This window comes from Enterobacter sp. EC_50, from assembly GCF_019584525.1.
In the GTDB taxonomy this organism is placed as follows: Bacteria; Pseudomonadota; Gammaproteobacteria; order Enterobacterales; family Enterobacteriaceae; genus Enterobacter; species Enterobacter roggenkampii.
On record NZ_VDAF01000006.1, the window covers coordinates 113,296 to 170,966 of the forward strand.

Sequence of the window (57,671 nt, forward strand, 5' to 3'; positions counted from 1 at the left end):
CTCAGCCAACAACTGGCGATGACGCCGCAGCTACAGCAGGCAATTCGCCTGTTGCAACTGTCCACGTTAGAACTTCAGCAGGAGCTTCAGCAGGCGCTGGACAGTAACCCCCTGCTGGAACAAACCGATCTTCATGACGAGGTAGATACCCAGCAATCGCAGGATACTGAAGCGCTCGATACCGCGGATGCACTCGAACAAAAAGAGATGCCCGACGAGCTTCCGCTTGATGCCAGCTGGGATGAAATCTACACCGCCGGAACGCCTTCCGGTACGCGTGCAGACTACCAGGACGATGAGCTACCGGTCTATCAGGGCGAAACCACCCAGTCGCTGCAGGATTACCTGATGTGGCAGGTGGAACTCACCCCCTTCTCCGATACCGACCGCGCGATTGCCACGTCGATTGTCGATGCCGTTGACGACACCGGCTATTTGACCGTCACCCTCGACGATATACTGGAAAGCATGGGCGACGACGAGATTGAGCTTGAGGAAGTCGAAGCCGTTCTGAAGCGCATCCAGCGTTTCGATCCGGTAGGCGTGGCCGCAAAAGATCTGCGCGACTGCCTGCTGATCCAGCTTTCTCAGTTCAGTAAAGAGACGCCATGGCTCGAGGAGGCGCGCGCGATCATCAGCGATCATCTGGATCTGCTGGCGAACCACGATTTCCGCACCCTGATGCGCGTCACGCGCCTGAAGGAAGAGGTGCTGAAAGAAGCGGTGAATCTGATCCAGTCGCTCGATCCGCGCCCCGGTCAGTCGATCCAGACCAGCGAGCCCGAGTACGTGATCCCGGATGTGCTGGTCAGAAAACACAACGGCCGCTGGGTCGTTGAACTGAATTCAGACAGCATCCCTCGCCTGCAAATCAACCAGCAGTATGCCTCCATGTGCACCAGCGTGCGTAACGACGCCGACAATCAATATATTCGTAGCAATTTGCAGGAAGCGCGATGGCTGATCAAAAGTCTGGAGAGCCGAAATGATACGCTGCTACGCGTCAGCCGCTGTATTGTCGAACAGCAGCAGGCGTTCTTTGAGCAGGGCGAAGAGTATATGAAACCGATGGTGCTGGCGGATATCGCCCAGGCCGTCGAGATGCATGAATCAACCATTTCCCGTGTCACCACGCAGAAGTATCTGCACAGTCCACGCGGTATTTTTGAGCTTAAGTATTTCTTCTCCAGCCATGTGAATACCGAGGGCGGCGGCGAAGCGTCGTCCACGGCCATTCGTGCTCTGGTGAAGAAGTTGATCGCCGCGGAGAATCCCGCGAAGCCACTAAGCGACAGTAAGTTAACCACCATGCTGTCCGATCAGGGTATTATGGTGGCACGTCGTACTGTTGCGAAGTATCGAGAGTCTTTATCCATTCCGCCGTCCAACCAGCGTAAACAGCTGGTCTGACACAACCGATAAGGAAGACACTATGCAGCTCAACATCACTGGACAAAACGTCGAAATTACTGAGGCTTTACGCGACTTTGTGAACGCGAAGTTTGCAAAACTCGAGCAGTATTTCGAAAGAATCAATCAGGTCTACATTGTGTTGAAAGTGGAGAAAGTGACTCATATCTCGGATGCCACCCTGCATGTTAACGGGGGGGAACTGCATGCCAGTGCGGAAGGGCAAGACATGTACGCTGCTATCGACGGCTTGATTGATAAGCTTGCGCGACAGCTCAATAAACATAAAGATAAACTGAAACAACACTAATTGTCCGGGCAGTTAACGGGTGCAGGACGGCCTGTTGTGAAACACAACAGGCCATTTGTACAGTTAGCGCTTAGGTGAAATTATGATGAACAACGATTCCGCTCTTCAACTGAGCAATGTCCTTAACCAGGAATGTACCCGCAGTGCGGTTCACTGCCAGAGCAAAAAACGTGCGCTGGAAATCATCAGTGAACTGGCCGCAAAACAGCTGGGCCTGCCGCCGCAGGTGGTGTTCGAAGCGATTCTGACTCGTGAAAAGATGGGCAGTACCGGTATCGGCAACGGCATCGCAATCCCGCACGGCAAGCTGGAAGAGGATACCCTGCGTGCCGTCGGTGTGTTTGTGCAGCTTGAAACACCGATCGCCTTTGATGCCATTGATAACCAGCCCGTCGATCTCCTCTTCGCGCTGCTGGTGCCTGCTGACCAGACGAAAACCCATCTGCATACGCTGTCGCTGGTCGCCAAACGTCTGGCTGATAAAACCATTTGCCGTCGACTGCGCTCGGCTCAAAGTGATGAAGAGCTTTATCAAATTATCACCGAAGCAGAAGGCAATCAGGATGATGCATAACCAGGAGATGGCCTTCACATCTGTTGTCCTGAGGAGAAACGGAACATGGTGCTGATGATTGTCAGCGGTCGTTCAGGGTCGGGGAAATCCGTGGCTCTGCGCGCGCTGGAAGACATGGGTTTTTACTGCGTCGATAACCTTCCGGTCGTGTTGTTGCCCGACCTGGCCCGTACGCTTGCCGAGAGACAGACCTCGGCTGCCGTCAGTATCGACGTTCGTAACATGCCGGAATCGCCAGAGATCTTCGAGCAGGCAATGAGTAACCTGCCTGACACGTTCTCGCCTCAGCTGCTGTTCCTCGATGCAGACCGGAATACCCTGATCCGCCGCTACAGCGACACCCGTCGTTTGCACCCGCTTTCCAGTAAGAACCTCTCCCTGGAGAGCGCAATCGATGAAGAGAGCGATCTGCTGGAGCCGCTGCGTTCTCGCGCCGACCTGATTGTCGACACCTCTGAGATGTCCGTTCACGAGCTGGCGGAAATGCTGCGTACCCGGTTGTTGGGTAAACGCGAGCGCGAACTGACGATGGTGTTCGAATCCTTTGGCTTCAAGCACGGTATCCCGATTGATGCGGATTATGTTTTCGACGTGCGCTTCCTGCCGAACCCGCACTGGGATCCGAAACTGCGTCCTATGACCGGTCTGGATAAACCCGTCGCGGCCTTCCTCGACAGGCACACAGAAGTTCACAATTTTATCTACCAGACGCGAAGCTACCTTGAGCTATGGTTACCTATGCTGGAGACAAACAATCGCAGCTACCTGACGGTAGCGATTGGCTGTACCGGCGGTAAACATCGTTCGGTCTACATCGCCGAACAGCTGGCCGACTACTTCCGCTCGCGCGGAAAGAACGTTCAGTCCCGTCATCGCACGCTGGAAAAACGTAAAACATGACCGTAAAACAGACCGTTGAGATCACCAATAAGCTGGGCATGCATGCGCGCCCGGCGATGAAGCTGTTTGAGCTGATGCAGGGTTTCGATGCAGAAGTTCTGCTGCGGAATGACGAAGGTACCGAAGCGGAGGCGAACAGCGTGATTGCGCTGCTGATGCTGGATTCCGCCAAAGGGCGTCAGATTGAAGTCGAAGCCACCGGCCCCCAGGAAGAGGAAGCGCTGGCGGCGGTGATTGCGCTGTTTAACGCAGGGTTCGACGAAGATTAAGGTCTCTGCCCTTCAGGCGGGTGGCGCTGCGCTTACCCGCCCTACATAAGTTTGTTGCTCTCCATAAACCCTTCTCCTCCCAACTGACGCATCTGGCGCATAATCCACGCCTGACGGCTTCGCACGTACCCTGAGGGGGCACTGGCTTTAAAGCGGAGGGGATTAGGCAGAACAGCCGCGAGCAGCGCCGCCTCAGACATGCTCAGCTTGCTGGCGGGTTTATTAAAATAGCGTTGTGATGCAGCTTCGACACCAAATACCCCGTCGCCAAACTCGGCAACGTTGAGATACACGGTCAGAATGCGCTTTTTGCTCCAGACCGTTTCCATGCCCAGGGTAAGCCCCGCTTCCAGCCCCTTTCGCACCCAGCTGCGGCCGTCCCACAGAAACAGATTTTTGGCCGTCTGCTGCGACAACGTTGACGCGCCGCGCACGCGGTTTTCATGGCGTTCGTTATGGGCCAGCGCCTTCTCAATGGCCGCAACGTCGAACCCCCAGTGCTCAGGGAATTTCTGATCCTCCGCTGCGATGACCGCCAGCCCCATGAAAGGAGAGATCTCGTCCATGCTTACCCAGTCAGAATGGGCAACATAGCCGAAATCGCCGCTGAGCCACGCGCCGAGCTGACGCTCAACCATCACGGCAGAGAACGGGACCGGCATAATGCTGAACACGGCCAACCCGCCTCCCCAGAACACCGCCATGACGAGAACGATGCGTAGAAGAAGGCGTTTCACCCATGCGCCTGCGGAAAACGGACGCCTCATTCCGTCAGCACCAGCACGCGGGCGACCAGTTTTTCAATGCCCACGGCGGCTTCCGCGATATTCTTCGCCAGCATATACGCAGGCGTGGTGACAATCTTGTTATCTTCATCAACCACAATGTCATCCACCGGGCACGGAACGTGTTCGCCCCCCATTTCTTCGACAATCTCTGCGGTATCAATATCCGTCCCGATGGTCAGGCGCAGCGGGAAATCAAAAATTTTAGGCAACATCGCCGGTGCGATACAGATAAAGCCCAGCGGTTTTCCTGCCGCATGCATGGCCTGCGACAGCGCTTTGAGATGAGGATCGATCTGACACTCCGCGCCCTGCGCGGCAAAGGTACTGAGATTTTTGGCTGCGCCAAACCCACCCGGCACAATGAGCGCATCAAGCTCTGCAGGGTCTGCCTGAATAAGAGGATGGATGTCACCTCGCGCAATGCGCGCGGCTTCAATCAGCACGTTACGGGTTTCCGCCATCGGCTCACCGGTCAGATGGTTAATCACATCCGCCTGATTTTTGTCCGGTGCAAAACAAATCACCTCGGCTCCCTGCTTAGCCAGGGCCAGCAGCGTGATGACGGCTTCGTGTATCTCAGAGCCATCGTAAACACCGCATCCGCTTAGCACGACACCAATCTTTTTCATCATGACAATCCTTTTCTGCAACTTGCTGAAGCACATTAATAATTTTGATTAAAACGCTATGCTTCACACATTTCACTGATTCATGTAACAAACCATTTAAGATTTGCTATCTTATCTGCGTGCGGCCTAAATTTTTCAGGCAGCGCCCTTTCAAAAATAACGTTTAAAAACAGGCGCAGCCACGATTTCCCTGGTGTTGGCGCAGTATTCGCGCACCCCGGTTAATCCGGGGTCATTTTTTTCTGGCGTCAACCCAGGTTTTTAGCACCGCCACATCGTTTTGCCATTCCTGTTTCATCTCTTCAACCCAATCACCCACGTTATCTTCCCATGCAGGTAAATCAGGCGACTGAATCTGTTGCCCTAGCTGCTGCAGATGGCGTAAGCCAACCGAGCCGGCGGCACCTTTGATTTTATGTCCTTCTTCCACGATCCCTTTCTGGTCACGGGCCGTCAGGTTGGATTCCAGCACGCTCAGATAGCCCGGCATCATTTTTTCGAACACCGCCAGACCGTCGGTAATCAGTTTCGGCCCCACCAGATCGATGTACTGCTCCAGCATCGCGGTATCGAGTATCGTTTGGGCTTTTGCGCTATCAACAGACGTCATGGTGCTCTCCTCTTCATCATGGGTATCCCAGAACTTTTTGATCATAGCGGTCAGAGCAGGCACCGCCAGCGGCTTGCTGAGTACATCGTCCATACCGGCGTCGAGATACTCTTTTTTATCTTTCAGCACGTTCGCCGTCAGGGCAACCAGCGGCGGCAGTTCGTCGGCCGCGTACTGACGCGTCAACTCGCGCGAGATATCCAGCCCGGTCATATCCGGTAATTGAATATCCAGCAGAACAAGATCGTATTCGCCTGGTTTAAACATCTCCAGCGCGGCTTTACCGGTCATCGCGACATCCACGCTGTTGCCCAGTTTTTCCAGTACAGAGCGCGCCACAATTACGTTCAGCTCAATATCTTCCACCAGCAGGACGTGCAGGGCAGGCAGCGGCATATCGTCATTTTCAAAGGTATCCTCTACCTCTTCCGCCACCGCAGGGGCATGGACCGTCAGCGTGAAGGTTGACCCTTTGCCCGGTTGGCTGGCAACGGTGATATCGCCGCCCATACTCTTCGCCAGACGTTTAGAGACCGCCAGGCCAATGCCCGTACCGGTGGCCGGTTTCCCACCGTTGCTGTCCTTCACCTGATAGTACATGGCGAAGATTTTGTCCTGCTCCTCCAGCGGAATACCCATCCCGGAGTCTTCCACCTCGAAGTGCAGCATGTCACCTTCGTCATAGCGGATACGCACCGCCACCTTTCCTTTCTGGGTAAATTTCACCGCGTTGCTGATCAGGTTCCACAGGATCTGGCGCAGTCGCGTGCCGTCCGTCACCACTTTATGCGGCAGCGGCAGGGTTGGCTCCATGACAAAGCTCAGTCCCTTCTGCTGCGCCTGCAGGCCAGACAGGTTTTCCAGATCGGCAAGGAAGCTGGTGAAATCCACAGGCTGGTTATCAAGCTGAACTTTACGGCGCTCCATCTTATCCATATCAATAATATCGTTGAAGATATTACCCAGCGTGACCGCTGAAACATGGATAGTCTTGAGGTATTTTTCCTGCTCTGCGGTCAGGTCGGTATCCAGCAGAATACGGCTCAACCCGACGATGCCGTTAAGCGGCGTACGCAGCTCGTGGCTGATGGTGGAGATAAAGGTGGTCTTGTCGCGGCTGGCGCGCTCCAGGGCATCCTGATAGCGCTTACGCTCGGTAATATCGCGGCCAAAGCCCATCAGGCCGTGGCGTTTCCCCACGCGGTCATAGTAGGGCACCTTACGGATCTCAAAGCAGGCTTTGCGCCCGTCCGGGTAATCCAGCCACTGTTCATAGGTCAGCGAGACGTTATGACGGAAGACTTTTTCGTCGGTCTCCATGACCTTGGCCGCCGCCTCTTCAGAGTAAACGTCCTGCGGCTTCAGGTGTATCAGCTGCTTCTCGCTTTTCCCGGTGAGCAACTCCATCGCCCGGTTACAGCCGGAAAACTCTTTATCTTCATTACGGTAGAACACCAGATCCGGCGACGCATCCAGGAACGATCGCAGGAAAGAAGATTGCTGCTCAAGCTGGATCTGAGTGACCTCGCGCTCTTTCATTTCGATTTTCAGCTGCTCCAGGGTGGCCTGACGCTCGGCCTCCGCTTTCTCACGATCTGAAATCTCCTGATTCAGCTGCGCAATGTTGTCTTTGAGCTGGACGTTGAGCTTCAGGTCACGCTCGCGCATCTCTTCCAGCTTATCCACCAGCTTAGACAAACGCTGGCGGGACTCTTCCAGCTGTTCAACCACCACGGAAAGGAAATAGACCGCCCAGGGAGTAATAAGCAAGCCAAAGAAGATGGAGCGGATGACGTCGATACTCTCGACCTGACCATGCAGAACCATGGTAACCGCCATTTGCACGACAATGGCCAGAACGACCAGCGCCAGCGCAAGCAGCATGGAAAAACGCACCAGCCCAAGCTTCATCATCAGGTCGACGTAATACTGGGCAAGCATTCGAATTTGCTTCATAGAGGATCCCTTCACGACGTTATCGCTCAATAATACTCAAATTCGCGGCGGGACGTTGAAGGTTGTGAGAAAAAGTGCGGGGTGAAACAGGAGATTAGCCTCGCTCCCGGGTAACCGGAAGCGAGGAGAAGTCAATCAGGAGCGTTTCAACAGCAGCCAGAGACTGATCAGGAGGAAGCTGGCGCTTGGCAGCAGCGCACCGATAATCGGCGGAATGCCATAAACCAGCGTCAGCGGACCGAAGATCTGATCGAGCACGTAGAACACAAAGCCGAAGCTGATGCCGGTCACGACGCGGACCCCCATCGGCACGCTGCGCAACGGGCCGAAGATAAACGACAGCGCCATCAGCATCATTACCGCCACGGACATCGGCTGGAAGATTTTGCTCCACATGTTGAGCTGATAGCGTCCCGCATCCTGTCCGCTCGACTTCAGGTATTTCACATAGTTGTGTAAACCGCTGATGGAGAGCGCGTCAGGATCCAGCGCCACGACGCCGAGCTTATCGGGCGTCAGGTTGGTTTTCCACGTACCGGTTACCGTCTGAGAACCCGTAATCTGTTTCGGATCGGTCAGGTCAGATTCATCAACCTGGGACAACCGCCACTGTTTATGTTCGGCGTCAAACTTCGCCGAAGAGGCGTGTCGAACGGACTGCAGACGGCGCTGGTCATCAAAAGCATAGATGCTCACCCCGCCCAGCTCATCATTCCCCTTCACCCGTTCGATGTAGACGAAGTTTTTACCATCTTTCGCCCATAAACCTTGCTGAGTCGAGAGCAGTGAGCCGCCGTACATGGCCTGAGCACGGTAGTTACGCGCCATCTGTTCGCCCTGCGGCGCGACCCACTCGCCAATCGCCATGGTCAACAGCACCAGGGGGATGGCGGTTTTCATTACCGACAGCGCGACCTGCATACGGGTAAAACCCGAAGCCTGCATAACGACCAGCTCACTGCGCTGCGCCAGCATCCCCAGCCCCAGCAGCGCCCCCAGCAGGGCCGCCATCGGGAAGAAGATCTGCACATCTTTCGGCACGCTGAGCAGGGTATACATCCCCGCGCCCAGCGCGTCATAGCTCCCCTGCCCGGCTTTTTTCAGCTGATCGACAAATTTGATAATGCCGGAGAGGGACACCAGCATGAACAACGTCATCATGATGGTGGTAAAAATGGTTTTACCGATATAGCGATCAAGAACGCCAAACGCCTGCATTAGATGGCTCCTTTACGCGAGAATCGGGCACGTATGCGGCGCACAGGCACCGTATCCCACAGGTTTAACCCCAGCGCCAGTAAGATATACAGGCTGTTAACGAACCATGTCCAGACCATAGGGTCCAGCTTACCCTTCGCGCCGTTGGAACGAATCGAGGTTTGCAGCAGGAAATAGATCAGGTAAAGCAGCATCGCTGGCAGCATAGAGAGCACGCGTCCCTGACGCGGGTTCACCACGCTCAGCGGAACGACAATCAGCGCCATCATGAACACGGTGAAGACAAGCGTAATACGCCAGTGGAACTCAGCACGCGCTCGGTTGGTATCGGTATTCCAGAGGGTACGCATGTCCATTTGCTCGGTATCCGTTGGATCGAGCGCCACGGTCTGATGACCGATAATGGCCTGATAGTTCTGGAAATCCGTAATGCGGAAGTCACGCAGCATCGCGGTGCCTTCGAAACGGGTGCCTTTGTTCAGCGTCACGACCTGAGAACCATCTTTGCGCTGAGCAAGCTGACCGGAGTCGGCAACCACCACAGAAGGACGCGCGTTACCTTTAGGACGCAGCTGAGCCAGGAAGACATCGTTGAATTTGCTGCCGTCAACGCTCTCAATAAACAGCACGGAGTTCCCGTCGGTTGCCTGCTGGAACTGCCCCTGGGCTAACGCCGCCATGCCGGGGTTGGCTTTCGCTTCGGCCAGCACTTCGTCCTGATGGCGGGAAGACAGAGGACCCGCCCACATCACATTCACCGCCGCAACGATACCCGTGAACAGCGCCAGTATCATGGCGGCTTTGACCAGCACCGCTTTGCTCAGGCCACAGGCATGCATCACCGTGATTTCACTCTCGGTGTAGAGTTTCCCAAGCGTCATGAGCAGGCCAAGGAAAAGACTTAGCGGCAGGATAAGCTGCGCCATTTCCGGGATCCCTAAACCAAGCAGGGAAAGCACCAGATTTGTTGGAATTTCGCCGTCAACGGCCGCACCGAGGATCTTAACTAGCTTCTGACAGAAAAAAATCAGCAGCAGGATGAAGAGGATCGCCAGTTGGCTTTTGAGCGTCTCCCGCACCAGATATCTTATGATTATCACTTTAAATACGCCCGTAAAAACCCGTCTCTTTGCTGGAAAATCGCTTGTTTCATGGCTTAAACGTCATTTATTCTCTTGAGTCGTCGAAATCATCGCTAAGATTAAAACATCCGGCGGATTCACGCTTCAGGACTTTTTCTGACGTGTCGAAACCGTAGTAACGTAAGATTAACACGAAGTCACCACAACAGCGGACATGAGTTACGAAAGGTTTCAATTCTATCCGTAGCCGCCGCCGTTGTCTTTAAGATTCAGGAGCGTAGTGCATGGAGTTCAGTGTAAAAAGCGGTAGCCCGGAGAAACAGCGGAGTGCCTGCATCGTTGTGGGCGTCTTTGAACCACGCCGACTCTCCCCGATCGCCGAACAACTCGATAAAATCAGTGACGGCTATATTAGCGCCCTGCTGCGCCGTGGCGAACTGGAAGGCAAACCTGGGCAGACGCTGTTACTGCACCATGTTCCGAACGTACTGTCAGAGCGCATTCTGCTGATTGGCTGCGGCAAAGAACGCGAGCTGGATGAACGTCAGTACAAGCAGGTGATTCAGAAAACCATCAATACGCTGAATGATACCGGTTCAATGGAAGCGGTATGCTTCCTGACCGAGCTGCACGTTAAAGGGCGTAACACCTACTGGAAAGTGCGTCAGGCAGTCGAAACGGCAAAAGAGAGCCTGTACAGCTTCGATCAGCTGAAGACCAATAAAAGCGAGCCGCGTCGTCCGCTGCGTAAAATGGTCTTTAACGTGCCAACCCGTCGCGAGCTGACCAGCGGCGAGCGCGCGATCCAGCACGGTCTGGCGATTGCCGCCGGTATTAAAGCGGCAAAAGATCTCGGCAACATGCCGCCGAACATCTGTAACGCCGCTTACCTCGCCTCTCAGGCGCGCCAGCTGGCCGACGCCTACAGCAAAAACGTGATTACCCGCGTCATCGGCGAACAGCAGATGAAAGAGCTGGGAATGCACTCTTACCTGGCGGTCGGTAACGGCTCGCAGAACGAATCCCTGATGTCGGTTATCGAGTACAAGGGCAACCCGGCCGAAGACGCGCGCCCTGTCGTGCTGGTCGGTAAAGGCCTGACCTTCGATTCCGGCGGTATCTCCATCAAGCCTGCCGAAGGCATGGATGAGATGAAATACGACATGTGCGGCGCGGCGGCGGTTTACGGCGTGATGCGCATGGTCGCGGAGCTTCAGCTGCCGATCAACGTGATCGGCGTCCTGGCGGGCTGCGAAAACATGCCCGGCGGTCGCGCGTATCGCCCGGGTGACGTCCTGACCACCATGTCTGGCCAGACGGTAGAAGTGCTGAACACCGACGCCGAAGGCCGTCTGGTACTCTGTGACGTGTTGACCTACGTTGAGCGCTTCGAGCCAGAAGCGGTCATTGACGTCGCCACCCTGACCGGCGCCTGTGTGATTGCCCTTGGCCACCACATTACCGGCCTGATGTCTAACCATAATCCGCTGGCGCACGAGCTGATTAGCGCCTCGGAGCAGGCCGGTGACCGCGCATGGCGTCTGCCGCTGGGTGATGAATATCAGGAGCAGCTGGAGTCTAACTTCGCGGATATGGCGAACATTGGCGGACGTCCTGGCGGGGCGATCACCGCGGGATGCTTCCTGGCGCGCTTCACCCGCAAGTACAACTGGGCGCACCTGGATATCGCGGGCACCGCATGGCGCTCCGGTAAGGCCAAAGGCGCAACCGGTCGTCCGGTGGCGCTGCTGTCGCAGTTCCTGCTCAATCGTGCGGGTTTTAACGGCGACGAGTGATACAAAGTGCCGGGTGGCGGCTTCGCCTTACCCGGCCTACACGCCACTCAACCGTAGGCCGGGTAAGCGAAGCGCCACCCGGCTTTGCATTTAAATCCACGACAAGAAGCCCCATATATGAAGAATGCAACGTTCTACCTTCTGGACAACGACACCCATCAGGATGGACTCAGCGCCGTCGAACAGCTGGTGTGTGAAATTGCCGCAGAACGTTGGCGCGCAGGCAAACGCGTGTTGATAGCCTGTGAAGATGAGCAGCAGGCGATTCGTCTCGATGAAGCGCTGTGGGCCCGCCCGCCGGAGAGCTTTGTTCCGCATAACCTGTCAGGCGAAGGGCCACGCGGCGGGGCGCCGGTGGAAATTGCCTGGCCGCAAAAGCGCAACAGCAGCGCGCGCGACATTCTGATTAGCCTGCGGATAGATTTTGCAGATTTTGCCACCGCTTTCACAGAAGTGGTAGACTTTGTCCCTTACGAAGAATCCTTGAAACAACTGGCGCGCGAACGCTATAAAGCGTACCGCCTGGCTGGTTTTAACCTGAATACGGCAACCTGGAAATAATGGAAAAGACATATAACCCACGCGATATCGAACAGCCGCTTTACGAGCACTGGGAACAGCAGGGCTATTTCAAGCCTAACGGCGACGAAAGCAAAGAGTCCTTCTGCATCATGATCCCGCCGCCGAACGTCACCGGCAGTTTGCATATGGGTCATGCTTTCCAGCAGACCATCATGGACACCATGATCCGCTACCAGCGCATGCAGGGCAAAAACACCCTGTGGCAGGCGGGGACTGACCACGCGGGTATCGCGACCCAGATGGTGGTTGAGCGTAAAATTGCCGCTGAAGAAGGGAAAACCCGCCACGACTACGGTCGCGACGCGTTCATCGACAAAATCTGGCAGTGGAAAGCGGAATCCGGCGGCACGATTACCCGTCAGATGCGCCGCCTCGGCAACTCCGTGGACTGGGAGCGCGAGCGCTTCACCATGGATGAAGGCCTTTCCAACGCCGTGAAAGAAGTCTTCGTCCGCCTGTACAAAGAAGACCTGATTTACCGCGGCAAGCGCCTGGTTAACTGGGATCCAAAACTGCGCACCGCGATTTCCGATCTGGAAGTGGAGAACCGCGAGTCCAAGGGCTCCATGTGGCACATCCGCTATCCGCTGGCCGACGGCGCAAAAACCGCTGACGGTAAAGATTACCTGGTGGTCGCGACCACCCGTCCGGAAACCCTGCTGGGCGATACCGGCGTGGCCGTTAACCCGGAAGATCCGCGTTATAAAGATCTGATTGGCAAATTCGTGGTGCTGCCGCTGGTAAACCGCCGTATTCCGATTGTGGGCGACGAACACGCCGACATGGAAAAAGGCACCGGCTGCGTGAAAATCACCCCGGCGCACGACTTCAACGACTATGAAGTGGGTCGTCGTCACGCCCTGCCGATGATCAACATTCTGACCTTCGACGGCGATATCCGCGAAAGCGCAGAAGTGTACGACACCAAAGGCAACGAATCCGACGTTTATTCCAGCGACATCCCGGCCGAGTTCCAGAAGCTGGAACGCTTTGCCGCGCGTAAAGAGATTGTGGCTGCCGTTGACGCACTCGGCCTGCTGGAAGAGATCAAGCCTCACGACCTGACCGTGCCATACGGCGACCGTGGCGGCGTGGTTATCGAGCCAATGCTGACCGACCAGTGGTACGTGCGTGCCGACGTGCTGGCGAAACCGGCTGTGGAAGCGGTTGAAAACGGCAGCATTCAGTTCGTACCGAAGCAGTACGAAAACATGTACTTCTCCTGGATGCGCGATATTCAGGACTGGTGTATCTCCCGTCAGCTGTGGTGGGGTCACCGTATCCCGGCATGGTACGACAACGAAGGCAACGTGTACGTTGGCCGCAGCGAAGATGAAGTGCGTCAGGAAAACAACCTGAGCGCTGACGTTGCCCTGCGTCAGGACGAAGACGTGCTGGATACCTGGTTCTCCTCCGCGCTGTGGACCTTCTCCACCCTCGGCTGGCCAGAAAACACCGACGCGCTGCGTCAGTTCCACCCAACCAGCGTGATGGTGTCCGGCTTCGACATTATCTTCTTCTGGATTGCCCGCATGATCATGATGACCATGCACTTCATCAAAGATGAAGACGGCAAGCCGCAGGTTCCGTTCCATACCGTCTACATGACCGGTCTGATCCGCGACGACGAAGGCCAGAAGATGTCCAAATCCAAGGGTAACGTCATCGACCCGCTGGATATGGTTGATGGTATCTCTCTGGAAGAGCTGCTGGAAAAACGCACCGGCAACATGATGCAGCCGCAGCTGGCGGAGAAAATCCGCAAGCGCACCGAGAAGCAGTTCCCGAACGGGATTGAGGCTCACGGTACCGACGCCCTGCGTTTCACCCTGGCGGCGCTGGCCTCGACCGGCCGTGACATCAACTGGGACATGAAGCGTCTGGAAGGTTACCGTAACTTCTGTAACAAGCTGTGGAACGCCAGCCGCTTCGTGCTGATGAACACCGAAGATCAGGATTGCGGCTTCAACGGCGGCGAGATGACTCTCTCCCTGGCCGACCGCTGGATCCTGGCGGAGTTCAACCAGACAGTGAAAGCGTTCCGCGAGGCGCTGGACAGCTACCGCTTCGACATCGCGGCGGGCATTCTGTATGAATTCACCTGGAACCAGTTCTGTGACTGGTATCTGGAGCTGGCGAAGCCGGTCATGAACGGCGGCACTGAGGCGGAACTGCGCGGCACGCGCAACACGCTGATTACCGTTCTGGAAGGCCTGCTGCGCCTGGCGCATCCGGTTATTCCATTCATCACCGAGACCATCTGGCAGCGCGTGGAGGTGATTGCAGGCATCAACGCCGACACCATCATGCTGCAGCCGTTCCCGGCGTTCGATGCGGCTAAGGTTGATGAAGCGGCGTCTGCGGATACCGAGTGGCTGAAGCAGGCGATCGTGGCGGTACGTAACATTCGTGCTGAAATGAACATCGCGCCGGGCAAACCGCTGGAGCTGCTGCTGCGCGGCTGTAGCGAAGCGGCCGTTCGTCGCGTCACCGAGAACAACACCTTCCTGAAAACCATGGCGCGTCTGGAAAGCATCACCGTGCTGCCTGCTGATGACAAAGGTCCGGTTTCCGTGACCAAAATCATCGACGGCGCCGAGCTGCTGATCCCGATGGCGGGTCTGATCGACAAAGACGCTGAGCTGGCTCGTCTGGCGAAAGAAGTGGCGAAAGTCGACGTGGAAATTGGCAAAATCGAAAGCAAGCTGGCGAACGAAGGCTTTGTTGCCCGCGCGCCGGAAGCGGTCATCGCGAAAGAGCGTGAGCGTCTGGTTGCCTTCGCCGATGCGAAGACCAAGCTGATTGAGCAGCAGGCGGTTATCGCTGCCCTGTAATGCTTTTACCCCTTACGCTTCAGGGCGTAAGGGGTAACCTTCCTGAAAACTCCTCGCTTGCACTCCCCTTTCTGCGGTGCTATTAACAGCAGTTATGTGTCAATTTTTGTAATGAGTAATGCTATGAGCGTGATTACCCCCGTCGCGACGACGATGCGCCGGATCGCTGAGCAGGATAACCCGGCTATCGCCGCCGTTATTCGCACCGTTTCTGCCGAATATGGACTGACGGCTGACAAGGGCTACACGGTTGCCGACCCGAATCTGGACGCGCTTTTCCAGCTCTACAGCCAGCCTGGTCATGCCTACTGGGTCATCGAGCAGAACGGCCAGGTCGTGGGCGGCGGCGGCGTGGCGCCCCTCAGCTGCAGCGAGCCGGATATCTGCGAACTGCAGAAAATGTATTTCCTGCCAACGGCACGCGGACAAGGACTGGCAAAAAAGCTGGCGCTGATGGCGCTGGATCACGCGCGCAAGCAGGGTTTTACCCGCTGCTACCTTGAAACGACCGCCTTCCTCAAAGAGGCCATCGGCCTGTATGAACATCTGGGCTTTGAGCATATCGATGCGCCGCTGGGCTGTACCGGCCACGTTGATTGCGAAGTCAGGATGCTGAAAAGTCTGTAACTTTCGTTCCTGCCCTCTTCTGTTAAGCGGCTGTAAACTGAATGCTCTACACTCTCAGTTCACACCACAACGGGGGAAACACGATGTCGAAGATAAAAAGCTACGCCGCACCGCAGGCGGGTGCAGAACTTGAGCTGTACGAGTACGATGCGGGCGAACTAAAAGCAGAAGACGTCGAAGTACAGGTTGATTACTGCGGGATCTGCCACTCGGATCTCTCGATGATCGACAACGAATGGGGCTTCTCCAGCTATCCGCTGGTTGCCGGGCACGAAGTTATTGGCCGCGTCGTGGCGCTCGGTAGCGCCGCGCAGGACAAAGGGCTCAAAGTGGGCCAGCGCGTGGGCATTGGCTGGACGGCACGCAGCTGTGGTCACTGCGATGCCTGTATCAGCGGCAATCAAATCAACTGCCTCGAAGGCGCCGTTCCCACCATTCTCAACAAAGGTGGTTTTGCCGATAAACTGCGCGCCGACTGGCAATGGGTTATCCCGCTACCGGACAGCATTGATATCGAATCCGCCGGTCCGCTGCTGTGTGGCGGCATCACCGTCTTCAAGCCGCTGCTGATGCACCATATCACCGCCACCAGCCGCGTCGGCGTCATCGGTATCGGCGGACTTGGGCATATTGCCATTAAGCTGCTGCACGCGATGGGCTGTGAAGTCACGGCGTTCAGCTCGAACCCGGCGAAAGAGAAAGAAGTGCTGGCGATGGGGGCGGATAAAGTGGTGAACAGCCGCGATCCGCAGGCGCTGAACGCGCTGGCGGGCCAGTTTGACCTGATCATCAACACCGTGAACGTCGATCTCGACTGGCAGCCGTACTTTGAAGCGCTGGCCTACGGCGGTAACTTCCACACCGTGGGTGCGGTAATGAAGCCGCTGCCGGTTAGGGCGTTTACCCTGATCGGCGGGGATCGCAGCATCTCCGGTTCTGCAACCGGTACGCCGTACGAGCTGCGCAAACTGATGAAATTCGCCGGACGCACCAAAGTGGCGCCGACCACCGAACTGTATCCGATGTCAAAAATCAACGAAGCGATCCAGCACGTGCGCGACGGCAAAGCCCGCTACCGCGTGGTGCTGAAAGCAGATTTCTGATGTGAGTTTGCCGGGTGGCGGCTTCGCCTTACCCGGCCTACTTTCACTGCTGCGCCAATACGTTAAATACTTCCGCTACCGCGACCGCTCCCGGATCCATCACCCCATCCAGGTTATCTTTATTGACATACGACGAGCGTCCCGCGCCGGCTTTCGCCATCTTCGACGTTGCTTCTGCGCCCTGCTGCGCGGCCTGCGCTGCCGCCTGAATATTGCCTTTCTGTAACGCCTCCAGCGCCGGTTGCAGCGCATCGATCAGCGTGCGATCGCCGAGATCTGCCCCGCCGTACTGCTTCATCTGCGCAAGTCCACTGAGCAAGGCCTCCGGGAGCGTCTGACCATCGTGAAGCTTTTGCCCGGCCGCGGTAAAGAAGATCGACATCAGCACCCCGCTCGACCCGCCCATCACCGTAGCCAGCCGCTCGCCAACCAGCAGCAGCAGCTTAGGCACGTCATTAAGCGGGAGCGCGTTCTCCTCCAGGCGCTGCGCAATATCCCGCGCCCCTTGCGCAAAGGTAGAGCCGGTATCGCCATCCCCCACTTTAGCATCCAGCGCGTTCAGGCGGTTTTCCAGCTGGATCAGCGTTGTCGACACGGAGGAGACAAACGCACGCACCTGTGGATTGTCAGACGGAGTGTACTCCACACGGTCATGAATGGCGCTATGCGCCACGGTGCGCAGTGGCGCAAACGCGACGGGCTTCTGCCATCCCAGCGTCTCGACGTCGGCGTGAATCGCCTTTTCGAAGAAATCAGTGAGCTTCAGCAGCGTCAGCGAAAAGCCTTTCATGTCCAGCGCGCTGACCAGCGGCGCAGGGCCAATCAGGTACGCGATATTCTCTTTCAGCGCCGAGTGCGCCAGCTCTTTGGTCAGCAGCGCCATCTCCAGCGCCGATACGCCGCCCAGATTGTTAATCAGCACCGCAAAACGCCCCTCACCCGCCTGCGCGCTTAACGGCGTCACCAGCGTGTCGATAATGGCTTTGCTGTTTTGCGTATCCACCACGGAAGCTCCCGGCTCGCCGTGAATGCCCAGGCCCAGCTCGACATGGCCTTGTTTAATTCGCCCCTCTTCATCATCGCTGCCCGGCAGGTTGCACGTTTGCATCGCCACGCCCAGGCTCCAGAGGTTATCGCAGGCCTGTTGCGCAATATCCCGCACCTCGCTCAGCGACTTCCCCTGTTCCGCCGCATAACCCGCAATCTTGTGCACCAGTGCCGTTCCGGCAATACCGCGCGGCTGCTTGTTATCCGGCAGCGCGATATCGTCTGCCACAATCACCATCTCTACCTTCAGGCCGTAGCGTTTGGCTTTTTCAGCCGCCAGGCCAAAGTTCAGGCGGTCGCCGGTGTAGTTTTTGACGATCAGCAGACAGCCGCGATCGCCCGTGACCGCGACGATGGCATTCAGTACCGCATCCACGCTCGGCGAGGCAAACAGATCGCCGCACACGGCCGCCGTCAGCATCCCTTTGCCGACAAATCCGGCGTGCGCGGGTTCGTGGCCGGAGCCGCCGCCGGAGATCACCGCCACGCGGCTTTTATCCCAGTCGCCGCGCGCGACGATCCTGATGGCCGGATCGATATCAAGCTTGACGAGATTGCCATGCGGCGCAGAAAGCAGTATGCCTTCAATGGCATCGTTGACCAGCTGTTTGCGATCGTTAAAGAAGAATCTGGACATAGTTTCCCACTATTTTGTGAACCGTATGCAAAAGCATAGTCCGCGTTGGATAATGCGCCGCAAAGTCAGCAATTTACTCAGCCGTTTTACCGTCAGGTTGCCTATACTCCACCCAGGACTACGAGAGGAAGCGCATCATGAGTACACCATTGTTAATTGCCCGGACGCTGGAAAAAGAGCTCTATTTACTGCCCGCGATGGCGAACCGCCACGGTCTGATCACCGGTGCGACCGGGACGGGGAAAACGGTCACCCTGCAAAAGCTGGCGGAGTCGCTTTCAGAGATTGGCGTACCGGTCTTTATGGCTGACGTAAAAGGCGATTTAACCGGTGTGGCTCAGGAGGGTACCGCCTCTGAAAAACTGCTCGAACGGCTGAAAAATATCGGCATCACGGACTGGACGCCGCACGGTAACCCGGTGGTGGTGTGGGACATCTTCGGTGAAAAAGGCCACCCGGTGCGCGCCACCGTCTCCGATCTCGGTCCCTTGCTGCTGGCCCGTTTGCTTAACCTCAACGACGTGCAGTCCGGCGTGTTGAATATCATCTTCCGTATTGCCGATGACCAGGGGTTGCTGCTGCTTGATTTCAAAGATCTGCGCGCCATTACGCAATACATCGGCGATAACGCCAAATCCTTCCAGAACCAGTACGGCAACATCAGCAGCGCCTCAGTGGGCGCAATTCAGCGTGGCCTACTGACGCTGGAGCAACAGGGTGCCGAGCACTTCTTCGGCGAGCCGATGCTGGATATCAAAGACTGGATGCGCACCGACAGCAGCGGCAAAGGGATTATTAACATCCTGAGCTCAGAGAAGCTCTACCAGATGCCGAAACTCTACGCCGCCAGCCTGCTGTGGATGCTCTCTGAACTTTACGAACAATTGCCCGAAGCGGGCGATCTGGAAAAACCCAAACTGGTCTTCTTCTTTGACGAAGCGCACCTGCTGTTTAACGATGCGCCGCAGGTCCTGCTGGATAAAATCGAGCAGGTCATTCGCCTGATCCGCTCCAAAGGGGTCGGCGTCTGGTATGTCTCGCAAAACCCGTCGGATATCCCCGATAACGTACTGGGACAACTCGGTAACCGCGTACAGCACGCCCTGCGCGCCTTCACGCCGAAAGATCAAAAAGCGGTAAAAGCCGCCGCGCAAACCATGCGCGCCAATCCGGCCTTTGATACCGAAGCCGCCATTCAGGCGCTGGGCACCGGTGAAGCGCTGATCTCGTTCTTGGATGCGAAGGGCAGCCCGTCCGTGGTGGAACGCGCCATGGTCATTGCGCCTTGCTCGCGCATGGGGCCGGTGACCGACGATGAACGCAACAGCCTGATTAACCACTCACCGGTTTACGGGAAGTACGAAGACGAGGTGGATCGCGAATCTGCTTTCGAGATGCTGCAAAAAGGAGTCCAGGCGACAACGGAATCGCAGGATGCGCCTGCCGCTAAAGGGCAGTCTGTCGCCGTGGATGACGGCATTCTTGGTGGACTCAAAGACATCCTGTTCGGCAGCACCGGGCCGCGCGGCGGCAAACGCGACGGCGTAGTGCAGACTATGGCGAAAAGCGCCGCGCGACAGGTCACCAATCAGATCGTGCGCGGCATGCTGGGGAGTTTGTTAGGCGGCCGTCGCCGCTAGACGCGGAATCCACGGGCGGCCCAGCGCCGAACCCTGTACGCCGTTCTCCTGCAGGTAGCGGTCAATTTCCACCATCCCCCTCCAGCGGTTCTCACACCACAGCGGTGCCAGAAGCGTTGGACGGCGGGCGCTGGCCGAGATGCGGTGGTAGACAATCTCCGGTGGCGTGTGGCGAATCATCTCCCCCGCCGTCACCGTATAGTCCTCAAGCTCGATACCGCTTAACCGCCCGGCCTCCCAGGCTTTCGCCATAATGCTGCCCTTCACGATATGCAGCGGATGAAGCTTGATGCCGTCCACGCCGGTTTCAACGACTTTTTCCAGCGTTTCAAGGGCATGCTGTTGACCTTCGCCGGGCAGACCGACAATCAGATGTGAACAGACCTTCAGCCCGCGCTCGCGTGCCAGCCGCGTGGTGCGCTGGTAGCAGGCGAAATCATGGCCACGGTTGATACGGTGCAGTGTTTTATCATGTGCCGTTTGCAAGCCCAGCTCCAGCCAGATCTCGTAGCCTTGTTCTTTGTACTCGCTGAGCAGGTCCAGCACCGCGTCCGGTACGCAGTCCGGGCGGGTTCCCACGCACAGCCCAACGATGTTGGCCTGGCTGACGGCCTGCTGATACATCGATCGCAATACCTGCACCTCCGCCCACGTGCTGGTGTAAGCCTGAAAATAGGCCAGATACTGCTTCGCACGGTTCACCAGGCTGGCCTGATGAGCAAGCTGTTCAGCGATAGAGTTATGTTGCTGCGCTTCATCGGCAAACGACGCAACGTTACAGAAGGTGCAGCCCCCGCGCCCGATGGTGCCGTCGCGATTCGGGCAGCTAAACCCGCCGTGCAGCGTCAGCTTATGAACCTTTTGCCCGTAGCGCTGCAAAAGATCCCCACCAAACATATTGACTAATTTCTGTAACTGCATAATCTGATAGACCGTCCCGGAGAAAGGGGACAAGCCTGCCATTTTTAGCCTCTGTCGGCGATGACCTGGATCAATCGCCCTGGACGGCCTTTATCTATATGAATAAATACTCAGGATTACTGCAATTTCATTCACGCCGCATGTGATTACTTTTCCTTATGTTCTGATTGTTTTTTTCATTTATAGCGCCATCACTGAAAAACAGTGTGTTTATGCGGGTTTGCGGCCAATGCCAGATTATTGTTCTGCTATAAAACCGCTATTCAGCACGCTACATGGATAATACCGCTTTCATATAGTGAGTCAGATCACACTCCGCTGCGCGCTCTCAGGGCAATCAATCAATGTAAAATTAGTTAAATATCCTTTAAATACAGGTAGATAAACTCTCTTTAGCACATTTTTGTATAAATAAGATTGCCATTTGACCTGTGTACCAATTCCCGATAAGTTGGAAATCCGCTGGAAGCTTTCTGGATGAGCGGCCTGCTCATCATATTTATGCAGTAATTGAGATTCCCTCTGAAGCAAGTCCTCAAACTTGTTTACCTGCGCGAAAGGATGAAAAAGAGGGCGAATGCGAGGTCCGCGTATGAAACGCAAACCCCGTCGCCATGCTCTTTCTGTGCCTGTGCGCCACGGTAAAGTTCAGTGGGAAGCCCGACGAGCCTGGGGAGGTTCACTGATATGTTGTACGATAAATCCCTTGAGAAGGATAACTGTGGTTTCGGCCTGATCGCCCACATAGAAGGCGAACCTAGCCACAAGGTGGTGCGTACCGCTATTCACGCACTGGCCCGTATGCAGCACCGTGGCGCCATTCTTGCCGATGGTAAAACTGGCGACGGTTGCGGCCTGCTGCTGCAAAAACCGGATCGTTTCTTCCGCATCGTGGCGGAAGAGCGCGGCTGGCGTTTAGCCAAAAACTACGCTGTCGGCATGCTGTTCCTGAACCAGGATCCTGAAAAAGCTGCCGCCTCACGCCGCATCGTCGAAGAAGAACTTCAGCGTGAAACCCTGTCGATTGTCGGCTGGCGCGATGTGCCAACCAACGAAGGGGTGCTCGGTGAAATCGCCCTCTCCTCGCTGCCTCGTATTGAACAGATTTTCGTCAACGCGCCTGCGGGCTGGCGTCCGCGTGATATGGAACGCCGTCTGTTTATTGCCCGCCGCCGCATTGAAAAACGTCTCCAGGACGATAAAGAGTTCTACGTCTGTAGCCTCTCTAACCTGGTGAACATCTATAAAGGTCTGTGTATGCCGGCTGACCTGCCGCGCTTCTACCTGGACCTGGCGGACCTGCGTCTGGAATCGGCCATTTGCCTGTTCCACCAGCGCTTCTCCACCAACACCGTTCCACGCTGGCCGCTGGCTCAGCCGTTCCGCTACCTGGCGCATAACGGCGAGATCAACACCATTACCGGTAACCGCCAGTGGGCCCGCGCCCGTACCTACAAGTTCCAGACGCCACTGATCCCTGACCTGCATGATGCCGCGCCGTTCGTGAACGAAACCGGCTCGGACTCCAGCTCGATGGATAACATGCTGGAACTGCTGCTGGCGGGCGGGATGGATATCGTGCGCGCCATGCGTCTGCTCGTGCCGCCGGCCTGGCAGAACAACCCGGATATGGACCCTGAGCTTCGCGCGTTCTTCGACTTTAACTCCATGCACATGGAGCCGTGGGACGGCCCGGCGGGCATCGTCATGTCCGACGGTCGTTTCGCTGCGTGTAACCTGGACCGTAACGGCCTGCGTCCGGCGCGCTACGTCATCACCAAAGATAAGCTCATCACCTGCGCCTCTGAAGTCGGCATCTGGGATTACCAGCCTGACGAAGTGGTCGAGAAAGGCCGCGTCGGTCCGGGCGAGCTGATGGTGATCGACACCCGCAGTGGACGCATCCTGCACTCCGCCGAAACCGACAACGATCTGAAGAGCCGCCATCCGTACAAAGAGTGGATGGAGAAAAACGTGCGTCGTCTGGTGCCGTTTGAAGATCTGTCGGATGAAGAAGTGGGCAGCCGCGAGCTGGACGATGACACCCTCGCGAGCTACCAGAAGCAGTTTAACTACAGCGCGGAAGAACTGGACTCCGTCATCCGCGTGCTCGGTGAGAACGGCCAGGAAGCGGTCGGCTCTATGGGTGATGATACTCCGTTTGCCGTGCTCTCCAGCCAGCCGCGCATCATTTACGACTACTTCCGCCAGCAGTTTGCGCAGGTCACCAACCCGCCAATCGACCCGCTGCGTGAAGCCCACGTGATGTCGCTGGCCACCAGCATCGGTCGCGAGATGAACGTCTTCTGCGAGGCCGAAGGCCAGGCGCACCGTCTGACCTTTAAATCGCCGATCCTGCTGTACTCCGATTTCAAACAGCTCACCACCATGAAAGAGGAGCACTATCGCGCCGACACGCTCGATATTACCTTCGACGTGAACGACGCGAGCCTCGAAGAGACGGTGAATGCGCTGTGCGACAAAGCCGAACAGATGGTGCGTAACGGTACCGTGCTGCTGGTATTGTCCGACCGCAACATCGCGAAAAACCGTCTGCCGGTGCCTGCACCAATGGCGGTGGGCGCTATCCAGACGCGTCTGGTGGATAAGAGCCTGCGCTGCGACGCCAACATCATTGTTGAAACCGCCAGCGCGCGCGACCCGCACCACTTTGCCGTGCTGTTAGGCTTTGGCGCGACGGCGATCTATCCGTACCTGGCCTATGAAACGCTGGCCCGTCTGGTGGATACCCGCGCGATCGACAAAGATTACCGCGCGGTGATGCTGAACTACCGTAACGGCATCAACAAAGGTCTGTACAAGATCATGTCCAAAATGGGCATCTCGACCATTGCCTCCTACCGCTGCTCGAAGCTGTTTGAAGCGGTCGGCCTGCACGATGAGGTCGCCAACCTTTGCTTCCAGGGCGTGGTCAGCCGCATCGGCGGCGCCGGTTTTGCTGACTTCCAGCAGGATCTGGTGAACCTGTCCAAGCGCGCCTGGCTGGCACGTAAGCCGCTGGATCAGGGCGGTCTGCTGAAATACGTTCACGGCGGCGAGTATCATGCCTACAACCCTGACGTGGTGCGCACGCTGCAGCAGGCGGTTCAGAGCGGCGAATACCGTGATTATCAGCAGTACGCTGAACTGGTGAACAACCGTCCGGCGGCGACGCTGCGCGACCTCATAGCCCTGAATCCGGGTGATGAAGCGGTCAGCATTGACGAAGTCGAACCGGCATCCGAACTGTTCAAACGCTTCGATACCGCGGCGATGTCCATCGGCGCGCTGAGCCCGGAAGCCCACGAGGCGCTGGCGGAAGCCATGAACAGCATCGGTGGCAACTCTAACTCCGGCGAAGGCGGTGAAGATCCTGCCCGTTACGGCACCAACAAAGTGTCCCGTATCAAGCAGGTGGCATCCGGCCGCTTTGGCGTGACGCCAGCGTACCTGGTCAACGCCGACGTGATTCAGATTAAAGTCGCTCAGGGTGCGAAACCGGGCGAAGGCGGTCAGCTGCCGGGTGATAAAGTTACCCCGTACATCGCCAAACTGCGCTACTCGGTACCGGGCGTGACGCTGATCTCCCCGCCGCCGCACCACGATATCTACTCTATCGAGGATCTGGCGCAGCTGATTTTCGACCTGAAGCAGGTCAACCCGAAAGCGATGATCTCCGTGAAGCTGGTTTCCGAACCGGGCGTCGGCACCATTGCCACCGGCGTGGCGAAGGCCTATGCGGACCTTATCACCATCGCCGGTTATGACGGCGGTACCGGCGCAAGCCCGCTCTCCTCCGTGAAATATGCGGGCTGCCCGTGGGAACTTGGCCTGGTGGAAACCCAGCAGGCGCTGGTCGCTAACGGTCTGCGTCACAAGATCCGTCTGCAGGTGGACGGTGGCCTGAAAACCGGCCTCGACATCATCAAGGCGGCGATTCTGGGTGCGGAAAGCTTCGGCTTCGGTACCGGCCCAATGGTTGCGCTCGGCTGTAAATACCTGCGTATTTGCCACCTGAACAACTGCGCAACCGGTGTTGCGACCCAGGACGAGAAGCTGCGTAAGAATCACTATCACGGTCTGCCGTTCAAAGTGACCAACTACTTTGACTTCATCGCCCGTGAAACCCGCGAGCTGATGGCGCAGCTGGGCGTGAAGCGCCTGGTGGACCTGATTGGCCGTACCGACCTGCTGAAAGAGCTGGAAGGCTTCACCGCCAAGCAGCAGAAGCTGGAGCTGTCTAAGCTGCTGGAAACCGCGCAGCCGCATCCTGGCAAAGCGGTCTACTGCACCGAGAACAACCCGCCGTTCGACAACGGCGTGCTGAACGCGCAGCTGCTGCAGCAGGCGAAACCGTATGTGGACGACAAGCAGAGCAAAACGTTCTGGTTTGATATCCGCAACACCGACCGTTCCGTGGGTGCCTCCCTCTCCGGCTACATCGCGCAGACGCACGGTGACCAGGGGCTGGCAGCCGATCCGATTACCGCACACTTCAGCGGTACTGCGGGTCAGAGCTTCGGCGTGTGGAACGCAGGCGGCGTTGAGCTGTACCTGACCGGCGATGCCAACGACTACGTCGGCAAAGGCATGGCGGGCGGTCTTCTGGCGGTACGTCCTCCGGTCGGCTCAGCCTTCCGCAGCCATGAAGCCAGCATTATCGGTAACACCTGCCTGTACGGCGCGACCGGCGGTCGTCTTTTTGCCGCGGGCCGTGCGGGCGAGCGTTTTGCGGTGCGTAACTCCGGTGCTATCACCGTGGTGGAAGGCATTGGCGATAACGGTTGTGAATACATGACGGGCGGGATTGTTTGCGTTCTGGGTAAAACCGGCGTGAACTTCGGCGCAGGCATGACGGGCGGTTTTGCCTACGTCCTGGATGAAGACGGTGAGTTCCGTAAACGCGTGAACCCTGAACTGGTAGAAGTGCTGGACGTTGACACGCTGGCCATTCACGAAGAACACCTGCGCGGTTTGATTACCGAACACGTGCAGCATACCGGTTCTTCGCGCGGCGAAGAGATCCTGGCGAACTGGCCGGCGTTCTCTGCGAAATTCGCGCTGGTTAAGCCGAAGTCCAGCGATGTTAAAGCCCTGTTGGGTCACCGTAGTCGTAGCGCAGCAGAGCTGCGCGTGCAGGCGCAGTAAGGAATTCAGATGAGCCAGAACGTATACCAGTTTATCGACCTGCAGCGTGTTGATCCGCCAAAGAAACCGCTGAAGATCCGCAAAATTGAATTTGTTGAAATCTACGAGCCGTTTTCAGAAGGCCAGGCCAAAGCACAGGCAGACCGCTGCCTGTCCTGCGGTAACCCTTACTGCGAATGGAAATGTCCGGTACACAACTACATCCCGAACTGGCTGAAGCTGGCCAACGAAGGACGTATTTTTGAAGCCGCCGAACTCTCTCACCAGACAAACACCCTGCCGGAAGTGTGCGGCCGCGTGTGTCCTCAGGATCGTCTGTGCGAAGGTTCCTGTACGCTAAACGACGAGTTTGGCGCGGTGACCATCGGCAACATCGAGCGCTATATCAACGATAAAGCGTTTGAGATGGGCTGGCGTCCGGACATGACCGGCGTGAAGCAAACCAACAAGCGCGTGGCGATCATCGGCGCGGGCCCGGCGGGCCTGGCCTGTGCGGACGTGCTGACCCGCAACGGCGTGAAGGCGGTGGTCTTTGACCGCCATCCGGAGATTGGCGGCCTGCTGACCTTCGGGATCCCGGCCTTCAAGCTGGAAAAAGAGGTCATGACCCGTCGCCGTGAAATCTTCACCGGCATGGGCATTGAGTTCAAACTGAACACAGAAGTGGGCCGCGACGTACAGCTCGACGATCTGCTGAAGGATTACGACGCCGTGTTCCTGGGCGTGGGTACCTATCAGTCCATGCGCGGTGGTCTGGAAAACGAAGACGCGCCGGGCGTTTATGACGCGCTGCCGTTCCTGATTGCCAACACCAAGCAGATTATGGGTTACGGCGAAACCGCTGATGAGCCGTTCGTCAGCATGGAAGGAAAACGCGTGGTGGTGCTGGGCGGCGGTGATACCGCGATGGACTGCGTGCGAACCTCCATTCGTCAGAATGCGGCGCACGTGATCTGTGCCTACCGTCGTGACGAAGAGAACATGCCGGGCTCTAAGCGCGAAGTGAAAAACGCGCGTGAAGAGGGCGTGGAATTCCAGTTCAACATCCAGCCTCTGGGTATTGAAGTGAATGCCAACGGTAAAGTGAGCGGCGTGAAGATGGCGCGCACTGAGATGGGCGCACCGGATGCGAAAGGCCGTCGTCGCGCGGAAATCGTGGCAGGCTCCGAGCACGTGATCCCCGCTGACGCCGTGGTGATGGCGTTCGGTTTCCGCCCTCACAGCATGGAATGGCTGGCGAAGCACAGCGTTGAGCTGGACTCGCAGGGCCGTATTATTGCGCCAGAAGGCAGCGATAATGCCTTCCAGACCAGCAACCCGAAAATCTTCGCCGGTGGCGATATCGTTCGCGGTTCCGACCTGGTGGTGACGGCGATTGCCGAAGGGCGCAAAGCGGCTGACGGGATACTGAACTACCTGGAAGTGTAATGAACGAGCCGGATGGAATGACCATCCGGCTTTTTTATGCGGCGAGCAGAAGTTGGATGTCAATATACTGGGCGTGCAACGCTACCTTTCCCTGCTCCGGAATCTGAGAAAAAATGATAACATTCATAAAGATAACTTTTTCCTGATATCGTGGTGGCCCGGTACCAAAAGGGTAGCAGTTCATCACAACACAGGATTTCTGAGGGAGCTAAGCCGCACCAAAGGACGCCAGAATACGCCCTGTGGCACCGCAGAAAAGGATATCAGTAAAAGGTTATAAATAGACCAGCGTAATCACTGCCTCACCGTCCAGTTTAATTTCCTGACCACTACCCAGACCATTTGCGACAGCTACACTCACCTGCAGCGGAATGACCGCAGATGAAATCGGCTGTGGGGTATCTGTTCCCTTTTGCACAAACGTATAGAAATAGTCCTGCTGGGTCGGCAAAGGCAATAGCGTCGTGCGCGCCCATGGACCATTTTTGGTCGCGGCCCCAGCGATCTCCACCTGAACGGCGGCACTTTCGTCGGCTGCGGTCACGCCTGCGGCGTTAATTTGCACCCCGTAACTGCCAATCGGTTTCTGCTCGCTGGTCAACCCTAAACCAAACAGGCGAGTCGTATCCCTCACATAGGCGCCGTTATTAATCTGGAATTTTACCCCTTCTTGCCCGGATTTATCTTTGCCAACGACCACGGAACTGGCGCGGGTATCGCGCGCGGTAATCGCGACTCCCGTAGAGGATTCACACGTCACTGAGAGCATAAGGTCGCGAGTGCCTAGCTGTGTTAATGCGTTGGAGGAGAGCGACCCCGCATAGCGTGTGCCGAAATCTGCCACACCGCCATTGCTCAACGCCGGTGTACAGGCGGCAGCGTCAACGGTGACATCCACATCAATATTGGCCGTATCAGTTGCCCATGCCGCTGAAGCGGCAGACATTCCGCAGAGTAATAGCGCTATACGCTTTTTCATTGTACATCCATCCTTACGCGTAAATTTCCGCGCCACACTTCCCTGTCCGTAATGGCGTTACTTTTGAAGCGCGGTTTGATGGTAAGCGTGACAGACGCCGTTTTTCCCCGCAGCTCCTGACCGTTGATAAACGCAATCCCTTCGTTAAGCGCTGGCGCGATCTCTCTTACGCCGCCGTTGGTAACCCACGGGTCGCCGGCATGGATAGCAGCCAGATTGACCGTATGATCGTCCACCGTTGCCTGCGCCGCAGTAACGCGCATGACGCCGTTATCGCCAAATCCAAATTCATGCCCTTTCGGTACGTTACTGCCCAGAAAGAGACGAATACGCGACGGTTCATCGCATATCACGTTGAGAACAATCTGTTTCTCCGGCATCTCAATCAATGTGTTCCCCTCCGCCTGGCGCTCTGCGGCACTCATACGGCCATAGCTGAGTTTTTGCTGGCTTGATACTAACTGGCAGTCAGCCATAGCATGCAGAGAAAACGCCATTGCGCACACGGCTAAAAAAAGCGCCTTCATTTACACACCTCATTGACAGTTTCATAGAATGTATCGGTATTTGCCTCTTTCGGAAGCTTCAGACCAAATGCACAGGTGCCGTTATCCAGTTTTGCCACCACCTGTTGAGCAGGTTCAACATCGTTAAAAAATACCACGCCGTCATCCACTGAGGTCGTAAGATAATTTCCGTGCGAATCCTCAAGGGCGATCCCTTTCGGCAGCTTTTTACCGTTTGCCAGGGTAACGTTCACCAATGCACGTCGCTGGGTTAACGCGGCAAAATCGAGATGCCCTACCGCTCCTTTGCCAAGCGTGACGACACGCGTTCCATTCCCGATATCCATATTTTTCGGCAATGTTTCCGTATCCACTTCTACACGGGATGGGCGCCAGGCCCCCACTGACGGTACCACTGCCTGACCACGGAAGTCGGTCCATACCGGCCCCTGAGGAGTGTCGATCCTCACACCGGAGACGGGTTTATCCAGAGCAGCGATCGCAAACGTGTCTCGGATCGCCCATGGCGAGAACGTAACGCCTTGCCCATGAACGGCGATGCCCCCCTGTAGCGATCCTGAATAGCTGCGGCTATTTTCGTTATCCGAACTGGCGCTCAGGCCAAGCTGCGTATAGTGAAGGTTGCTGGTTATCCCACCGTTAATGTTATCGCGATCCGTAGCCTGATCGTGTTCTGCTCCCAGCGACCAGGATGTGGTATCACTTGCAACGCCAAGCGCAGAGGCGCCATAGCGCGTTTTATGGTCGTCATGTCGGCTGTACAGGCTAACGCTATTGCTTGCACCAAAAGGAATACTGAGGTTGACGTAGAACAAATCGCCATCATCCTCATTCTCCTCATCAGCACTCAACTGATGTTGCCAGTTCATAGAAATCGTGGCGTACTTAAATGACTTGTTCCAACCCGCAGAGATAAAACGAGAATCATCAGACTTATCATAACCCTGCGTTTGGTAGTAGCTGGTGCTAAGTGTTCCTAAATAAGGCACGCTCCAGGTCAGCCCGGCGGAATATTCATTTTTATTACCGCTGTCGAAATCATCATCCAGCGCTTCAAAAAGTTCGCGATAGTCTTGCGATTTATGCGTAACTGAGGCGTTAGCCCCCATGCCAAACGCGGGGTCAGAACTCCACGTTGCCGATAGCGTGTACTTCTGCCCTTCCAGTGAATCTTTCGAATCGTTGGACTGGTTCGCCTGGAGTGAAACAAGCCATGCCGGTAACGGCACCGTATCAAGGCTGGTGGCGACAGCCTGGTAACCTTCACCAACGATTGAGCCTGCGTTGACATTCACTTGTTCGCTAAGTTTCCAGCCTCCAGAAAGGCTGGCTACCCATGGTGTTTCACTATAGCTATCGCTCACTCGCCCCAACGCGAAGTGATATCCTGAAGGCGTCCCTGCGCTCTGGTTATACAGCGCTGCAGGTACTACATAGCTGTGCTGGCTGCCATCGGTTTCCACTACCGTCACGTTCAGATCGCTGACGCCGTTACGTACCGGCACATCGGTGAGATTAAACGGCCCGACCGGCACTAGCGTGCTGTACACCAGTACATTTTGCTGACGCACTTCAACACGGGCCTGAGGCGTATTGGCGATACCGGACACGCTCACTCCGCTTCCGCCCCGCTGTAAGGCGCTCTCGGGTGAAAGCTCTATACCATAGATCCCCGTTCCCTGAAGTAGGGAGTTATTGATATTGACCTCGCCCGCCCGCAGGGTACTTTTCAGGGGGACAAAGGTATGCTGCAAATAGGTCGATGAGTTATTACTTTCAAATTCTCCGTCGCTCCGGCTCAGCAGTTGCTGTGTACGTAAGATCCAGTCGTTGAAATTGACCCCGCCGTCCAGCATGGCCTGTGAATAGTCAGAGTGCCCGTCACCAAACTCATTGCGTGAGGAGAGAAGAGAATAATTCAACAGTGCAGCAGTGCCGCCAGAAGTATAAGCCCCGATATCCGATTCGCTGTTTGCTACCTGATCCGCCGGTACAACCAGATTTAAAGACTCTTGCGCAGGCGAAGCCTCCACAATAGCGCTCGGGTTATGACCAGCATAATCGTAGCAGCCGGACTCATAGTCAGAGGGTATTTTTAATCCTGCCTGCTCCATAAAAGGTTTGTCGAAACAGAGATCGCCGTTGTTGTCGAAACGAGCAATAACGTTGCCTTTATTATCACCATTCACCTTCAGGGCGACGGAAACGCTACCCGGTAAATACTTCGTCTTGTGAGAGAAATAATTTGAAACATCCGGGTTTATCCCCAGTGAACGAAGTGTGTCCTGATCAAAATTGATGGCAGCAGTCTCCATCTGCTGAGCCACCGCCTGGCCAGAACAGACCAGGCCAATGAGACAGGCGAGTAACGTTTTTTGCTGCATATCCTTTGCTGTCCTTATAGAGGTTTACTTCAAATCTGTAGTAAAGCGATCCCCTTTATAGCCGTAACGACTTGCCGGATAGAATTCAACTTTATTATCAGAGAAATTTGGTAATATTGTTTTTATCGAGGTGTGAGGAAGTATGTAGGTCTTATCCAGCACACCCGATTTTCCTGAGGGTAATGTTTTAAAGGATGCTGTTATACGAACAACGTAATCGCTGGGATTGTTGATAACCAAGCCATCATCCTTTTTGTTCCATGTAAGAAATTTCCATGGCTGTGTCTCCTCAGGCAGGCCTGCAGGATGAATTACTACGGGAAGATCCTGGCCGATGGTCAACGCAACTTTATCTTTTCCTTTCTCCTTTGGAGGAATACCTTCAAACGTGACGCGTTTAAGTTCTTCATACTTTATAGGTTTGCTGGTTTGCAGCAGAAAACGCATTCGCTGTGTTTCCCCTGCGTCGACACGGACTACAGGTTGAGAAACGATTAAACGAATTGATTTATCGCTATCAGGTAAATCTACAATGTTTGTATAGAGCAATGCAGGCTGCGAATCCGTATTTTTAACATTCATACTGGCTTCGCCTTTTTGTGCATCGACTAATAAGACCGATGTTTCTGGAACCATGCCGGTAGCAAAACACTTTGTCGCTACTGCCAACAACGCAAGATATAGAATTTTCTTCATGACTTTCCACTCACATAAATAAATAAAAATCATACCGGCATTATTTTTATTATTCTTGCGGCAGAGAAAGCTATTTTCATGCAAAAAATGCGTGACAATAGCTTTTAAATAATCTAAGCCATTGCCACGTTAATTAAGCGTTAAATTATTACAGATATACCAGACTAATGGTTGCGTTACCGTCCAGCGTAATAACGTCAGTTGTACCTAATACCGAGTTATCCTGAACTGCCGATGTAACCAGCAACGGTACGCTAAGCTGTTTGAAGGCTTTTGGCACCGTAGTACCGGTTGTTGCTACGGTATTCGCTTTTTGGTAGCCCGTGCAGCCATTAAGCGAGCAAAGGTAGCCCAGGCCTGGCGCAACTTTCTCCCAGACTCGCTGACCTTCAACGATACTCTCTGTTACCAGTGTGTCAACGTTCGCGCCATCCGCTGTCACCGCTGCAGTATTGATAGCGACGGTGTAAGCACCTATGTTCACGCCAGCGGTGGTTTTACCCAGACCAAAGGCACCATAAGTGTTGCTGAAATCTGAGTTATCCGTACCGCTACCTGCGATAAACGCGGTTGAAGAGAGGTTAACGCGACTGTCCAGGCGGTTATCGGTGGAGGTAAAAGCAACGCTCATGTTGCTTTCGCAACTGATATTTAGCGTGATGCTTTTCTGGCCCAATTGTACCAACTTGTTTGTCGCACCGGTTGGCGCGATATTTTGGTTCAGTACCGTTCCATAATCGACAACGCCGCCATCAGGAAGGGTCGGCGTACATGCAGCCGGGTTAATCGTACCAACAACTTTCAGCGTAACATCGTTAGCGGCCTGGGCGGCAAAAGCGGATAAACCGAAGGCTACGGCGACGGTTGCTGCCGAGAGTGCTTTTTTAAATTCCATTATTTTCATTTCCCGTTTTATTTTCTACAGCATTGAGCAAAAGCGAATATCAGAGATAAACAATGCTCAGCGTGGCATTACCATCAAGCGTGATAGTATCGCCTGTACCCAATACCGTGTTGTCCTGAAGCGCAGTCGTTATGCGTAACGGCATATTCATAACTTTAAAAGCTTTTGGTGTAGTGGTTCCTGAAGCAGCAGCCGTAAAGACACGGATCTGCCCTGTGCCACTGTTAATTGGTGCAAAAGCACCCGAGGTGGATTTACCCCATGTATAATTTGACGTACCGGTAGTTGTGGCTCCAATCAGATCAGCGGCAACACCATCAACTGTAATATTAACGGGATCTGCTGCAATTACGTAATCGCCAATACTCACACCCGCACTCGTTTTACCCAAGCCAAATGAGTTTCCTGTAGCGGTAGCGTTAACATTACCGTAAAATCCATTTTCGATATAAGCGGTGCTGCCCAGACCCACGCGAGTATCATGGCGGTTATCCGTAGAAGTCACCCCAACGCTGGTATCGCTGTCACAGGTAATAGTGAGAGTGATACTTTTAGCCCCCAACTGAACCAGTGAATTTGCCGTGCCGGTTGGATTGATGGTAGAAGCTGGCATTGTGCCATAATCTACCACCCCACCGTTTGGCAGTGATGGTACGCAGGAACCAGGAACAATATTACCAACAACTTTCAATGTCACATCATTTGCAGCGTGTGCATTTGACATAGCGAGGGCTGCACAAATAGCAGCAGATGAAAATACTTTTCTAAATGTAACGTTCATAATTTGTCCTTAAAAGAAAATCCGTTTTTGTTAATGCATATATATATTTTCATAGGGTGACATCGGACACAATCAAATTAAAGTAAAACGTTATTGAAGATAAAATGAATAGACTAGGGGATACCTATTTTTCACAAGGATAATCTTATGCCAATTAATAGACCGTGCTCTTTTGCAAAGACACAAGATTTTTAAAGAAGAATTTTATACAGAAAATAAAAAACCTGCACAATAGTGCAGGTTCGGAAAAAAGATTATGCTTTACGAAGCTTATTTGACGACACGGAGTGCCGGGCGACCACCGCGCGGAGGCGGATCGTCATCAGGGTCATTGTCATCTTGATGATCGGGTTTGTCGCCATCGATAATTGACATCACCGTGTCGCTTTCACGCTCATCAGATGCGTTGTCATCATTCAGGCTGGCAACGTCTTCATCATATGCCGCTTCCGGCTCGAACATGGTACCCGCACCGTTTTCACGCGCGTAGATAGCCAGCACAGCAGCCAGCGGTACGGAAACCTGGCGCGGTACGCCGCCGAAACGCGCGTTGAAGCGCACCTCATCGTTCGCCAGCTCCAGGTTGCCCACCGCGCGCGGGGCGATGTTCAGTACGATCTGTCCGTCACGTGCGTATTCCATTGGAACCAGCACGCCCGGCAACGTCACATCCACAACCAGGTGCGGCGTGAGCTGGTTATCCAGCAGCCATTCATAGAAGGCGCGCAGCAGATACGGACGGCGTGGGGTAAGTTGTGACATTTCCACAGTCATTAGCCTCGGCCGAGACGCATTTCACGTTCCGGTTCAGTTAAAGATGCCAGGAAAGAGTCGCGCTCAAAGACGCGAGTCATATAGCCCTTCAGCTCTTTCGCGCCAGGACCGCTGAACTCTACGCCCAGGATTGGCAGACGCCACAGCAGCGGTGCCAGGTAGCAATCCACGAGGCTGAACTCATCGCTCAGGAAGAACGGTTTCTGACCAAACACCGGGGCGATTGCCAGCAGCTCTTCACGCAGTTGCTTACGCGCAGCGTCGGCTTCCGCAGCGGATCCGCTGGTGATCACGTTCATCAGCGAATACCAGTCTTTTTCGATACGCTGCATGTACAGGCGGCTTTCACCACGCGCAACAGGGTAAACAGGCATCAGCGGCGGATGCGGGAAACGCTCATCCAGGTATTCCATAATGATACGGGATTCCCACAGGGTCAGCTCGCGATCCACCAGCGTCGGTACGCTTTGGCTCGGGTTGAGATCGATCAGATCCTGAGGCGGGTTATCCTTTTCCACATGCTCGATCTCAAAACTGACACCCTTCTCGGCCAGCACGATACGAACCTGATGGCTATAAATGTCAGTAGGACCAGAAAACAGCGTCATTACCGAACGTTTGTTGGCAGCGACAGCCATGAAAACCTCCAGGTATATTCAGAATTTTTACTGCTACCAGCCCAACAGGGGCCAGCCAGATGTTGTATCGCCCATCCCAGAGAAGACACATTGTTCAAGAATCGAACAAAAATCGAGTATTCACCGATATTTGGGCAGAAAATTGGATGATAGTTTACCAGATTTTGATGGCTTTGTGGTGAGGGGATTCTGGAAATGTGGAAAAAGAGAAGATATATGCATGGATATTGTGGATAACCTGCGCATTATCCATAAAAAAACCCGCCGAAGCGGGTTTTTCGCCAATCGTTCTGCGTAAGCAGAATGGATTAACGTTTGGAGAACTGTGGACGACGACGTGCTTTACGCAGACCCACTTTCTTACGTTCAACCTGACGCGCGTCACGAGTAACGAAGCCAGCTTTACGCAGTTCAGAACGCAGGGATTCGTCGTACTCCATCAGAGCGCGGGTGATACCGTGACGGATCGCACCTGCCTGACCGGAGATACCACCACCTTTAACGGTGATGTACAGATCCAGTTTTTCTACCATATCAACCAGTTCCAGCGGCTGGCGAACTACCATGCGGGCAGTTTCGCGACCGAAGTACTGTTCCAGAGAACGCTGGTTGATTACGATTTTACCACTGCCCGGTTTGATGAAAACGCGAGCTGCGGAACTTTTGCGGCGACCAGTGCCGTAGTATTGATTTTCAGCCATTGCCTATAATCCCGATTAGATGTCAAGAACTTGCGGTTGCTGTGCCGCGTGGTTGTGCTCGTTGCCTGCGTAAACTTTCAGTTTACGGAACATAGCACGACCCAGCGGGCCTTTTGGCAGCATGCCTTTAACCGCGATTTCAATCACACGCTCAGGACGGCGAGCAATCATCTCTTCAAAGGTCGCTTCTTTGATACCACCGATGTGGCCGGTGTGGTGGTAGTACATTTTGTCAGTACGCTTGTTGCCGGTAACAGCAACTTTGTCAGCGTTCAGAACGATGATGTAATCACCGGTATCAACGTGCGGAGTGTATTCCGCTTTGTGCTTACCGCGCAGGCGACGAGCCAGTTCAGTAGCCAGACGGCCCAGAGTTTTACCGGTCGCGTCAACAACATACCAGTCGCGCTGTACGGTTTCTGGTTTAGCTGTAAAAGTTTTCATTAAAAGCTTACCCAAATAATAAGTTACACGTTGGTGAACACCCAAACGTTTAGTCAGTTGAGGTTCACACGACAAAGTCCGGCAAACCTACCCCTTCGAATAGCACATGCCGACACATAGAAAGTTTCGGGAAAAAAACCTTCTCGTAACGTGGGGTCGCAAGATTATAGAGAAGTTGAGGTCAAAGATCGACCCTTAAATGTGATTCAAATTGGGTTTTTCGAGGCGGTGGAAAATGCCGGATGGCGGCTGCGCCTCACCCGGCCTACAAGTCCCCCTTCACAGGGAGAGGGTGGCGTTTATGGCATATGCTCCAGCTTCAGGTATTCCTCGCTCTGCATCTCCTGCAGGCGAGACAGGCAGCGCTGGAACTCAAACTTTAGCCGCTCCCCCTGGTAGATCTCATATAAAGGAACCTCGGCGCTAATCACCAGCTTAACGTGGCGCTCGTAAAACTCGTCCACCATCGCGATGAAGCGCCGCGCCTCGCTCTCCATCAGTCGCGTCATCACCGGCACATCCAGCACCATCACGGTGTGGAACAGACGTGAAAGCGCAATGTAGTCGTGCTGGCTGCGGGCATCAACGCACAGCGTCGTAAAGGAGACCGCCAGCGTTTGGTTTTCAACGCCGAGCGTTGGCAGCGGGCGATGGTTAATCTCGAGTTCCGGGGCGTGCTCGCGTTTTGCCCCCGCCAGCGCCAGCCAGAGTTTATCCATCTCGCGGGTGGTCTCTGCATTTAACGGCGAGAGCCACAGGTGCGCCTGGGTTAAGGTGCGCAGGCGATAATCGACACCGGCATCAACGTTCATAATGTCACAATGCTGCTTAATGGCGTCGATGGCAGGCAGGAAGCGTGCCCGCTGCAGGCCGTTGTGGTAAAGCTCATCCGGCGGAATATTCGACGTGGCCACCAGCGTGATCCCGCGGGCAAAAAGCGCTTTCATCAGGCCACCTAACAGCATGGCATCGGTGATGTCAGACACAAAAAATTCATCGAAGCAGAGCACGTCCGTTTCCGCCTTGAACCTGTCGGCCACAATCTCCAGCGGATCGCTTTTACCCTGCAGCGCAGTCAGCTCTTCATGCACACGCAGCATAAAGCGGTGGAAGTGCAGACGCTGTTTACGCGCCCCCGGCAGGCTCTGGTAGAACATGTCCATCAGCCAGGTTTTTCCGCGACCGACCCCGCCCCACATATATAGACCGCGCACCGGCGCGTGGGCCTGTGGCGTTTTTTTTCCAAGCAACCGTCCAAATGCCGCCTTTAGCCCGCCATTCTGTTCGGTTTCAGCGGGTTTGGCCGTGAGTTCCTGATAAATCATCTCCAGACGACTTACCGCCTCACGCTGTACGTCATCCGGCTGATGAGTGCCCTCGTTTAGGGCCAGTTGATATCGCGATGCAGGGGACAGGTTTTGCATAATCTTATTGTTATTCCTTCAATTAACGCTCACCAGCAGACGTGACTGATGAAAAAAAGGCCGTTCTACACTACGCGATGATACGTCAGGATTCCACTTCTACGGAAATAGCGGTTATAGTGGCATTATCAGGCACAGGCAGGAGCCGAGCCAACACCCTACGGAACAACAAGACAACGGGAGAAGTTCATGACCTGGGAATATGCGCTAATCGGTTTAGTCGTCGGCATCGTCATCGGTGCTGTGGCCATGCGTTTCGGTAATCGCAAATTGCGTCAGCAGCAGTCACTGCAGTACGAACTGGAAAAGAACAAAGCCGAGCTGGAAGAGTATCGTGAAGAGCTGGTCAGCCATTTTGCCCGTAGCGCCGAGCTGCTGGACAACATGGCGACCGACTATCGTCAGCTGTATCAGCATATGGCAAAAAGCTCCAGCAGCCTGCTGCCGGAAATGACGGCGGAAACCAATCCGTTCCGCAACCGTCTGGCAGACTCTGAAGCCGGTAACGACCAGGCGCCTGTTCAGATGCCTCGCGACTATTCAGACGGCGCGTCCGGCCTGCTGCGCGGCGGTGTAAAACGCGATTAATCGCACAACCTGAATTTATTTTACGGGCGCAGCGATTGCGCCCGTCCTTTCTTCCTGACCCCAGCTATCATTTAGTTAAACACCTCATTGTTCAGCGGTTTAAAATTCAATAACATCAACGTGTTTTTGGGGCCGTTTTTCCTTTATTCCAGGTTACGAGAGTCAACATCGATGAAGAAAAAAAACCAGCTGTTGAGCGCTATCGCGTTAAGTGTCGGGTTATCTCTCTCGGCGTCCGTCCCTGTATTTGCCGCCCTTCCCTCCCAGGTGCCTGGCCAGGCGGCCATTCCAAGCCTCGCACCCATGCTGGAAAAAGTGTTGCCTGCGGTGGTCAGCGTTCAGGTTGAGGGCACGGCGGTACAAAGCCAACGCGTCCCTGAAGAACTGAAAAAATATTTTGGCGATGAGTCTCCCGACCAGCAGGCCCAGCCTTTTGAAGGTCTGGGTTCCGGCGTCATTATTGATGCGGCAAAAGGCTACATTCTGACTAACAATCATGTCATCAGCCAGGCCGATAAAATCAGCGTCCAGCTAAACGATGGCCGCGAATTTGATGCCAAACTGATTGGCGGTGATGACCAGAGCGACATTGCGCTGTTGCAGGTACAAAACCCGAGTAACCTGACCCAGATTGCCATCGCGGACTCCGACAAACTGCGCGTCGGTGATTTTGCCGTCGCCGTGGGTAACCCCTTTGGCTTAGGGCAAACCGCCACTTCCGGGATCGTCTCCGCGCTGGGACGCAGCGGCCTCAATCTGGAAGGGCTGGAAAACTTTATCCAGACCGATGCCTCAATCAACCGCGGGAACTCCGGCGGGGCGTTACTTAACCTTAACGGTGAGCTGATTGGGATCAACACAGCCATTCTGGCCCCGGGTGGCGGCAGCATCGGGATCGGTTTTGCGATTCCCAGCAATATGGCCAAAACCCTGGCGCAGCAGCTCATTCAGTTCGGCGAAATCAAACGCGGGCTGCTGGGTATTAAAGGTATGGAGATGAGCGCCGATATCGCCAAAGCGTTCAACATCAACGTACAGCGCGGGGCGTTTGTCAGTGAAGTGCTGCCTAACTCCGGCTCGGCAAAAGCAGGTATCAAATCGGGCGATGTGATCGTCAGCCTCAACGACAAGCCGCTGAGCAGCTTTGCCGAGCTGCGCTCGCGGATAGCGACCACCGAACCCGGCGCCAAAGTGAAGCTGGGTCTGATCCGTGACGGTAAGCCGCTGGACGTTGAAGTGACGCTGGATAAGAGCACCTCCTCCTCTGCCAGTGCGGAGCTGATCGCCCCGGCGCTGCAGGGTGCGGCGCTGAGCGATGGACAGCTGAAAGACGGTACGAAAGGCATTCGCATCGACACCGTTGAGAAGAGCAGCCCTGCCGCACAGGCCGGATTGCATCAGGAAGATGTGATCATTGGGGTAAACCGCAATCGCGTGCAGTCCATTGCCGAACTGCGCAAGGTGCTGGAGAGTAAACCGGCGGTTATTGCCCTGCAGGTCATGCGCGGCAATGAGTCTATCTATATTCTGTTGCGCTAAGCATTTGCGACCCGGACATCACCGCTGCGTGTGATGTCCGGATAACTCATGTTATGCTGCAAATCGTTCCTTTTTTAACGACACGCGCATCATGCTTTTAAAGCTCTTACGTTCTATTGTCATCGGTTTGATTGTCGCTGGCCTGCTGCTGCTGGCGCTGCCGTCTTTACGTCAGTTCAATAAACTGTCGGCCCCTCAGTTCGATAGCACGGATGAAACGCCGGCCACCTATAACCAGGCCGTTCGCCGTGCCGCACCTGCCGTAGTTAACGTCTATAACCGTGGCCTGAATACCTCAGCCCATAACCAGCTGGAGATCCGCACTCTCGGCTCCGGGGTAATCATGGACGAGCGCGGCTACATTATTACCAACAAGCACGTGATAAACGATGCCGACCAGATCATCGTCGCCCTACAGGATGGCCGCGTGTTTGAGGCATTACTCGTTGGCTCTGACAGCCTGACTGACCTCGCCGTCCTGAAGATTAACGCCACGGGCGGTTTGCCGGTCATCCCGATCAACCGTAAACGTACCCCGCATATTGGTGACGTCGTCCTGGCGATTGGTAACCCTTACAACCTGGGCCAGACCATCACCCAGGGGATTATCAGCGCGACCGGGCGTATTGGCCTCAACCCATCCGGGCGGCAGAACTTCCTGCAAACCGATGCCTCCATCAACCACGGTAACTCCGGCGGTGCGCTGGTCAACTCGCTGGGCGAACTGATGGGCATCAACACCCTCTCGTTCGATAAGAGTAACGACGGCGAGACGCCGGAAGGCATCGGCTTTGCCATTCCGTTCCAGCTGGCGACCAAAATTATGGATAAGCTGATCCGCGACGGACGCGTGATCCGCGGCTATATCGGTATCGGTGGCCGTGAAATTGCGCCGATGCATACCCAGGGTGGCGGGATCGATCAGATCCAGGGCATCGTGGTGAACGAGGTGGCGCCAGGGGGTCCGGCGGCCAACGCGGGGATTCAGGTCAATGACGTCATTGTGTCGGTTAACGGCACGCCGGCGGTTTCTGCGCTGGAGACGATGGACCAGGTGGCAGAAATTCGCCCGGGCTCTATCATCCCTGTTGAAGTCATGCGCAACGATAAGAAACTGACGCTGCAGGTCACCATTCAGGAATACCCGGCAACGAACTGACAGGCATAAAAAAACGGAGCGATAAGCTCCGTTTTTTTGCCGGGAGACGGTTCGTATTACTTGTTAACGAACTCTTCACCCAGGGTGATATCTTTCTTCAGCGTATCCAGCATGCCTTCCATCGCGTGTTGTTCAAACGCGCTCAGCGTACCAATGGATTTACGCTCTTCGATACCATTTTTGCCCAGCAGCAGCGGCTGAGAGAAGAAGCGAGCGTGTTCGCCATCGCCTTCAACGTAAGCGCATTCAACAACGCCTTTCTCGCCCTGCAGGGCGCGAACCAGCGACAGACCGAAACGTGCAGCCGCCTGGCCCATAGACAGGGTTGCAGAACCGCCACCCGCCTTCGCTTCCACCACTTCGGTGCCCGCGTTCTGGATGCGTTTAGTCAGGTCAGCCACTTCCTGCTCGGTGAAGCTCACGCCTGGGATCTGCGACAGCAGAGGCAGGATGGTAACGCCAGAGTGACCGCCGATGACCGGCACTTCCACTTCTGTTGGCTGTTTGCCCTTCAGCTCAGCAACAAAGGTGTTGGAGCGAATAATATCCAGCGTGGTTACGCCGAACAGTTTGTTTTTGTCGTAAACACCTGCTTTCTTCAGCACTTCTGCCGCGATAGCAACGGTGGTGTTCACCGGGTTAGTGATGATACCGATGCACGCTTTCGGGCACACTTCAGCAATCTGCTGCACCAGGTTTTTCACGATGCCCGCGTTGACGTTGAACAGGTCTGAACGATCCATGCCTGGCTTACGCGCCACGCCTGCAGAAATCAGCACCACGTCGGCACCCTGCAGAGCAGGACGCGCATCTTCACCGGAGAAGCCTTTGATTTTTACAGCAGTTGGGATGTGGCTCAGGTCAACCGCCACACCTGGGGTTACCGGAGCAATATCGTACAGGGAGAGTTCTGAGCCTGAAGGCAGTTGGGTTTTCAGTAGTAGGGCAAGCGCCTGGCCGATACCACCAGCAGCGCCGAGGACTGCGACTTTCATCCTAAACTCCTTATTATGGTTAACTTAAGTATCTGTAAATCCGTTGCGGCGACCATAATTCAGCAAGTGTTTAATTACAATTTTCGTAGCTAAAGAATTTGAGGTCGCGCGACTTTATCTCTCTTCAGAAGGCTATCTGACGACAGACGGCAACGAATTAAGAGGTGGTTACAATACACCCTGCCCCGCCACCAAAACAACATCATTTTGATAACATTTAATTTACTTTTAAGCTTATTTGCGCGGCGTGACCCAGGCATGTTTTCTGATAACGAATTCTGATAAAATCACTCCCTTTCATAACATTATTTCAGCCTCGCGCTGAGTAGATAATTTGCATAAAAATTCATCCACATGCATAATAATGTTGTTTCTATCGTCATATTCCGGGTGACTTATGCGAAGCTCGTCTAAGCAAGAAGAATTAGTAAAGGCGTTTAAAGCGCTGCTTAAAGAAGAGAAATTCAGTTCTCAGGGAGAAATTGTTCAGGCGCTGCAGGAACAGGGCTTCGACAACATCAATCAGTCGAAGGTCTCCCGCATGTTAACGAAATTTGGCGCGGTACGTACCCGTAACGCCAAGATGGAGATGGTCTATTGCCTGCCGGCTGAACTTGGCGTGCCGACCACCTCCAGCCCGCTCAAGAATCTGGTTCTAGATATCGACTACAACGATGCCGTTGTGGTGATCCACACAAGCCCAGGTGCCGCACAGCTGATTGCCCGCATGCTGGACTCATTGGGTAAAACGGAAGGTATCCTCGGGACTATCGCCGGTGATGACACCATCTTTACCACGCCAGCCAGCGGTTTCTCCGTTAAAGATCTCCACGAAGCGATTCTGGTTCTGTTCGAACAGGAACTCTAATCCCCTTTCCCCGTGGCGCCGCTGCGGGGAACGTTCTGCTTCCACACCGTTTCCCCCTCTTTTTCACTGCCTCTGCCTTTGACAAATAGTGCTTTTTACCACCCATTAACATTCACCTGGTGAATGCTAAATCAAAAAATCGCACAAAAAATCAAAAGCTGATATCCATATGATTTCATTAGATATAACCAACTAAAATGTGCAAAAAACACCCAATATTATGCAATTTGGTTATAAAAAAAAAGACTGGTTAACACGTAATAACAATAGAAACCATTAGTCTGGTATTAATTTTTTCCGTTATTAGTGTATACTTGATTTTGTGATGAGGGTCACGAAACAAGACCCCACTAAAAATTCGACGAGGTAAGAATCATGAAAATCAAATCAACTGTAGCGGCGCTGAGCGTCCTGTCTGTCCTGTCATTCGGTGCCTTCGCGGCTGACGCTATCAATGCTGACCAGGCGCAATCCCGCCAGGCCATCGGTACGGTTTCTGTCGGCGCGGTCGGCACATCGCCAATGGACATGCATGAGATGCTGAACAAAAAAGCGGAAGAAAAGGGTGCGTCATCCTATCGCATCATCGAAGCGCGCTCTGGCGCACACTGGCACGCCACCGCTGAGCTGTACAAATAAGTTTTAGTAATAACTGAACACGTAAATCTCCACTCAACGGCACCAGGCATAAAAATAGCGGTTCAACCCTTCTCGCCGTTGAGCAAAAACCCTATTCAGGAGTAAAGACTATGAAAACCAAATTGATCATCGCAACCCTCGGTCTGGCATCTGTTCTCTCTTTCGGCGCAAGCGCAGCCGTACAGCAGGTGAATGCCGACCAGGCACAAAATCTGCAGCCTATGGGCAGCATCTCCGTGACGTCTGTTACCGGCTCTCCGATGGATATCCGTCATGAACTGGCTGCCAAAGCTGAAAAAGCAGGTGCCAGCAGCTATCGCGTCACCGAACTGAATCAGGGTGACCACTGGCATGCAACTGCAGAACTGTATAAATAAACCCTCGTCGTATCTCATCATACGACTTGCCCCTGGCCTGATGGCCAGGGGCTTTTTTCATTCAGTGCCGCGCGTTAAAACGCAGCTGCCCTTCCAGCTCTTCTTCCGCTTCATCGAACAGTAATATCAGTGCGCCAAAGCGTCTGCGCAGCTTATCGGGCAAATGGATGAACTCAATTTCCAGCGGTAGCGGCAGGAGACTCCCGGTCACCACGTCCCACAGCGTATCCAGATTCGTCACGCTTTCCCGTTCAAGATCAAACACCCGGATAAATTCGCGGTAGAAGTCTTCCTGACTGTCGATCTCGTCAAAATCAAAGGTATAGGTTTTCATTGCCAGCCACCCAGTCCAGGCGAGCGGCAGATGCCGCCCTGTCTATTATAATCCCCCAATGTGAAGGGTTTTCACTTCCAGATACTCTTCCAGGCCCAGCACGGAGCCCTCACGACCCAGGCCTGACTCCTTCACGCCACCAAAGGGCCCCAGTTCCGTGGAGACGGCACACTCGTTAATACCAATCATCCCGCTCTCGATCGCCTGCGAAACGCGGAAAACACGTGAGAGATTCTGGGTATAGAAGTAAGCCGCCAGCCCGTAGGGCGTATTGTTGGCACGCTGGATAACTTCATCTTCCGAGGTGAAACGGAAACACGCCGCAACCGGGCCAAACGTCTCCTCCTCTGCCAGCTTCATGCCTTCATGGCAGTCGCCCAGCACGGTTGGCATCCAGAAATTCCCGCCAAGCGGATGGGGCTTACCCCCTGCCAGTACGGTTGCCCCCCGTGAGACGGCATCGTCGACATGCTCACGCACCTTGTCGACCGCAGCAGATTCAATCAGCGGCCCGACAACAACGCCCTCGTCAAGGCCATTCCCCACCTTGAGCGCCTTCACGGCATCGGCAAGTTTATTCACAAACTTGTCGTAGACGGTTTCCTGAATATAAAAACGGTTCACGCTGACGCAGACCTGCCCGGCATTGCGGAACTTGTTGGCAATCGCCCCCTTCACCGCCGCGTCGATATCTGCATCCTCAAAAACGATATACGGGGCATTTCCCCCCAGCTCCATCGAGACTTTTTTCATGGTTTCGGCAGCATTACGCACCAGCGTTTTGCCGACGGAGGTCGAGCCGGTAAAGGAGATTTTACGCACGTCTCGGCTTGCCATAATCGCATCGCTGATTTCATGGGTATTCCCGGCCACGGCGTTGAGCACGCCGTCGGGTACGCCGGCCTGTTTTGCCAGGGTGAGCAGCGCAAAGGCACTGAGCGGCGTGTTATTGGCCGGTTTGATCACTCCGGTGCACCCCGCAGCCAGCGCCGGGCCTAATTTGCGGGTGAGCATGGCCATTGGGAAGTTCCACGGCGTTATCGCCGCCACCACGCCTATGGGTTCGCGGGTCGCCAGAATGCGCGAGCCGGGTTTGATCGGCGGAATAATTTCACCGTTGGCGCGCTTGGCCTCTTCGGCAAACCACTGGATAAAGCTGGCAGCGTACTCCACCTCACCTTCCGCTTCTTTCAGCGGCTTGCCCTGCTCGGTGGTCATTAACTGCCCGAGCCAGCTTTTATTCTCAATAATCAGTTCGTACCAGCGATAAAGAATCGCCGAGCGCTCTTTCGCGGTTTTGGCACGCCAGGCCGGGAAGGCTTTGGTGGCCGCTGCGATAGCCTCTTCGGTTTGTGCTTTACCCGCTTTCGCGACTTTCGCGATGACTTCCCCGGTAGCGGGGTTAAGCACATCGAAGGTCGTGTCCAGCGTTTTCCAGATCCCGTTGACCAGATAACCAGTCTGAAAAAGGATGTGATCCTGAAGCGCCTGGGTCGTCATGTGTCCTCCCTTCCTGAAATGTAAGAACGTGCTGGAATAAGTATAGCCACAAAAAAACCGACGCTTTTGGCGTCGGTTTTTTTACTTCAGTCAGCTATCAGTGAGGGCATTCTGGTAGCGATGCAGCATCAACACCAGCCGTCCTACCGGCTCGGTCACCTGAGGCGGCGCTTCCCAGGTTTTAAGCTTCTCCTGGTAGATATCAAGCTCTGCAAGCAGCTGCGTAAAGTAGCGACGTCGTTTGTCATCACTGCTGGCAGAAAGCACGTGGTCCGCGGTACGACGCAGCTGGCGGTGCCAGGCCGACAGATCGTCGTTGATCGGCACCGGCGCATTGCGCAGACGCTGGTGTGCAATGATCATGGTCAGCGCCAGGCGGAACTTCGCAATGTCGCCCGGGAACTTGTTCAGCAGTAAAAACAGCTGCTGGTAGAGCGCGGGCAGGTGGTTCTCTTTACGGCGCGCGGTGTTGGTTGTCATCGACGACACGGCGGCCGACACAAACTGGTTCAACAGCACGCGGCCCGTTCTTGCCTGCGAATTATCGCGGACCAGCAGAATCACCATCATCGCCAGGAAACAGCCCACCAGCTGACCTAACGCGCTGTCGAGGAACTGGCTGAAATGGAAGGTCATCGGGTTATCCAGCACGATGATGTTAATCGTACTCGCCAACGCCCCCAGCGATCCCAGACGCCGCTTTTGCACTTCTATACCGATAAAGAACGCCATCACTGCCAGGCTAATACAGAGCAGCAGCATGCTCTGCTGCGTCGACGGGATGATGACCAGAAAATAGAGCGCGCCGATCGGCAGGGCGGCAAGGGTGCCGTACAGGAAATCGATGGCGACCATACGCGGGTTAGGCAGACGCATCGCCAGTGCGGTCACGACGGCAATCATCACCATCGCGCCGCTGCCGGACGTCCAGCCCGTCCACAGCCAGAACAGCGTGCCGAGCATACAGGCAAGCGTCGTACGCCAGAAGTTGACCATCGCGTGATGGCGCTCGGCGGATTCCGGCTTGATCACCACTTCGCCCTGCAGTACCTCTTCTTCCGCCGCGCTGATTTTGGTATTCCCGATCACGCCGCGTTTCAGCAGCAGGTAGCGCGTCGCGGCGCCGACCCAGGTGTAGATCGTTACCGGCGTGTCACGTTCCCCTGTCCAGGCAATAACCCTGCGCATACGCTTAAGCTGCTTGTGCACGTCCTGCACCGTTTCCACTGGCTCAGCGAACAGTTCGCGGAACGTATCGGTGACCACTTCCGGGCGCGTGTTCTGAATCAGGTAGGTTTCACATGCCTGGGTAATCAGCGTTAACGAGACCGTATTAAGGGCTTTCAGACGACGGTTAGCGCGAGCCCAGCGTGACGACTCCATATTGAGATTGCTGCGCATCCCTTCCAGCGCCTGCGTGCGGCGAACCAGCCCGCTCCAGGCTTTATCCACCTCTTCGCTGTCGCCGTGTTTAATGCAGAGCTGCATCAGCTGGTACTGGGCGACAATCAGCGCATCAAGCTCACGGTCGACTTCCTGCTTGATGGAGCGCGGGGAGAACAGCAGGTCCGCGACAATTGCACTCACGATACCAATGACAATCTCACTGCATCGCTCCACCGCAAACTGCGGAGCCAGCAGCGGCTCGGACTGGATGGTGATGATAATAATCAGCGCGGTATAGCCCGCCAGACCCCAGGCATAGGAGTTCTCCACTTTCACCAGGGATGAGATCCAGGTGCAGAAGCCCGCCCAGATACAGCACACCATCAGCATCAGCAGCGGCGTGCGGATCATCAGGATAATAATGGTGAGCGCCGCGATACAGCCGATGAACGTCCCGATGATACGCAGCATTCCGCGATAGCGGATCGCGCCTGAATAGGGTTCCCCACCCGCGGCAAAGGCGGGACCCGCCGCGACAATCGCGGCCGTCAGCACTGCCCAGCGCGGGGTTTCAAGCTGGAAGTGAAAGCCAACAAACAGCGCCAGCACAATGGCACACGCCAGCTTCACGGCGAAGCGAATGTGCTGGCTGGCGATGGAAAAGATGCCCATAGCGATTAACCAAACTCGCGCAGACGATGGGCGATTTTACGGAAGAACGAGTCCTGGCTGGCATCCCGATCTTTCTCACCGGTAATCACCACCGTCGCCGTGGTACCCGCAGGCCACAGATTGCCCTGCTGTTCATCCAGGTGGATACGGACCGGCACGCGCTGGGCCAGACGCACCCACTCGAGGTTGGAATCCACCGTTGCCATCCCTTTTGCATCACGCGAACTGCTGGAGTTGGTGACCCCTGCGGCGACGCTGTCGACGGTACCTTTAAAGACGCGGTTGCTGCCCAGCGGCGTGATTTCTGCCCGATAGCCGGGACGTACGCCTTCCAGCTTGGTCTCTTCCATATAGGCGAGTACATAGAAAGAGTTCTGTTTCACCAGCGCCACGGCGGTTGAGCCACGGGTAATGAATTCCCCGGCATAGACGTTAAGGTTGGTCACCCAGCCATCAGACGGCGCGCGGATCACGGTACGCTCCAGATCGAGCTTCGCCAGATCGCGCGTTGCTTCTGCTTTCGCCAGCTGGTGCAGCACGGTTTGCAGCACGTTGTTGGACTGGTCAATCTCTTCACGGGACATTGCCTGAACGCCAAGCTGATTACGGCGGCCCGCCTCACGGCGTTTCTCCGCAGCCAGCGCCTGGTAATAGGCCACGTCCGCTTCCGCCTCTTCCAGCGCTTTCTGGTAACGAGGCTGGTCGATGGTGAACAGAACCTGATCTTTTTTCACCAGCTGGTTATCGTGAACGTTAACCGCCGTGATAAGACCGGCCACGTCAGGGGCGATGGCCACCACATCGGCGCTGAAGCGTGCATCACGCGTCCACGGTGATTCGGTGTAATAGACCCAGGCGCGGAAAATGGCAATGAAGGCGAGGATAACCAGCGCCATGGTGATGGCAGTGCGGGAGATTTTTCTTGTTAGCGTTTTCACATCAACCTCAGACAAACATGCGCGATATCAGGTAAAACAGGCAGCAATACAGCGCGGTATTGAACAATGCAGGGTGCCAGACGAAATCGTAGATCCCGGTAGGGACCAGCACCTTGCGCACCAGCCAGAAGATCGCCAGTGATAAAAGAAGCTCGAAAAATATCGGTGGGAACGACAGACCGAACACCACGATAACGGGAAACAGACTCATGTTGACCTTGATAAGAGAGAGTGCAGGCTTCAGAATTTTTTAGCGCACGCCACCGCAGGAGAGCAAGAAACGCCGGGCGAGAATGGCGCAGCCGTTATGTAATTAATAATATATTAACGTAACTGTTATGCTGTTATCTATAATATGTGATCTAAATCACTTTTAAGCCAGAGTGAACAATGGAACGTTTAAAACGCATGTCAGTCTTCGCCAAAGTGGTTGAACTGGGCTCCTTTACCGCCGCTGCACGCCAGCTTCAGATGAGCGTCTCCTCTATCAGCCAGACGGTGTCCAAACTGGAAGATGAGCTTCAGGTCAAGCTGCTCAACCGCAGTACCCGCAGCATTGGTCTGACGGAAGCGGGTAAAATTTACTATCAGGGCTGTCGTCGCATGCTTCTGGAAGTGCGGGATGTTCACGAACAGCTCTACGCCTTCAACAACACCCCCATCGGCACGCTGCGCATCGGATGTTCTTCAACTATGGCACAAAATGTTCTCGCTGCCATGACGGCGGATATGCTGAAAGAGTACCCCGGGCTTACCGTCAATCTGGTGACGGGTATCCCGGCGCCGGATCTGATTGCCGACGGCCTGGACGTGGTGATCCGCGTCGGCGCGCTTCAGGATTCCAGCCTATTCTCGCGTCGGCTGGGCAGCATGCCGATGGTCGTCTGCGCTTCGAAGAGCTATCTGGCCCAGTACGGTGTGCCGGAGAAACCCGCCGATCTCACCAACCACTCGTGGCTGGAGTACAGCGTGCGGCCCGACAATGAATTTGAGCTGATTGCCCCGGAAGGGATCTCCACCAAACTGCTGCCGGAGGGGCGGTTTGTCACTAACGACCCCATGACCATTTCGCGCTGGCTGGTGGCTGGCGCCGGGATCGCCTACGTACCGCTGATGTGGGTGATCAACGAAATCAACAGCGGCGTGCTGGAGATCCTCTTCCCGCGTTACCAATCCGATCCGCGTCCGGTGTACGCCCTGTATACCGAAAAAGACAAGCTCCCGCTGAAAGTCCAGGTGTGTATTAACTATCTGACCGAGTATTTTGTGGACGTGGCGGAGCTGTTTCAGGGGATGCGGGGAAGACGAAAGGAATAATCCATTTATTCCAGAACGTATAGGACCGATGAATATTCCCAGGATGAATCCCGTATTCATTCAGGAATATTCCTTCGCCACTATCAGGAATAGCTAATTGACACTACCGCCATCAGCCCATTACTTTATATGCAGTCTGCTCGTCAGACTGTTATTAATTTGTTGCTGATATGAATAATAAAATGTATTTCGCAGGATGACGTTAAACAAGGAAAAGAAATGAATCTATTTGAACAAACACCGCCTTCACGCAGGCGCTATGGACTCGCCGCGTTCATCGGTTTAATTGCAGGGATCGTCTCCGCTTTTGTCAAATGGGGAGCCGAAGTGCCGCTTCCGCCACGCAGCCCTGCCGACTTATTCACCGGCGCATGCGGACCTGAGCACTTAATAAGAGCCGCAGGTCAGATCGACTGCTCCCGCAATTTTTTAAACCCTCCCTATGTATTTTTACGTGACTGGCTTGGCGTTGTCGATCCTAACGCAGCAGTTTATACATTTGCCGGACATATATTTAACTGGGTCGGCGTAACGCATATTATTTTCTCCATCGTCTTCGCTGTTGGCTATTGTGTCGTGGCTGAAGTCTTCCCGAAAATTAAACTCTGGCAGGGTTTGCTGGCAGGTGCGTTAGCTCAGCTCTTTGTGCATATGATCTCCTTCCCGCTGATGGGGTTGACGCCACCGCTGTTTGAGCTGCCGTGGTATGAACACGTGTCAGAGATCGTGGGCCATCTGGTCTGGTTCTGGTCGATCGAAATTATTCGTCGTGACTTGCGTAACCGCATCACTCACGAGCCGGATCCGGAGATTACGCTGGGTAACTTACGTTAAAAAAAAGGCGCTACATCTGTAGCGCCTTTTTTTATGTTTGCTCAGGTCAGGCTGTGCCGCCCACCGTCAGGTTGTCTACTTTCAGCGTTGGCTGGCCCACGCCCACCGGCAGGCTCTGGCCCTCTTTACCGCAGACGCCCACGCCGTTATCCAGCTTCAGATCGTTACCGACCATGGAGATCTGCTGCATGGCTTCAATACCGGAGCCGATCAGCGTTGCACCTTTCACCGCTTTGGTCACTTTGCCCTTCTCGATCAGGTACGCTTCTGAGGTTGAGAAGACAAACTTACCGGAGGTGATATCCACCTGGCCGCCGCCAAAGTTAGGCGCAAAGATACCGTAATCAACGGATTCGATAATCTCCTGCGGCGTGGATTTGCCCGGCAGCATGTAGGTATTGGTCATGCGCGGCATCGGCAGGTGCGCGTAGGACTCACGACGGCCGTTACCCGTTGGCGCAACGCCCATCAGGCGCGCGTTGAGTTTGTCCTGCATGTAGCCTTTCAGCACGCCGTTTTCGATCAGCACGTTGTACTGGCCGGGCGTACCTTCATCGTCGATAGCGACCGAGCCGCGACGATCGCGCATGGTGCCATCATCCACCACGGTGCACAGTTCAGAGGAGACAAGTTGACCAATCTGACCGCTGAATACCGACGTTCCGCGACGGTTAAAGTCGCCTTCCAGACCATGGCCCACCGCCTCATGCAGCAGCACGCCCGGCCAGCCGGCACCCAGCACCACCGGGAATGAACCCGCCGGCGCCGCGACGGCATTCAGATTCACCAGCGCCATGCGCACGGCTTCTTTTGCCCACGCGTCAGCGCGCGCTTCACCGTCAACGTCGCCCAGGAACCAGTCATAGCCAAAACGACCGCCGCCGCCGCTTGAACCGCGCTCGCGTTTGCCGTCCTCATCAACCTGCACGCTGATAGAGAGACGCACCAGCGGACGGACATCTGCCGCCAGGGTACCGTCCGTTGCCGCCACCAGAATCAGTTCATACACACCGCTCAGGCTGGCTGAAACTTCCTGCACGCGTTTATCTGCCGCGCGCGCCACTTTGTCCACGCGGCGCAGGATATCCAGCTTCTCTTCACGGCTCATGCTCTGGAGCGGATCGATGCTGGTATAGAGCGCAGAGTGCTGCACTTCTCCCAGGGTTTTCACGCGACCATCGCCGGTATCACGCACAATGGTGCGCGCGGCCTGCGCGCTCTGCTCAAGTGCGGCGAGGCTAATCTGATCGGCATAAGCAAAACCGGTTTTCTCCCCGCTGACGGCGCGGACGCCAACGCCCTGGTCGATGTTATAAGAGCCATCTTTAATGATGCTGTCTTCTAAAACCCAGGATTCGTGATAGCTCGACTGGAAATAAAGGTCGCCGTAGTCGAGACGGCGTTCGGTCAGTTGGCCAAGAATGGAGAACAGGTCCTGATGATTCAGGCCGTTCGCTGCGAGCAAATGTTCACTTACCAGGTTCAGACTCATCGTATTGCTACTCGTTCGTTGCCGCCCGTGGCGGTATAAAGATCGTATTTATTGAGAGTGAGGCAATTACCTGCCCACGTCAAATCATTGCTGTGCATCTTTGCGCGGCTGGCGCAGCACCTCATTAATCTGCGGTTTATCGACCGGACCGGTAATGCGGTAGCGCAGAATGGAGACCTTGCTCCACAGCGGCCCCAGCACTTTGCTGGCGGCAAACACCGCCGCACCGACAATCGGGTTCACCACGAAGGCCGCCGCAACGCCCACGCTCGCGGAAATTTCCGGCGCCACCACGGCTTCCATATCCAGCTCGCGGCGCACGAGGTTGACCGAGCCTTTCATGGCGATATCCGCTTCCAGGCCATCCACCAGCGTATCGTCCGTATGCAGAACGCCGTCCTTGATCCACGCCGTACTGCGGATGGAATCGTAGTAGAACCCTTCGCTGAAGGTATCGCTGAAATCGAAGCGCAGCTTGCGCAGCAGCGCATCAAAACTCAGCAGGCGCAGGATCTGCCCGGCGCGCCCCGTGCTCACGTCGGCGATTTCACCTTTGCCGAAGCGGGTTTTCAGAATGCCGTTCAGAGAGGCCTCATCCGGCTTCCACGGGGCGTCGCGCCAGTGAAGATCGTAATCGACGTCAAATGACGAACCGCGCAGCGGCGTGCTGATGCCAAAGAAATTGGCTGCCGCATCCAGTTTGTTGCCTTTAATGTCGCCCTTGAGGGACGTTCGCTGCTCGCCCGGATTATTCACCCATTCCCCGCCTGCCGTCATGCGGCCAAAGCCAGTGTCGATCAATCCTCCGGTGAGCGTAAGCGTATTTCCCTGAATGGCAAAATCACCGTCGATACGGCCATATTTCTGTCCCCACAGCCAGCACTCCGCGCAGCGCAGCTGGAGATCGGGCCAGCCGCTAAAATCGACGCGGGAGGTTTGACTCAGCGGCGAGGTATCCGCCGGTTTATCTTTACTCGCGGCGGCCGGGTTGTAGTAGAGATAGCGGATCGCCGCCTGCCACGGCGCGTGATTGCGCATGGTCAGCGTGCCGTTGATCTCCCGGCCCTGGGCCTCCACTTTCGTACCGTTAGCAGCGGGCTGCGAGACAATACTCAGGTTGTTCCACTGCTGCCCACCCAGCATCAGCGACGGCGTGCGTACGGTAATGGTTTGCGGGAACTGGGCGGTTTCATCAACGTTTTGCCCAACGCCTTTCTGGAACAACGCCAGCCACTCTGCACCGTCCATCGGCGGCAGATTCAGCTCAACGCCCGTCTGCTCTGGCAGCGGCGGCGTGGAGCGGCTATCCGTCGTCCAGATGGCCCTGTCGAGAGTGAGCTTGCGGTTAAGCAGCCAGCGGCTGTTGAAGTGGTTCGTCCCGCCCGCGTTTCCGGTCAGCGCGAAGCTGTTCAGGTTGCCCTCGACGTTCAGCTTCACCGGCAGCGGCTGTCCGGCCTGTTTATCCAGCGGCGCAGGCAGCTGGCTTCGAAGATTCTTCAGATCCCCCGTGATGTCGACCTTGTACTGGGCACCCGCGTGATAAGGCAGGTCGATTGCCACTTTACCCTGCCAGGCGACCGCCCCCTCCACCGACGCCTCAATCGGCTTCGGCAGGACATCCATTCGCGCTGGCTGCCAGTTACCGTCCAGATTGACGGCCACCTGATACGCCTTTTCACCCTCTGTGGTCGTGAAGTCGATATTCACGGGCTGATTAAACCAGCTGGCGGTCAGCGGCTCGCTCTTCAGGTTACCGTTCTCAAAGCTGAACTGCCCGCTGAGATTTTTCAGGGTGCTCTCAAGGGGTTTAATGTACAGACTGTTGTTCTTCAGACGGACGTCGCCTTTCGCGGTGGTCATCTCACCGTCCAGCGGGATATCAAGATGTAAGCGAGCATTCACATCGCCATCAAGCTGCAGCTGCTGAAGCGTCGCCGCCAGCGACTCTTTCAGGGGGGTCTCCTCAAAGTACGGTCCCACCGCCTTGCCGGGACCGTTGATGTCGGCATCAATCAGCAGCTTCTCTTTTGAGTAGTCTGGAATGTTGGCCGTCAGGTTGCTGGCCGTCACGCCGCCCAGCGCCACGCTGTCGGACTTCATCCACAGGCCGTCATTGAGGAAGTTAAGTTCGATATCCAGGTTTTTCAGCGCGGGCCAGCCCGGCAGGAACGCGAAGGTGGCGTCATGCAGCGGCACCAGCACCTGGAACTGACCTTCATTATGTTTGTACGGGAACAGATGGGGGTTACCGCCGTAGACCAGCGTGGCGTTTTCCGCCTGACCGCCCTGAATTGCGCCGCTCAGATAGTCGACCAGCGCTTTACCCATCAGGTTTTCCGGGAAATAGCGCCAGGCCTGCGAGCCATCATCGGTACTGATTCCGGCCAGAATACCCAGCCACGGCTCGTCCCCCTGCGGTTGCAGATAGCGGAAGTCACCCCGCGCGTGTACCGCTTTGGCTTTGACGTCGATATGGCGACCATCGAGCTGGAAGCCCTTATCGTTACGGAGCCAGTTAAGCACTGCGTTGCCCTGTTCGATTTCCAGCGGTGCGCGGAAGACCGTCTCGTACGGCATTCTGGCGTCGTGCATATCAACCGTCAGCCTGCCGTTCTCCACGCTGCCTTCCAGCTTGCCGCTAAAGTGCTCCGCACCCGGCAGCAGCTTCCACTGCTTCCAGGCAAGATCTTTCCATGTTGCCTGGAAACGGGTTTTTTCCGTCGCCTGAAGCGGGATATCCAGCGCCAGAGAATCGATCTTTCCGCTCGGCTGCGTAGCCAGCCAGATCTCGCCCAGGTCTGGAGAGAGCTTTGCCACCATTGAGCGCAGCCCTTCAATGGCGGCCAAATCCAGGTTGCTGGCGCGGATGCGCAGCTCGTCGCTGCGTTTACTGGCCGTGCCGCCAACGTCCTGCTCCGGCATCCAGGCCAGCGTCAGCGCACCGCGCGGCCACGGCTTGCCGTCCATCGCGATCCGCGTATCGGGAATGGCAAACTGCCAGCCCTCTTTCTCCTGCGTCACGTGGGCGGTGAGGTTATCGACGGAAAGCTGATGCTGTTGTTTTTCGCCTTTCCAGCTCGCGCCCCCCTGCTTGAGCCAGATATCACCGCTGGCAAATTCGCCTTTCGTCAGGGTCAGCCAGCCTTCAAGGCTGAATCGGGCCGTTTCCAGCTGCATATTCTGCTGGAGCCAGTCGCCCAGCCACGGTTTGACGTCCACATCGTCGGCCTGCAGCCAGACTTTGCCGTTATTTAGCAGGCCGTCATCGTCACGCAGATCCATGCGCACCTGCATCACGCCGTGCTGACCGTTCAGGCTGGAGAGACTCACCTGCCCCTCAGCGCGGTGCCGGTTCCTGCCGTTGAGCCAGGTCAGCTGGGGGATCGCCAGTTCCGCGCGCTGGCCGGAAAGGGTAATAAAGCTCACTTCGCTGTCGCGCAGATCGAAATGATCGAACTGGCGCAGGAAAAGATCGCTAAAACGGTTGGCCTCAAGCCCCTGGCTGCTGTCGCCGCCCGAGATGGGCGTATTGGTCAGAAACTGGAGCTGATAAAAGGTAAGATCGCGAAACTGCCAGCGCAGATGCAGCAGGCTTTGCCAGACGTCCAGCGCCAGGGTCACGCGTTTGATTTTGAGGTGGCCGCCATCTTTCAGGCTGGCGTTGATATCCCGCACATCGAGCGTCGGGCCAAAATTCTGCCAGCTGGCGCTTACCTGGCTGACGTTCACCGGCACGCCGGTGGTGGATTCGATTTTTGCCAGCAGCTGCGGACGCCAGCTGTCCAGATGCGGTAAAACGAGGCGTAGCCCGCTCACGAGCAACGCGACAATCACGACCAGCGTTGCCCCTGTAAGCAATAAAATCCCCGGCAATCGCCTCACGCATCTCTCCTTGTCAGCTTTGGTCACGCAGCGTACTGCGCTTACATCATCACGACGTCAAACTGCTCCTGGTTATAGAGCGGTTCAATTTGTACTTTTACCTGTTTGCCGACAAAGATTTCCACTTCCGCCAGCGCGTGTGACTCTTCGCCTTTCAGCGCTTCAGCCACCGCAGGGGAAGCATAGACCAGAAAACGATCGGAGTCGTAGGCATGATGCACTCGCACAATTTCACGCATGATCTCGTAGCAGACGGTCTCAACCGTCTTTACCGTTCCGCGTCCATGGCAGGTCGGGCATTCATTACACAGCACATGCTCCACGCTCTCGCGGGTACGCTTACGCGTCATTTCCACCAGCCCCAGCTGTGAGAAGCCGTTGATGCTGGTTTTCACGCGATCTTTACTCAGGGCCTGCTCAAGCGAGTGCAGCACGCGGCGGCGATGGTCTTCATTACTCATATCGATGAAGTCGATGATGATAATGCCGCCCAGATTGCGCAGACGAAGCTGGCGCGCAATCGCCTGCGTGGCTTCGATGTTGGTGTTGAAGATGGTGTCGTCCAGATTACGATGACCGACAAACGCGCCGGTGTTGATATCGACGGTGGTCATCGCTTCGGTCTGATCGATGATCAGATAGCCGCCGGACTTCAGTTCAACCTTACGCTCCAGGGCACGCTGGATCTCGTTTTCGACATCATAGAGATCGAAGATCGGCTGACGCCCGGTGTAGTGCTCCAGCAGGCCAGGCATCTCCGGGATATATTCAGCGGTAAACTCCAGCAGCGCTTCATACGTCAGGCGGGAATCCACGCGAATGCGGTCGAGCTGCGCGTCGGCAAAGTCACGCAGCACGCGCTGCGCCAGCGCCAGCTCACCATAGAGCTGATAGCGGGTCTGGTTGCGTTTTTTACGCTCCATCACTTTTGTCCAGACGCGCTTCAGGTAAGCCGCATCTGACGCCAGGTCTTCCTCGCTGATCCCTTCCGCGGCGGTGCGGATGATAAATCCGCCCTGTTCATCGCAGTAGGCGCTGACGACTTTCTTCAGGCGCTCGCGCTCGCTTTCGCTCTCAATACGCTGCGAAACGCCCACGTGCGACGCGCCGGGCATAAAGACCAGATAGCGGGAAGGTAAGGTGATATCGGTGGTCAGACGGGCGCCTTTGGTACCAAGAGGATCTTTCACCACCTGCACCATTAAGTCCTGCCCCTGACGCACCAGTTCAGAAATGTCGCGCACGGCAAACTGCTTTTGCTCTTCGCCCGCGACGCACTCGGTGTGCGGCATGATGTCGGAGGCATGTAAAAATGCCGCCTTATCCAGTCCAATATCTACAAAAGCCGCCTGCATACCCGGCAGTACACGACTGACACGACCTTTGTAGA

The 57,671-nt window shown here is 55.5% G+C and carries 48 protein-coding genes (2 of these 48 only partly in view); 21 read left to right on the forward strand and 27 right to left on the reverse strand.

Annotated elements, in window-relative coordinates; translation table 11 throughout:
• The 5 genes from rpoN to npr form a co-directional block, all read left to right on the forward strand.
• Positions 1-1,410: the 3' portion of an RNA polymerase factor sigma-54 gene (rpoN, locus tag FHC48_RS07150; protein WP_008501445.1), read on the forward strand. 24 nt of this gene lie to the left of the window's left edge; only the last 1,410 of its 1,434 coding nucleotides appear in the window; its start codon lies off the left edge, out of view; it ends in the stop codon at positions 1,408-1,410.
• A 22-nt stretch (positions 1,411-1,432) separates the two neighbouring features.
• Positions 1,433-1,720 carry a ribosome hibernation promoting factor gene (hpf, locus tag FHC48_RS07155; RefSeq protein ID WP_008501444.1) on the forward strand — a complete coding sequence of 96 codons (288 nt, stop codon included), beginning with the start codon at positions 1,433-1,435 and terminating at the stop codon, positions 1,718-1,720.
• Positions 1,721-1,802: 82 nt separating this feature from the next.
• Positions 1,803-2,294, forward strand: coding sequence for a PTS IIA-like nitrogen regulatory protein PtsN (gene ptsN / locus FHC48_RS07160; protein ID WP_008501443.1), 492 nt, complete (start codon positions 1,803-1,805; stop codon positions 2,292-2,294).
• 45 nt (positions 2,295-2,339) lie between these two features.
• Complete coding sequence (gene rapZ / locus FHC48_RS07165; RefSeq protein ID WP_008501442.1) at positions 2,340-3,194, forward strand: RNase adapter RapZ; 855 nt, start codon at positions 2,340-2,342, stop codon at positions 3,192-3,194.
• Positions 3,191-3,463: a PTS phosphocarrier protein NPr gene (gene npr / locus FHC48_RS07170; RefSeq protein WP_003861872.1), complete on the forward strand. Its 273-nt coding sequence runs from the start codon at positions 3,191-3,193 to the stop codon at positions 3,461-3,463. The genes rapZ and npr overlap by 4 nt, the downstream gene beginning before the upstream one ends.
• 41 nt (positions 3,464-3,504) lie before the next feature.
• Here the strand turns inward: npr and mtgA are convergent, their stop codons facing one another.
• The 5 genes from mtgA to lptF all read right to left on the reverse strand — a co-directional run bounded on the left by mtgA (position 3,505) and on the right by lptF (position 9,764).
• Positions 3,505-4,230 carry a monofunctional biosynthetic peptidoglycan transglycosylase gene (gene mtgA / locus FHC48_RS07175; protein ID WP_008501440.1) on the reverse strand — a complete coding sequence of 242 codons (726 nt, stop codon included), beginning with the start codon at positions 4,228-4,230 and terminating at the stop codon, positions 3,505-3,507.
• Positions 4,227-4,880: an isoprenoid biosynthesis glyoxalase ElbB gene (gene elbB, locus FHC48_RS07180; protein WP_032653621.1), complete on the reverse strand. Its 654-nt coding sequence runs from the start codon at positions 4,878-4,880 to the stop codon at positions 4,227-4,229. Before elbB ends, mtgA begins: the two co-directional genes overlap by 4 nt.
• Before the next feature lie 232 nt (positions 4,881-5,112).
• The gene (gene arcB / locus FHC48_RS07185; protein WP_059363810.1) at positions 5,113-7,446 is read right to left on the reverse strand and encodes an aerobic respiration two-component sensor histidine kinase ArcB; all 2,334 of its coding nucleotides are present in this window, start codon (positions 7,444-7,446) and stop codon (positions 5,113-5,115) included.
• Positions 7,447-7,581: 135 nt separating this feature from the next.
• Positions 7,582-8,664 (reverse strand): LPS export ABC transporter permease LptG, encoded by a 1,083-nt coding sequence (lptG, locus tag FHC48_RS07190; RefSeq protein ID WP_008501437.1) that lies wholly within the window; start codon positions 8,662-8,664, stop codon positions 7,582-7,584.
• Positions 8,664-9,764, reverse strand: a complete 1,101-nt coding sequence (gene lptF, locus FHC48_RS07195; protein WP_021242268.1) for an LPS export ABC transporter permease LptF — start codon at positions 9,762-9,764, stop codon at positions 8,664-8,666. Before lptF ends, lptG begins: the two co-directional genes overlap by 1 nt.
• 266 nt (positions 9,765-10,030) lie before the next feature.
• Between lptF and pepA the strand changes: the two genes are divergently transcribed.
• The 5 genes from pepA (at position 10,031) to FHC48_RS07220 (ending at position 16,688) form a co-directional block, all read left to right on the forward strand.
• Positions 10,031-11,542 (forward strand): leucyl aminopeptidase, encoded by a 1,512-nt coding sequence (gene pepA, locus FHC48_RS07200; RefSeq protein WP_008501434.1) that lies wholly within the window; start codon positions 10,031-10,033, stop codon positions 11,540-11,542.
• A 117-nt stretch (positions 11,543-11,659) separates the two neighbouring features.
• Positions 11,660-12,103, forward strand: coding sequence for a DNA polymerase III subunit chi (gene holC / locus FHC48_RS07205; RefSeq protein WP_008502815.1), 444 nt, complete (start codon positions 11,660-11,662; stop codon positions 12,101-12,103).
• Positions 12,103-14,958, forward strand: a complete 2,856-nt coding sequence (locus FHC48_RS07210) for a valine--tRNA ligase (RefSeq protein WP_220420517.1) — start codon at positions 12,103-12,105, stop codon at positions 14,956-14,958. The genes holC and FHC48_RS07210 overlap by 1 nt, the downstream gene beginning before the upstream one ends.
• A 123-nt stretch (positions 14,959-15,081) precedes the next feature.
• A complete protein-coding gene (locus tag FHC48_RS07215) occupies positions 15,082-15,585 on the forward strand; it encodes a GNAT family N-acetyltransferase (RefSeq protein WP_008502817.1) in 504 nt (167 codons plus the stop codon).
• A gap of 83 nt (positions 15,586-15,668) precedes the next feature.
• Positions 15,669-16,688 (forward strand): NAD(P)-dependent alcohol dehydrogenase, encoded by a 1,020-nt coding sequence (locus FHC48_RS07220; RefSeq protein ID WP_059363805.1) that lies wholly within the window; start codon positions 15,669-15,671, stop codon positions 16,686-16,688.
• A gap of 43 nt (positions 16,689-16,731) precedes the next feature.
• On the opposite strand, the gene FHC48_RS07225 is transcribed toward FHC48_RS07220, so the two are convergent.
• On the reverse strand, positions 16,732-18,372 hold the full coding sequence (locus FHC48_RS07225) for a dihydroxyacetone kinase subunit DhaK (RefSeq protein ID WP_059363804.1): 1,641 nt from the start codon (positions 18,370-18,372) through the stop codon (positions 16,732-16,734).
• 137 nt (positions 18,373-18,509) lie between these two features.
• Between FHC48_RS07225 and FHC48_RS07230 the strand changes: the two genes are divergently transcribed.
• Complete coding sequence (locus FHC48_RS07230; protein WP_059363801.1) at positions 18,510-20,012, forward strand: helicase HerA-like C-terminal domain-containing protein; 1,503 nt, start codon at positions 18,510-18,512, stop codon at positions 20,010-20,012.
• Here FHC48_RS07230 and FHC48_RS07235 read toward each other — a convergent pair.
• Complete coding sequence (locus FHC48_RS07235) at positions 19,992-20,933, reverse strand: TIGR01212 family radical SAM protein (RefSeq protein ID WP_119312289.1); 942 nt, start codon at positions 20,931-20,933, stop codon at positions 19,992-19,994. The two genes, FHC48_RS07230 and FHC48_RS07235, sit on opposite strands and share 21 nt — an antisense overlap.
• A 687-nt stretch (positions 20,934-21,620) precedes the next feature.
• Between FHC48_RS07235 and gltB the strand changes: the two genes are divergently transcribed.
• Together gltB and gltD are read left to right on the forward strand one after the other, a co-directional pair.
• Positions 21,621-26,081 (forward strand): glutamate synthase large subunit, encoded by a 4,461-nt coding sequence (gltB, locus tag FHC48_RS07240; RefSeq protein ID WP_021242273.1) that lies wholly within the window; start codon positions 21,621-21,623, stop codon positions 26,079-26,081.
• A 9-nt stretch (positions 26,082-26,090) separates the two neighbouring features.
• Positions 26,091-27,509 carry a glutamate synthase subunit GltD gene (gltD, locus tag FHC48_RS07245; RefSeq protein WP_008502824.1) on the forward strand — a complete coding sequence of 473 codons (1,419 nt, stop codon included), beginning with the start codon at positions 26,091-26,093 and terminating at the stop codon, positions 27,507-27,509.
• Positions 27,510-27,783: 274 nt separating this feature from the next.
• On the opposite strand, the gene FHC48_RS07250 is transcribed toward gltD, so the two are convergent.
• From FHC48_RS07250 to zapE, 11 genes are all read right to left on the reverse strand, one after another.
• On the reverse strand, positions 27,784-28,488 hold the full coding sequence (locus FHC48_RS07250) for a DUF1120 domain-containing protein (RefSeq protein WP_119312246.1): 705 nt from the start codon (positions 28,486-28,488) through the stop codon (positions 27,784-27,786).
• On the reverse strand, positions 28,485-29,015 hold the full coding sequence (locus FHC48_RS07255; protein WP_059363796.1) for a hypothetical protein: 531 nt from the start codon (positions 29,013-29,015) through the stop codon (positions 28,485-28,487). Before FHC48_RS07255 ends, FHC48_RS07250 begins: the two co-directional genes overlap by 4 nt.
• Positions 29,012-31,399: a fimbrial biogenesis usher protein gene (locus FHC48_RS07260; RefSeq protein WP_059363795.1), complete on the reverse strand. Its 2,388-nt coding sequence runs from the start codon at positions 31,397-31,399 to the stop codon at positions 29,012-29,014. The genes FHC48_RS07255 and FHC48_RS07260 overlap by 4 nt, the downstream gene beginning before the upstream one ends.
• A 24-nt stretch (positions 31,400-31,423) precedes the next feature.
• Complete coding sequence (locus FHC48_RS07265; RefSeq protein WP_059363823.1) at positions 31,424-32,095, reverse strand: fimbria/pilus chaperone family protein; 672 nt, start codon at positions 32,093-32,095, stop codon at positions 31,424-31,426.
• Positions 32,096-32,243: 148 nt separating this feature from the next.
• The gene (locus FHC48_RS07270) at positions 32,244-32,990 is read right to left on the reverse strand and encodes a DUF1120 domain-containing protein (protein WP_059363793.1); all 747 of its coding nucleotides are present in this window, start codon (positions 32,988-32,990) and stop codon (positions 32,244-32,246) included.
• A gap of 49 nt (positions 32,991-33,039) precedes the next feature.
• A complete protein-coding gene (locus FHC48_RS07275; RefSeq protein ID WP_072253873.1) occupies positions 33,040-33,780 on the reverse strand; it encodes a DUF1120 domain-containing protein in 741 nt (246 codons plus the stop codon).
• Positions 33,781-34,050: 270 nt separating this feature from the next.
• Positions 34,051-34,548, reverse strand: a complete 498-nt coding sequence (gene sspB / locus FHC48_RS07280; protein ID WP_025912562.1) for a ClpXP protease specificity-enhancing factor — start codon at positions 34,546-34,548, stop codon at positions 34,051-34,053.
• A gap of 5 nt (positions 34,549-34,553) precedes the next feature.
• A complete protein-coding gene (gene sspA / locus FHC48_RS07285; RefSeq protein WP_008502830.1) occupies positions 34,554-35,192 on the reverse strand; it encodes a stringent starvation protein SspA in 639 nt (212 codons plus the stop codon).
• A 308-nt stretch (positions 35,193-35,500) separates the two neighbouring features.
• Positions 35,501-35,893 carry a 30S ribosomal protein S9 gene (rpsI, locus tag FHC48_RS07290; RefSeq protein WP_003860436.1) on the reverse strand — a complete coding sequence of 131 codons (393 nt, stop codon included), beginning with the start codon at positions 35,891-35,893 and terminating at the stop codon, positions 35,501-35,503.
• A 15-nt stretch (positions 35,894-35,908) separates the two neighbouring features.
• Positions 35,909-36,337: a 50S ribosomal protein L13 gene (gene rplM / locus FHC48_RS07295; protein WP_003860434.1), complete on the reverse strand. Its 429-nt coding sequence runs from the start codon at positions 36,335-36,337 to the stop codon at positions 35,909-35,911.
• 299 nt (positions 36,338-36,636) lie between these two features.
• Positions 36,637-37,761 (reverse strand): cell division protein ZapE, encoded by a 1,125-nt coding sequence (gene zapE, locus FHC48_RS07300; protein WP_059363790.1) that lies wholly within the window; start codon positions 37,759-37,761, stop codon positions 36,637-36,639.
• A 189-nt stretch (positions 37,762-37,950) separates the two neighbouring features.
• On the opposite strand from zapE, the gene zapG reads away from it, so the two are divergent.
• The 3 genes from zapG (at position 37,951) to degS (ending at position 41,047) form a co-directional block, all read left to right on the forward strand.
• Positions 37,951-38,349: a Z-ring associated protein ZapG gene (zapG, locus tag FHC48_RS07305; protein ID WP_008502832.1), complete on the forward strand. Its 399-nt coding sequence runs from the start codon at positions 37,951-37,953 to the stop codon at positions 38,347-38,349.
• Positions 38,350-38,520: 171 nt separating this feature from the next.
• Positions 38,521-39,888, forward strand: coding sequence for a serine endoprotease DegQ (gene degQ, locus FHC48_RS07310; protein WP_059363788.1), 1,368 nt, complete (start codon positions 38,521-38,523; stop codon positions 39,886-39,888).
• A gap of 91 nt (positions 39,889-39,979) precedes the next feature.
• Positions 39,980-41,047, forward strand: a complete 1,068-nt coding sequence (gene degS / locus FHC48_RS07315) for an outer membrane-stress sensor serine endopeptidase DegS (RefSeq protein ID WP_008502834.1) — start codon at positions 39,980-39,982, stop codon at positions 41,045-41,047.
• 56 nt (positions 41,048-41,103) lie between these two features.
• Here the strand turns inward: degS and mdh are convergent, their stop codons facing one another.
• Positions 41,104-42,042, reverse strand: coding sequence for a malate dehydrogenase (gene mdh, locus FHC48_RS07320; protein WP_008502835.1), 939 nt, complete (start codon positions 42,040-42,042; stop codon positions 41,104-41,106).
• Positions 42,043-42,439: 397 nt separating this feature from the next.
• Between mdh and argR the strand changes: the two genes are divergently transcribed.
• The 3 genes from argR (at position 42,440) to yhcN (FHC48_RS07335) (ending at position 43,926) form a co-directional block, all read left to right on the forward strand.
• Entirely contained in the window at positions 42,440-42,910 is a 471-nt protein-coding gene (gene argR, locus FHC48_RS07325; protein WP_008502836.1) for a transcriptional regulator ArgR, read from the forward strand.
• A 375-nt stretch (positions 42,911-43,285) separates the two neighbouring features.
• Positions 43,286-43,549 (forward strand): peroxide/acid stress response protein YhcN, encoded by a 264-nt coding sequence (gene yhcN / locus FHC48_RS07330; RefSeq protein WP_008502837.1) that lies wholly within the window; start codon positions 43,286-43,288, stop codon positions 43,547-43,549.
• 110 nt (positions 43,550-43,659) lie between these two features.
• Positions 43,660-43,926 (forward strand): peroxide/acid stress response protein YhcN, encoded by a 267-nt coding sequence (yhcN, locus tag FHC48_RS07335; protein WP_008502838.1) that lies wholly within the window; start codon positions 43,660-43,662, stop codon positions 43,924-43,926.
• 61 nt (positions 43,927-43,987) lie between these two features.
• On the opposite strand, the gene FHC48_RS07340 is transcribed toward yhcN (FHC48_RS07335), so the two are convergent.
• The 5 genes from FHC48_RS07340 to aaeX form a co-directional block, all read right to left on the reverse strand.
• On the reverse strand, positions 43,988-44,260 hold the full coding sequence (locus FHC48_RS07340; RefSeq protein WP_008502839.1) for a barstar family protein: 273 nt from the start codon (positions 44,258-44,260) through the stop codon (positions 43,988-43,990).
• 45 nt (positions 44,261-44,305) lie between these two features.
• Positions 44,306-45,760: an NAD-dependent succinate-semialdehyde dehydrogenase gene (locus tag FHC48_RS07345; RefSeq protein WP_008502840.1), complete on the reverse strand. Its 1,455-nt coding sequence runs from the start codon at positions 45,758-45,760 to the stop codon at positions 44,306-44,308.
• 90 nt (positions 45,761-45,850) lie between these two features.
• Entirely contained in the window at positions 45,851-47,818 is a 1,968-nt protein-coding gene (aaeB, locus tag FHC48_RS07350) for a p-hydroxybenzoic acid efflux pump subunit AaeB (protein ID WP_008502841.1), read from the reverse strand.
• A 5-nt stretch (positions 47,819-47,823) separates the two neighbouring features.
• Positions 47,824-48,756, reverse strand: coding sequence for a p-hydroxybenzoic acid efflux pump subunit AaeA (gene aaeA, locus FHC48_RS07355; RefSeq protein ID WP_021242282.1), 933 nt, complete (start codon positions 48,754-48,756; stop codon positions 47,824-47,826).
• Between the two features lie 7 nt (positions 48,757-48,763).
• Positions 48,764-48,967: a p-hydroxybenzoic acid efflux pump operon protein AaeX gene (aaeX, locus tag FHC48_RS07360; RefSeq protein WP_003860416.1), complete on the reverse strand. Its 204-nt coding sequence runs from the start codon at positions 48,965-48,967 to the stop codon at positions 48,764-48,766.
• Between the two features lie 179 nt (positions 48,968-49,146).
• Between aaeX and aaeR the strand changes: the two genes are divergently transcribed.
• Both aaeR and FHC48_RS07370 read left to right on the forward strand, forming a co-directional pair.
• A complete protein-coding gene (gene aaeR, locus FHC48_RS07365; RefSeq protein WP_008502843.1) occupies positions 49,147-50,073 on the forward strand; it encodes an HTH-type transcriptional activator AaeR in 927 nt (308 codons plus the stop codon).
• Between the two features lie 219 nt (positions 50,074-50,292).
• Complete coding sequence (locus FHC48_RS07370) at positions 50,293-50,907, forward strand: YagU family protein (RefSeq protein ID WP_058655008.1); 615 nt, start codon at positions 50,293-50,295, stop codon at positions 50,905-50,907.
• 46 nt (positions 50,908-50,953) lie between these two features.
• Here the strand turns inward: FHC48_RS07370 and tldD are convergent, their stop codons facing one another.
• From tldD to rng, 3 genes are all read right to left on the reverse strand, one after another.
• Positions 50,954-52,399 carry a metalloprotease TldD gene (tldD, locus tag FHC48_RS07375; protein WP_021242283.1) on the reverse strand — a complete coding sequence of 482 codons (1,446 nt, stop codon included), beginning with the start codon at positions 52,397-52,399 and terminating at the stop codon, positions 50,954-50,956.
• Between the two features lie 84 nt (positions 52,400-52,483).
• Positions 52,484-56,281: an AsmA2 domain-containing protein YhdP gene (gene yhdP / locus FHC48_RS07380; protein WP_059362763.1), complete on the reverse strand. Its 3,798-nt coding sequence runs from the start codon at positions 56,279-56,281 to the stop codon at positions 52,484-52,486.
• A gap of 41 nt (positions 56,282-56,322) precedes the next feature.
• Positions 56,323-57,671: the 3' portion of a ribonuclease G gene (gene rng / locus FHC48_RS07385; RefSeq protein ID WP_008502847.1), read on the reverse strand. 121 nt of this gene lie beyond the right edge of the window; only the last 1,349 of its 1,470 coding nucleotides appear in the window; its start codon lies off the right edge, out of view — the gene reads right to left on this strand; it ends in the stop codon at positions 56,323-56,325.

Bases quoted from the DNA above. Each gene is read 5' to 3' on its own strand.
- argR (WP_008502836.1), top strand. From the start codon at position 42,440: ATGCGAAGCTCGTCTAAGCAAGAAGAATTAGTAAAGGCGTTTAAAGCG.
- FHC48_RS07255 (WP_059363796.1), bottom strand. From the start codon at position 29,015: ATGAAGGCGCTTTTTTTAGCCGTGTGCGCAATGGCGTTTTCTCTGCAT.
- rapZ (WP_008501442.1), top strand. From the start codon at position 2,340: ATGGTGCTGATGATTGTCAGCGGTCGTTCAGGGTCGGGGAAATCCGTG.
- aaeB (WP_008502841.1), bottom strand. From the start codon at position 47,818: ATGGGCATCTTTTCCATCGCCAGCCAGCACATTCGCTTCGCCGTGAAG.
- FHC48_RS07265 (WP_059363823.1), bottom strand. From the start codon at position 32,095: ATGAAGAAAATTCTATATCTTGCGTTGTTGGCAGTAGCGACAAAGTGT.
- FHC48_RS07235 (WP_119312289.1), bottom strand. From the start codon at position 20,933: ATGCAGTTACAGAAATTAGTCAATATGTTTGGTGGGGATCTTTTGCAG.
- degQ (WP_059363788.1), top strand. From the start codon at position 38,521: ATGAAGAAAAAAAACCAGCTGTTGAGCGCTATCGCGTTAAGTGTCGGG.
- FHC48_RS07340 (WP_008502839.1), bottom strand. From the start codon at position 44,260: ATGAAAACCTATACCTTTGATTTTGACGAGATCGACAGTCAGGAAGAC.
- FHC48_RS07230 (WP_059363801.1), top strand. From the start codon at position 18,510: ATGAGTACACCATTGTTAATTGCCCGGACGCTGGAAAAAGAGCTCTAT.
- elbB (WP_032653621.1), bottom strand. From the start codon at position 4,880: ATGAAAAAGATTGGTGTCGTGCTAAGCGGATGCGGTGTTTACGATGGC.
- aaeX (WP_003860416.1), bottom strand. From the start codon at position 48,967: ATGAGTCTGTTTCCCGTTATCGTGGTGTTCGGTCTGTCGTTCCCACCG.
- degS (WP_008502834.1), top strand. From the start codon at position 39,980: ATGCTTTTAAAGCTCTTACGTTCTATTGTCATCGGTTTGATTGTCGCT.
- FHC48_RS07260 (WP_059363795.1), bottom strand. From the start codon at position 31,399: ATGCAGCAAAAAACGTTACTCGCCTGTCTCATTGGCCTGGTCTGTTCT.
- FHC48_RS07225 (WP_059363804.1), bottom strand. From the start codon at position 18,372: ATGTCCAGATTCTTCTTTAACGATCGCAAACAGCTGGTCAACGATGCC.
- zapG (WP_008502832.1), top strand. From the start codon at position 37,951: ATGACCTGGGAATATGCGCTAATCGGTTTAGTCGTCGGCATCGTCATC.
- pepA (WP_008501434.1), top strand. From the start codon at position 10,031: ATGGAGTTCAGTGTAAAAAGCGGTAGCCCGGAGAAACAGCGGAGTGCC.
- rpsI (WP_003860436.1), bottom strand. From the start codon at position 35,893: ATGGCTGAAAATCAATACTACGGCACTGGTCGCCGCAAAAGTTCCGCA.
- FHC48_RS07345 (WP_008502840.1), bottom strand. From the start codon at position 45,760: ATGACGACCCAGGCGCTTCAGGATCACATCCTTTTTCAGACTGGTTAT.
- FHC48_RS07220 (WP_059363805.1), top strand. From the start codon at position 15,669: ATGTCGAAGATAAAAAGCTACGCCGCACCGCAGGCGGGTGCAGAACTT.
- sspA (WP_008502830.1), bottom strand. From the start codon at position 35,192: ATGGCTGTCGCTGCCAACAAACGTTCGGTAATGACGCTGTTTTCTGGT.
- mtgA (WP_008501440.1), bottom strand. From the start codon at position 4,230: ATGAGGCGTCCGTTTTCCGCAGGCGCATGGGTGAAACGCCTTCTTCTA.
- FHC48_RS07270 (WP_059363793.1), bottom strand. From the start codon at position 32,990: ATGGAATTTAAAAAAGCACTCTCGGCAGCAACCGTCGCCGTAGCCTTC.
- lptG (WP_008501437.1), bottom strand. From the start codon at position 8,664: ATGCAGGCGTTTGGCGTTCTTGATCGCTATATCGGTAAAACCATTTTT.
- FHC48_RS07275 (WP_072253873.1), bottom strand. From the start codon at position 33,780: ATGAACGTTACATTTAGAAAAGTATTTTCATCTGCTGCTATTTGTGCA.
- FHC48_RS07215 (WP_008502817.1), top strand. From the start codon at position 15,082: ATGAGCGTGATTACCCCCGTCGCGACGACGATGCGCCGGATCGCTGAG.
- mdh (WP_008502835.1), bottom strand. From the start codon at position 42,042: ATGAAAGTCGCAGTCCTCGGCGCTGCTGGTGGTATCGGCCAGGCGCTT.
- holC (WP_008502815.1), top strand. From the start codon at position 11,660: ATGAAGAATGCAACGTTCTACCTTCTGGACAACGACACCCATCAGGAT.
- gltB (WP_021242273.1), top strand. From the start codon at position 21,621: ATGTTGTACGATAAATCCCTTGAGAAGGATAACTGTGGTTTCGGCCTG.
- arcB (WP_059363810.1), bottom strand. From the start codon at position 7,446: ATGAAGCAAATTCGAATGCTTGCCCAGTATTACGTCGACCTGATGATG.
- tldD (WP_021242283.1), bottom strand. From the start codon at position 52,399: ATGAGTCTGAACCTGGTAAGTGAACATTTGCTCGCAGCGAACGGCCTG.
- hpf (WP_008501444.1), top strand. From the start codon at position 1,433: ATGCAGCTCAACATCACTGGACAAAACGTCGAAATTACTGAGGCTTTA.
- FHC48_RS07370 (WP_058655008.1), top strand. From the start codon at position 50,293: ATGAATCTATTTGAACAAACACCGCCTTCACGCAGGCGCTATGGACTC.
- gltD (WP_008502824.1), top strand. From the start codon at position 26,091: ATGAGCCAGAACGTATACCAGTTTATCGACCTGCAGCGTGTTGATCCG.
- aaeR (WP_008502843.1), top strand. From the start codon at position 49,147: ATGGAACGTTTAAAACGCATGTCAGTCTTCGCCAAAGTGGTTGAACTG.
- yhcN (WP_008502838.1), top strand. From the start codon at position 43,660: ATGAAAACCAAATTGATCATCGCAACCCTCGGTCTGGCATCTGTTCTC.
- yhcN (WP_008502837.1), top strand. From the start codon at position 43,286: ATGAAAATCAAATCAACTGTAGCGGCGCTGAGCGTCCTGTCTGTCCTG.
- FHC48_RS07210 (WP_220420517.1), top strand. From the start codon at position 12,103: ATGGAAAAGACATATAACCCACGCGATATCGAACAGCCGCTTTACGAG.
- FHC48_RS07250 (WP_119312246.1), bottom strand. From the start codon at position 28,488: ATGAAAAAGCGTATAGCGCTATTACTCTGCGGAATGTCTGCCGCTTCA.
- zapE (WP_059363790.1), bottom strand. From the start codon at position 37,761: ATGCAAAACCTGTCCCCTGCATCGCGATATCAACTGGCCCTAAACGAG.
- ptsN (WP_008501443.1), top strand. From the start codon at position 1,803: ATGATGAACAACGATTCCGCTCTTCAACTGAGCAATGTCCTTAACCAG.
- rplM (WP_003860434.1), bottom strand. From the start codon at position 36,337: ATGAAAACTTTTACAGCTAAACCAGAAACCGTACAGCGCGACTGGTAT.
- npr (WP_003861872.1), top strand. From the start codon at position 3,191: ATGACCGTAAAACAGACCGTTGAGATCACCAATAAGCTGGGCATGCAT.